Here is a 47,306-nt window from a genome sequence, read left to right on the forward strand (position 1 = left end):
AATGAAAGGAATGAAGGGAATGAAAGGAATGAGGCGGGGAAGGGTGAGCCGTTAAGTTGTTTCGGACGGGGGCTGAAGGATCTTGGGATCGGGCAGATCTTTGCCTTGACGCCGGAGGCGAAGGGGCGTGTCGAACGTCTTTGGAACATGATGCAGGACAGGCTGCCGGGGGAGCTGAGGCTGCTTGGCGTCTCGGATATCACGGCGGCCAACGAGGTTTTGCCCAAGCTCATCGCCAGGCACAATCGGAAGTTTGCCGTCACGCCGGCTGAGGGAGAGGACGTTTATGTGAAGCCGGAAGGAAAAGTCGATTTGGATTTTCTCTTTGCGCGTCGCGAATCTCGCAGGACGGATCACGGCGGCATGATCTCTTATGGAGGTCGTCGGTACGTTCCGGCGGCGGACGATTGTCTCGGGATGGCCAAAACGACGGTTGAGGTGCGTGAAACGTCGACCGGGCGGATCTGGGGTGTTTCCAAGGGCAGACGGATCGAGATGAAGGAGGTTGAAAGTCAAAAACGAGTCGACTCCGATGAGGCATCGGCAAAGAAACGGAAAAGCGGGCTTGTGAAAGCGCACACCGCCGGAATCCTCATTCCCAGCGTCAAAGAAAGCGTGGCTTACCCGCAGCATTGTCCAGGGAAAGCGTCCCAATGGCCCGTCCGGTGCCACTGCCGCGACGCCGGGGGTCGTTTGCGAAGGAACTAGGCACGCGAAGCAAGATACAGTTTGTACAGCGCCTGGGTACCGTCGTTTTCGCCGCCTTCGTCAGCCAGGCGGCGGTAAAGTTTGTCGGCCAGCTCCAGCCCGGGCAGGTCGAGCTTCATCTCCCGCGCGCAGTCGAGGGCGATGCCCATGTCCTTGATGAAGTGCTTGACGTAAAACCCGGGCTTGAAATCTCCCTTCAGCATGCGCGGCGCCAAGTTGCTCATCGAAAAGCTGCCCGCCGCGCCGCCGGAAATGCTGGTCAGAACCGACTGCGGATCGAGCCCGGCCGTGCGCGCGTAGGCCAGCGCTTCGCAGACGCCCATCATGTTGGACGCGATGGCGATCTGGTTAGCCATCTTGGTGTGCTGCCCCGCGCCCCATGTGCCCTGAAGCCTCCATTCTTTGCCCATGGCGGCGAACAGCGGCTCCGCCAGCTTGAACGCCGCTTCCGGGCCGCCGACCATGATCGTCAGCTTGGCCTCGCGCGCCCCTACGTCGCCGCCGGAAACGGGCGCGTCGAGCGCCTCGCCGCCCAGCTCCCGCGCTTTGGCGCCGATTTTCGCGGCCAGCAGCGGCGACGAGGTGGTCATATCGATGCCCAGCTTGCCCGGAGCAAAGCCCGCGAACAGACCTTTTTCGCCGAAGTAGACCTGCTCCACGTCGCGCGGATAGCCGACGACCGTGATCACCGCCTCGGCCGCGCGCATCACCGCGGCGGGGCTGTCGGCCCATGCCGCGCCGGATGCCAGCAGCGTTTCGGCGGAAGCTTTCGTGCGATTATAGACTGTCAGCTCGAAACCGGCTTTCATCAGGTTCGCCGCCATCGCTCTCCCCATCACGCCCAGCCCGACAAAACCGATCTTCTTCAAAGTCATCAGAATCTCTCCTTTTTCATCAGATCCCGCGCGGCGCGAGCCACGCTCGTCTTCCTTTTTGTTTTATTCTAGCACGGATCGTTCGCATGAAGAGCCATGAGTTTTCTCCGCTGGATATTTATCAAGCCGGTATGAAAATGTTATAATGGCGCAAATTTGAAAAACCCAGTCAGGAGGCCTGACCATGGAATACAGACTCAGTCACCGCGCCCAGAACCTGCGCCACTGCATGATGGACGCCTTTCATCTGCGCGACGCGAAGGACATGATCTTCTTCAACTCAGGACAGCCCGCGGCGGATCTTTATCCTCGCGCCCTGCTGCGCGCCGTCCTCGACGAGCTGCTCGCCGAGGAGCCGCAGATACTCGCCTACCCCGGTTCGCAGGGCGACGAAGAACTGCGCAAAGCCCTGGCCGAACGCCAGAACCGCCTCGACGGCGGCGCCGATATCCGGGCGGAACAGATCGTCGTCACCAACGGCGGCACCGGCGGCGCCGATCTGCTCGCCCAGTTGTTTATCGATCCCGGCGACACGGTGCTGAGCGAAACGCCCACGTTCCCGGAGACGCTGGACTGCTTCGCCAAATCCGGCGCGCGCCTCGCAGGCGTCTCCATGGACGCCGGCGGGCCGCTGCCCGACGAGCTCGAACGCCTGGCGCAAAAGTGCCGGCCGCGCTTCTTTTATGTCATCCCCAACTTTCAGAACCCCACGGGGCGCTGCACCTCGCCCGAACGCCGCCGCGCCGTCGCGGAGATCGCGCGCCGGTACGGCTTCTTCATCGTCGAGGACGATCCCTATCGCGAGCTGAACTTCGACGCCGCGCCGCCGCCTTCCTATCATTCGCTGGCGCCCGACTGCACGATCTCCATGGGCAGCCTCTCCAAGACCATCGCGCCGGGAATGCGCATCGGCTGGCTGGTGCTGCCGGACGAGCTGGTCGAGCGCGCCGTGATGACGCTCAAGGCCACGGCGCTGTGTTATCCCGCCCTGCTCCACCGCGCCGCCGCGCGCGTGCTCGAACATCCTCAGTTCGACGCTCACGTCGCCGAGTTACGCCGCGATCTGAAGCGACGTTGCCAGCTTTTAACTGGATTGATGAGCGCACAGATTCCGACGGGATGGCTGACGTGGGAAACGCCGCTGGGGGGAATGTTCCTGTGGTGCCGCCTGCATGGCGGCGTCTCGGCCATGGACTTCGCCGTGCGCGCCCGCGATCGTTGGCACGTGGCCTTTTTCCCCGGCGTGTGTTTCACGCCCAACTACGAAGGGGAAGACTTCTCGCTGCGCCTCACCTTCGCGCGCCAGACCGACGCCCAGATGGCCGAAGGCGTACGCCGCATCGTCGCGGCGCTGAAGAGCTTCGCCGCGAACTGACGCAGAGTTTCGGCGCCGTGGGGGGCAGGACTCGCATAAACATGCGTCGCGCGGTTTGCAGCACAGCCCTGTGAAAAGGACGGGGCCGTACGGTCTCTATTCAACGGGAAACAATGAAGCGCCGCTTCTTGACATATTCATAAAATATATGTTATATTCATTGCACCTTGTTTCACAAAACGAAAAGGAGGCAATGCAATGTCGAAGAAATTTTTAAGCGTTCTGTTCCTTCTGATCGGAATCACCTGTGAAGCGGCTCTGGGTTGCACCGTTTTTGGCGTCGGAAAGAATGCGTCCGCGACGGGGCACGCCATGGTTTCGCATTCCTGCGACTCCATGTCGGACACGTTTCAGCTGCACCTGATTCCCGCCGCGTCGCATGAAGCGGGCGCTGAGCGCTTTTTGCTCAAAGAAGGCAAAGGCTGCGACGCCGGCGACGATCCCGGCGTGATCGGCAAAATCCCCGAAGTTCCGCAGACCCATCAGTATCTGACCAGCCGCTACTCGTTCCTCAACGACAAGGGACTGGCCATGGGCGAATCGACCATGACGATGACCGCCGACGACAAACGCAGCGAAAAAGTGCTGGAAGTCATGGAAACCAACGCTTTCGGCATGACGAACTGCCATATCGTTCAGGATATCGCCCTCGAACGCGCCGGCACCGCCCGCGAGGCCGTAAAAGTCATCGGCGATCTGATCGACGAATACGGCTGGTACGAGGCCGGCGAGACCATGCCGATCACCGACGGCGACGAAGTATGGATCGTCGAAGCCTACGGCAACAAGATGTGGGCCGCCTGGCGCGTGCCCGACGACGAGATTTTCGTGGCCGCGAACCGCGCCCGTCTGCGCGAACTCGACCTGACCGATACGGAAAACGTCGCCTACGCTCCCGGCATGGTCGAGTACGCCGTCGAGCAGGGCTTCATCGACGCCAAAGACGTGAACATGAAGAGCTTCAGCCCCGCCGACGTGTTCTATCTCACGCTGCGCCTTTACTCCGCGCTGCGCGAATGGCGCGCGCTCACCCTCTTCGCCCCCTCCCTCAAACTCGATCCCTACGCCCACTACTTCCCCAAGTCGGTCAAGCCCGACAAACCCGTCACCGTCGCCGACCTGTTCCGTATTTACGGCGACTGGTACGAAGGCACCGAGTTCGACCTCAGCAAAGGCCCCGCCGCCGGCCCCTACGGCAATCCCAACCGCTACCGCAAAGAGATCAAACTGGGCTGGAACGACAACGAATTCCCCCGCGCCATCAACGACTACCGCCACACCTACGTGCAGATCTGCGAGGTCGATCCCACCCTGCCCGAAGCCGTGCGCGGCATCGTCTGGTTCGGTTACGGCGCCGCCGACACCACCTATCTGACGCCCTTCTGGGCCAGCATGAAAGCTCTGCCCGAGCCCTTCACCACCGGCACGCGCAAAGGCCCCTTCGACCCCAAGTCCGCCTGGTGGGAGTGCATCCGTGTGCAGCACATCGCCGAACTGCGCTACCAGGATATCCGCAAGGAGATCATCGACTACCGCACGCCCCTCATGGAAGCCGATTACGTCAAGGCACACGAGATTCAAAAGCAGGCGGCCGAGCTGATCAAAAACGGCCAGAGCGACAAAGCCTTCGATCTGATCACCGACTACGCCTGCGGCAACGCCGTCGCCCGCCACAAGGGCTGGAACGAACTGGGCAACCGTCTCTTCGCCAAATACTGCCTGAACGGCACCAACATGGAGTACAAAACCTATCCCGAGGAGTGGAGCCGCCTGATCTGGAAAGGTCCTTTCCTCCGTCCCGACGGCACCAAGTAACCTAAGAACGCAACGGAGAAACGAAGACACGGAGAAAAGCGAAAACGAAGACGACAACCGACACAAATCCCCTGACGGGCGACGACCGTCAGGGGATTCTTTGAGCAATGAAAAGAGCCGATGGTCACGTTGATCATCGACTCTTTTTCTGTAATTGATCATTCAATTTTCGCTTTTCTCCGCTTCGCCGCTTCTCCGCAGTCGGTTCCGTTTAAAACTGACTGCGCCCGGCTCAATAACATTCGGTGAGGATGTCGAAAATCTCGCCGACGGTGAGCTGGCGGCAGCAGCCTTCCTTGATGTTGACGCTGTTGGCGACGGCGTTGTAGAACGAGCGGTCAACGATGCCCATCTTGCGGAAGCTGTTGGGCAGACCGACGTCGATCACGAACTGTTCCAGCGCGGCGATGCCGGCCAGGGCGGTCTCGCGGTCGTCGCCGCGGTCGGCTACGCCCCAGACGTTTTTCGCCCAGCGGGCGAAACGCTGCGGCGCGGCCTTGTAGAGGTGACGGTAGAGGATCGGCTGGATCACGGCCAGCCCCATGCCGTGGTTGCAGTTGGTGTACGCGCCGACCTGATGCTCGATCTGGTGGGCCTGAAAGTCGGTGACTTTGCCGATCTTGAGCAGACCGTTTTCGCTCATGGCCGCCGCCCACATCAGCTCGCCGCGCACGCGCAGATCGCCCGGATCTTTCACGAGGGCGCGCGTGCTGCGGATGACGTGGCGCATCATGGCCTCGGCGATCTCGTCGGTGAGGTTGTCGTCGAGCGGCTTGCCGAAGTAGCTCTCCATGCAGTGCGAGAGCGTGTCGAACGCGCCCGAAAGGACCTGCGCCCTCGGCGCGGAGAGCGTATAGGCGGGATCGAGCGCCGCGAAGGACGGCGACGCGCCGGTCATGCTGCCCTTGATCTTCTTCTCTTCGTTGGTGATCACGGCGATGTCGTTTTGCTCGGAGCCGGTGCCGGCCACGGTAACGACGACGCCGAGGGGGATGAACTGCGCCGGGGCGGTCTGAAAGCGGAACTTCATCTCCCACAGGTCTTCGTCGGTCAGGGCCTGAGCGGCCACGATCTTGCAACAGTCGCTCACCGAACCGCCGCCGACGGCGAGGATCAGGTCGACGCGCTTCTCGCGGGCGAGGCGCGCGCCCTCCCGGACTTTGGCGTACGTCGGGTTGGGCATGATGCCGCTGAACTCGACCACGTCTTTATTGGCTTCGCCCAGAAGCTTCATGACCGTACCGTAGACGCCGTTTCTTTTGACGGAGCCGCCGCCGTAGGCGAGCATCACCGTGCGGCCGTACTTGGGAAGTTCGGCCCGCAGCGCGCGGACGGCGGCGTCCGCGCCGAAATAGGTGACGGTCGGATAGGAAAAGACAAAATCGCGCATGAGAAAGACCTCCTTTGCAGATCGGGATCGTTTGCACCTATCGTCAGTTTAAGGGGAAAGCCGCGCAAAGTCCACCGCCAGGATGTCGCGGCGCGAAGAAAAAATCGCCGCCGTCTGCGGCAAAAGAGGAAACGTTTTTAGCGTTCCACGTGGAACATTTTTCTTCGTTCATGTATTTACAACGAGTCAAAAAGCATGTCATACAAATGATATCTTTTTCGCGGCTCCGCGGCGACTTTTATTCCGCGAGGAGTCAAAGCGGATTGACGTGGACCATCACGTGCTTGACCTGCGGAAAGTTCGTTTCGACCGCGTCATGGACCCTTTCGGCAACGGCGTGGGCGGCGGCCAGCGAACAGCGGCCGTCCACGCCGATCTCGATGTCGACGTAGACGCGGCTGCCGAACTCGCGCGTGTTCATCAGGTCGATGCGGCGCACGCCCGCCTGAGCGGCCACGCACTCGCGCAGCGCCCGTTCGGTAGCCTCGTCGCAGGCGTGATCGACCATCTTGTCGGTGGCGTCCTTGAAGATGTCGACCGCCGCTTTGACGATGAACAGACAGATGACGAGGCTGGCCGCCGGTTCCAGCACCGGAGATCCCATGCGCGCGCCGCCGATGCCGATCAGAGCGCCTACCGACGACAGCGCGTCGGAGCGGTGATGCCACGCTTCGGCTTTCAGCGCCGTGGAGTCGATGCGCCGCGCCCGCAGCCACGTGTACCAGAACATCGACTCCTTGACGGCGATCGACAGAGCCGCCGCGAAGAGCGCGATGCCGCCCGGCTGCGGCATGTTCCGGTACGCGCCGCTCCAGATCTTTTCCACGGCGCCCCAGCCGATCAGCAGTCCGACCGCCGCCAGGATGCCGCCGAGGATCAGACCCGCCACGCATTCGAGCCGCTCGTGCCCGTAAGGATGCGAGCGGTCCGACGGCCGCGCCGAGACTTTGACGCCCGCGACGACGATGACGCTGCCGAGGATGTCGGACGTAGAGTGGACGGCGTCGCTGATCATGGCGCCGGAATGCCCGATCGCGCCGGATGCGAACTTGAACGCCGCCAGCAGCAGATTGCCCGCGCCGCAGATGACGGAGACGCGCGTGGCGATTTTTTCGAACTGAGTTTTTTCCGGCGCGTTGGCGCGCGTTTCCCGATTCATGACAATTTCCTCCTGAACGGATGGTTTCATGAGATCCGCCCGCCTCGCGGAGCACGAAAAAATCCGCGGGACGCGCTCGAATCGCTTCCGTCCCGCGGATCGTCGTCCGCTGCCGCGCCGCGGCGGCCCGGCCCGCTCCCCGAGGGGACGGCCTGTTCAGTTTATGCTGTGTCGAAGGCCGTGTCAAAGCCTCGGATAAATCTTAACAACCGGCCTCGGGATTAGTCAAGGCATATCGCCGCGCGCTTGCCGGAACGAGGGGGCGCCGCTATAATGAACGACAAGATCCCGCCGCGCCGCGGACATCGCCCAGAGGAGGGGACCCCTTATGAACAGATTGAGACTGATCCGTCCGGACGCGGCGCACGAAGCGCAGGTCATGGACTACCGCCGCGTTTTTCTGGAAAACGGCGAATATTTCGCCGGCTGCGCCGGGCTCGAAGACGTCGAAAACTACGCCGAGTGGCTCGATTTCGAAAACCGTCTTTCGAAAAAGTACGGCGACGGCTACGTTCCCTCCTCGGTGTTCCTTGCCGTGAGGACGGAGGACGAGACACTCGCCGGCATCCTCGAGATCCGCCACCGCCTCACTCCCTTCCTGCTCCGCTGCGGCGGGCACATCGGCTACAGCGTCCTGCCCTCGCAGCGGCGTCAGGGCTGCGCCACAGAGATGCTCCGCCTCGCCCTGCAGGAGTGCCGGAAGCTGAACCTCGCCCGCGTGCTCCTCACCTGCGACAAGGCCAACGTCGCCTCGGCGCGAACCATCGCCGCCAACGGCGGCGTGCTGGAAAACGAGATCGAAGACGACGTCGGCATGGGGCAGTCGGGCACGATCCAGCGCTACTGGATCGACGTCGAGTGACGCCCCGCGGGGAAGGAGGCCGCCCATGCTCGAGCAAATACGCATCGCCGGCGCGGAAGACTTCGGCGCGCTCTGGCGCTTTTACGAAGACGTCTGCCGCGCCCAGGAACATGACGAATACGGGCCCAACTGGCATCTCGGCGTGTATCCCGCCGCCGCGGAACTGAAAGGACACGCCGCAGCCGGCGAAATCCTCGCCGGCTGGAAAGACGGCCGCCTCGCCGTCGCCATGGCCGTCACCGCCGGCGAAGACGAGATGTACCTCGGCGCGCCGTGGCCGCTGGGGGCCGCTCCCGACCAGGTTGCGGCGCTGCACCTTTTCGCCGTCCATCCGGATTTCCGCGGCCGGGGCGCGGCGCGGGAAATGCTGACGGCCCTGTTCGGCCGCGCCCGCGCGCGAGGTTTCCGCGCCGTCCATCTCGACGTGATCGAAGGCAACCTAGCCGCCGAAAAGCTCTACCGCAAAGCCGGCTTCGCCTTTGCGGGGACCCGGCGCGTCCACTACGACGACCTCGGCGACATCACCGTGCGCCTCTTCGAATACGCGCTGTGAAACAAAGGCCGCCACGAAGACGCGGAGGCACGGAGAAAAACAAAAGAAAGGGCGGGACTGTCGCTTCGCGGCAAAGTCACCATAATTGAAGATCAGTACCGACAAAAAGGCACGACGCCCAATCGAGCGTCGTGCCTTTGACGCAATGTCAAGCCAGTTCCGTTTTTCGCGGCGAAGCCGCGGTAAGGTCTTTGACTTTCTCCGTGCCTCCGTGGCAGCTTTTGTTTCCGCCGTTCGGTTTTGACGAAGCTACTTTCTTTCCCCCCGACGATGGTTTAGTCACCGTCACTACCGGCAGCTTGGGGAATTTCGGCGTCTTCCGGTTCATCTCCCTCATCACCGCAGAAGTGAAGTCAAGCCGCGGATCGACCGTGAGGAACAACTACCGCCCCATCACCGCCTGACCTGGCGTTCTTCTTGCGCCAGATCTCCGCCTCCGCCGTGTTCTCGCGGCCGCGGTACAGTTCCCGCAGATCATCGTACCCCTTCTGCAGCACCTTCTGCACCGCCTTCAGATGCTCCTGCCCTTCCTGCCGGGGAGCGACTGATCGAGAATCCGCTCCGCGTTCACCACGGCGATCTCAGTACCCCGCGCCGTTCCGGCCATAGCCGCCACCAACAGAACGAGAAACGCCAAACGTTTCATGTCACGCAACCTCCTTTTGCCTCGGCAAAACGTGCTGCGGCGCCGCTCCCGTCGGAAAAAAGGCAAACATTCCTTCCGCTTCCCGAAAAAACGGAACTCGTTCCCCATACCACAAGAAAGGCGGCAGGCCATGACGCCGCCGCCCTTCGCATCCGACGATAAAGGTTACTTTCTTCTGGAGTCCTCCAGCATGCGCTCGAGTCTCTCCACGCGCTCCTGCATCGTCGTCTTCAGCTCGGCAATCTCGTGAGCCTGTGACGCCACCTGAGCCTGCAGTTCGGCGTTCTCCTTCTGCATCACGTAAATGCTGCTGATCGGGCCGGAACGGTAGCGCTCCGGGATCGCATTGCGCTCCGCCTTGCGCCCGATCTTCCAGGTAAAGCCGGCGTTGGCCATCGACTCGCCGTGATCGGCGATCGCCACGCCCGCGTGCACCATGAAATCTTCTTTGAGATAATGGGCAAAGCCAAGCGCCAGAGCCCATTCGCCCCGGTAGCTGCCGAAGCCCGCCATCAGCTGGCTGGGAGCGACCGGGTCAAACTGTATCGGCTTCAGCCCCGACAGCGCGGAGCTGAGCGCGCCCACGTTCTTGATGTCTTTTCTCAATTCGCCCATCTGATTATAGACATTGTCGAAGTTGTCGTATACTTTGCCGAACTCACGGTCCACGGCGCTGAGCGCGTCGCCGACATTGTCGTAAGCGCCGCCGCGGATGATGTAGCTCGGCGCGGAAACCGTGCCGTCGGCGTTGACCGCGGAGCCGCCGCCGAAGTGGTTGGAAACGCTCGACGAGAGGCCCCAGAGCTGGGAACCGTTGATCGCGTCGGTACTTGTCTCGCTAACGTCCCCGGCTTTGACGTTTTCGATCTTATTGCCCGCGGCGTTGAAGCCTTTGGCCGTTACCCTGCCGGCGAATACGGGCGCTTCCGCCATCCGAAGCTCGAGCCCGCCGTCTGTCGCCGCCGTCTTGAGATTGTTGCCGCTGTACTCCCCCGCCGTCGTGGCGCCGCCGTAGATCTTGAGCTTCTCGCCCAGTTTGCGGTCAAGCTCGTTCCCTTCGTTGTCAATAAAGGTCAGCGGCGTGTCGGCCAGAACCTTGAGCTGGTCTTCCGTCGCCGCCTGGCCGCGCACAATGGCGCTGGGATCCCAGGTCGTGTTGCTCAGCCCGGTGATCGTACCAGCAGTCCCCGTACCGTTAATCGTGATGCCGCCGATCTTTGCCGTACCGTCGCCGATGGTCGTGTTGCTGCCAATCTTCAGACCATCCTCATCCAACGTATTGATACCGGCCTTCAAACTACCCTCGGGAGTCAGGTCGACGTTTTTGGCCAGAGCGATGGTAACATTGCCCGTCTTCGCTCCGCCGCCGATAGATTGATTCAATCCAATCGTAAGATTGGAATCCGATGATGTGAAATTAACATTATCACCGTTTTTCACATCAAACGATTGATTGCCAACCCTCAGCTTCCAGCTCTGCATGGCGCTGCTGGCCTTGTCCTCGACTGCCTTGAGCTGGGCATAGTTAACCGCGTCGGTGTCTTCCGTACCGGCGAGCACATTGACAATCTTATTGTCGGTAGCGTCGAAGCCTTTGGCCGTCACTGTACCGTCAAAAGTGGGAGCGTCAACAACGTTGATCTTGTTGTCGCCGATGGTAATATTTTTCCCCGCATTGGCCGAGCTGATGCCGCCGCCCAGGCCGCTGACTGTGACATCACCATTCGGGGCCTGTGTTACCGTGGCACCCTCAAAGATCAGCTGCGCAGATGGATTGCCGCTCGTCAACAACTCCTTCGAGGTAGAACCACCAACAATATAAATACTATTATTCGCATATCCTGCGCCGACCGTGAGTAGAGCCGAGCTCAGGGCCAATGCGGCAACAATGCCGGCTTTTCGCTGCCTGTTTCTGTAAATCCTTGTATTTTCTGCCATGTGTTCTTCCTCCTGAAAGTTCTTCCAACTCAGCGTCGCGGTGTTGGCGCGGCGTTGTTTCCACGCGGACGGGCCGCGGTCTTCCCAAAGAGCGTCCTGCGGCGCGGCGCCGAAGGCCGAAGCGAAGGGGCCTTCCGGCGGCGCAGTGCGTAAGCTGGCTGTATGGTTGCGGCATCGCCTCCTTGCAGCGCATGATGACGAACTCGCCGCACGGGGCGGCGTTTTTTCGACCGTTTTCGCTACGAGAGGGTTTCGCGCCGGATCACGGCGACGGCGTCGCCCTGGCTGCGCAGCCAGAAGTCGATGCCGGAACCGAACGCTTCGGCGGCGATGGTATATACGCCGTCTTTCTGCTTCAGGACTTTTGCCGTGGGCAGACGGTCGAGGGCGGCTTCCGCGCCGGAGGTCCGGCAGGTGAAAATGACGCGCTGCAGGCGACCGCCGGACATAAACTGAATACGCTTGCGTAGTTTGTTCTCTTCAAAGCGGTCTCTGTAGGGAACGCCGAAGGTCCCTCCGAGGACCTTCAGATTGATGATGCGGTCGACGCGGTAAATGACGGGAAAATTTTCGCGAGGCCCGCCCAAGTCGCGGCGGATCTCTTCGTCGTCGATGAAGACGGCCACGTAGAAGTAGTATTCGGAGAACATGACGGCCACGGGGCGCAATTTGCGCGTAACGAAAGTTTTATCTTTAGGGAGTCGATACTCGATTTCGATGTAATGCCGGTCGCGGATAGCCTCGCCGATGGCCCAAAGTTTGTCGATAAAAGCGCGGCGATGACGCAGCTCGACATAATGAAGGGCCTCGTTACGGATCAAGTCCTCGATCCGTTTGCGCTCTTCCTTCGGAACGGAACTGTCGATCAACTTCTGCAGCACGGCAAGCATCTCGCGCCGGGCAAAGGCGCGGCTGTCCAGCAGAATTTTGCAGACGGCAAGGATTTCGCTGTTGCTCAGTTTGATGTTTTCGCTCCGTCGCAGGCGATAGCCTTTGCTGCGCCGGTCATATACAACGTCGTTGAGTATCTCGCCTTCGGCCGCCGCGTTGGACAGATAGGCTCTGAGATCGTCGATGTCGCGCTGAATGCTGCGTGCGTTGACGCAGAAGCGCTTGGCCTCGTCGTTCTTGTTGACGGTGGAGCCGCCCATCAGGCGTTGGTAAAGGCTTAATACGCGCTGTATCTTGTTTCGACTTCCTGACTGTTCCATGCCCCTCTCCTTTCACGGAACTCTTTTTTCGCCATTATAGTGTTTCGCTATGACAGCTTCTGTCACTTAAAATTGAAATAAAAATTTTCCGCTGAGTTTTTGCGAAACATGCGCCGGAACAAGAAAGGCACGTTCTCGATTCTTACGGCAAGCCAGCGCCGCGGCTCTGGGCAACATAAGGTTTTCTGGAGAAGGAAAGCGCGGAACAATGGTTTCTTCGTCACGGATACGGTCGTGAATCCGGCCCGGAAAGGGAGAAATAGAAATTGCGATTCTGCCGGAGAAGAAACCGCAAGGGATTGTGAGAACGCAAGAGGCGTTTTTAGAAGTTCCGCCATTCGGCCGAGAACGCGTTTTCGCATTGGAAGCGTCGGCGCTGGCCCCAGGCGCTATGCCAAGAATGCCCTTCTTTATTATTGCCGGGCACGACATAACGCCTGATACGACGCGGTTGGGCGGCACAGCGATAAAAAACGAAAAAACACAGCGCCCTGACAGTGTCTGTCAGGGCGCTGTGTGATGACGCGCGCTTTTTTCGCGGCGGCTGAAAAATCAGCCGAGTCTTTTTTCCATCAGCTCAGTCAGCTCGGCCATGGCGGCGTCGATGGCGCTCAGGGCGGCGTTCATAGCGGCGCGTTTTTCGGCGGCGTAAGCCTCGTCCTTGATGCCGAGCAGGTTGATGCGCACGTTGTAAGCGGCGCAGGTGCCGGCGGCGCGGGCGAACTGGCCGGCGGTGCCGGCGTCGCTTACGGCGTTGACGTTGCCCTCCCGCACAGCCACGAGCGCCAGCTTGGCCACCTCGGCGCAGAGGTTCAGCGTGCGCAGCGGCACTTCCACGGTGCCCTTGGCGGCCTCCTGCATGGCGGCCTTGCGGGCGGCTTTCTGTTCGTCGGTGTCCTTGGGCAGTTTCATGGCGGCCATGAAGTCGTTGAAGGCCGCGGTGTCCTCGTCGATCAGCTTCAGCAGCGTTTCGGCGTATTTCTTGCCCTTGGCGCAGAGCGCGTCCATGTCGGCCTGGACGGCGGCGTACTTTTCGCGGCCGCGGGTGAGCTCGCCGACCATGGAGACGAGGCCGGCCGCCAGCGCGCCGCCGAGCGCGGCGATGCTGCCGCCGCCGGGCGCGGGCGAGTTGGAAGCCAGTTCCGTGACGAAAGCGGGAAGAGTCATCTCATGAAGGATCATCGCGGGAGCCTCCCTTAGTCCTGCTGCATCAGGTCGAGCAGCTTCAATTCGAGCACCTGCTCGTTGTGGAAGTCGTCGACCTGCAGGTAGTAGGCGGCGCTGTCGAGCATGGCGCCGGCGGGGATCATGCCGTAGACTTCGGTGCCGTTGACGGTGACGCCCCAGCGGGCCGCTTCCATGCGGATGAACTCGAGCACGCGGTACATGGCCGTCTTTTCGTAATCGACGAGATTCATGGAGACCTGAACGAGGCCTTTCTCGGGCAGGTCGACGCCCATGCCCTTGACGCAGGAGAAACCGCCGTTGCTGGCGCGGACGCGCTTGCCGATGATCTTGGCGATTTCCACGTTGGTGGTGTTGAGGTTGACGTTGAAGGCGACCAGGAACTTGCGCGCGCCAATGGCGGTGCCGCCCGCGGTGGGATGCAGCTCGTTGGGGCCAACGTCGGCGGCGCGGCTCGGATCGGTCTTGACGAGCTCTTTCAGAGCTTCGTACTGGCCCTTGCGCACCTGCTCGAGGCGGGTGCGGTCGGGCCGCACGGACGACGCTTCGTAATAGAACACAGGCACTTTCAGCTCGTCGTAGAAGCGCTGCGCGAACGTGTGCGACAACTCGACGCATTCGTCCATGGTGATGCCTTTGATGGGCGTGAAGGGGATCACGTCGACGGCGCCCATGCGAGGATGCGCGCCCTTGTGGGTGTTCAGGTCGATGTTGGCGACGGCAACTCTGCCGGCCTCGATCAGGGCGTCGCAGATGGCGTTCGGTTCGCCGCAGAGCGAGACGACCAGACGGTTGTGGTCTTCGTCGGCACGGTAATCGAACAGATAGCAGCCTTTGCGGTTCTTGAACGGGGCGACGATCGCCTCGATGACGTCCTTGCGCCGTCCTTCACTGAAATTGGGGACGCATTCGATCAGTACAGACATGTGTGACAAAACCTCCTCGATTTTTACGAAAATACCTCCCGCCGTCGCGGGACGGCTGATTCAACCGATATTACGCCTCCGGCTCGGCCGCGGCCGCCGTCATCGCGGCGACTTCCTCGCGCAGCGGGCGCTCCACGTCGCGCTCCACGTCCAGCCCGAGCAGACGGCCGTCTTCCATGGTTTTGCGCCCGCCCACGTACACGTCGCGTACCATGCCGCTCCTGACGACCTGCAGGTCGGCCCAGCCGCCCACGCCGAGGGCGCCGATATATCCGGCGCCGAAGTCGAAGCGCTGGCGGCCGAAGCCTTCGATCACCCGCGGATCGATCTCGCCGCGGTAGCGCGCCTTGAGGAACTCGCGCTCGCCCTGCACGTTCAGATCGTCGTTGCTGGCCTCGCCGTCGGTGCCGCACCACAGCGGGATCCCCGAGGCCAGCAGCGCCGGCACGTCGGGGAAGCCCGTCTTGACGCGCGCGTTCATGCGCGCGTCGAGCACGACCTTCATGCCGTTGCGGGCAATGAGGCGGCGCTCTTCGTCGTCGAGCCAGCAGCAATCCGACAGGATCACGTGCGACAGCGACGGCACGCGCCCCTCGTCGAGCAGGCGCTGCAAAAACACCATCGGCCGGCAGCCGTGCCGCTTCAGCGACAGATCCACGTCGCCCCGATCCTCAGAAAGATGGAACTGCACGGGACGGCGCAGTTCCCAGCCCAGCGCGATGCCGCGCGCGATCGCGGCTTCCGTGGAGGCGTGCATGCTGTGCAGCGCCGGACAGATCATCAGCGCCTCGTCTTCGAGCGCCGTCAGCTCGCGCAGATACCGCTCCGCCGTTTCCGGCGTCTCGTAATAGGAGCGCTGCGAGGCTTTTTTGCCCGCGGAGGCGTCTTCGTTGACGACGTCGTAATTCATGCGGCCGAAGACCAAACGGATGCCTACCGACCGCGCCGCCGCCAGCACCTCGCGGTCCAGCTCGTTGCCGCGCCCGCCGTGCAGATAATAACTCGCCATCACGCTCGTCGTACCGAAAGCCATCATGCGCGCGAAGGCCCGCTCGCAGGCCAGACGCACCCGCCGCGGCGTCATCGCCGTGGAATAGCGGTAGATCGTGTGCCGGCACCACGTCCCGAGATCCCAGCTTTTGTCGGCGATATCGGTGTAGATCGACTGCTCGGGATGAGAATGGGCGTTGAAAAGCCCCGCCCGGATCACGGCGGCGTCCGACGGGCATTTGCCCGCGCCGCCGAGCGGCGTCAGTTCGGTCACGAGGCCGCGCTCGTCCCACCCGATCCGTCCGTAAAAGACCGACGCGCCGTCGTCGATCCAGCCCGTGAGCTGAACCATGGTCATCACTCCTTCGAGAAAATCTTTTTACGAAGTTCCGTTTTCCCGCGGCCGCCCTGAAATTTTTCGGTCAGGCGCGCCGCCGACACGTCCCTGTTGTCATTTAAACATTTTATTATCAACTATGCAAGTCTCCGGCCCTGCGCGGCTTTCCGCAACGAATGGCATTTTCCTCGCCGGCGGCGCGGCGCGTTACCGCCTTTCAAGTGATTTTATGCCGTGAATTTTCCATTGTATTGAATCTAACAATATGATAAAATTTTTTCGATTTCAAGATTTCGATCCATTCGGACCGTGCGGCCCGAAAAATATCTTTTGATCCAGGAGTGATGTCAATGTCGTGGAGTTTTGCCGAAAACGTTTTATCGCTCAAGTTCGACGCGCTGTGGACCACCGCCGTCGCCCTGTTGCTGCTCATCGTCGGCTATGGGCTGCGCCGCCGCCTGCGCTTTTTCGAAACGTTCTGCATCCCCGCGCCGGTCGTCGGCGGCCTGCTCATGGCCATCCTCGCCCTGGTCCTGCATCATAACGGCGGCGCCAGCGTCAAGTTCACCACCTCGCTGCAGTCGCCGATGATGCTGGCCTTCTTCACCACCGTCGGCATCGGCGGCAGCTTGGCGCTGCTGCGGCGCGGCGGCAAGGCGCTGATCGTCTATCTGGTCTTCTGCTGGATCCTCGCCGTCGTCCAGAACGGCGCGGGCGCGGCGCTGGCAAAGCTCTTCGGCATCCATCCCGCCCTCGGCGTCATGGCCGGAGCCGTCTCGCTCGAAGGCGGGCACGGCGCGGCCGCTTCCTTCGGACCGCTGACCGAGAATCTCGGCGTCACCGGCGCAGCCGCCGTCGCCATCGCTTCCGCCACCTACGGTCTGATCGCCGGCGGCCTGCTCGGCGGCCCGATCTGCAAATGGCTGATCGACAAAAACCGCGTCGACATCCAGGCCAGCGACGACGCCATCTATCAGAAGAGCGCCGCCGAAGTCATGCACGAAGGCGGCAGCAGCGAGGTCACTGCCGACGGCTTCATGAAATCGCTGTGCCTCGTGCTCGTCATCATGGCGCTCGGCTCGCTGCTCTCCGGTTATATCGCCCGCTTCACCAAGGGAACGAACTTCAGCCTGCCCGGCTACGTCACCGCCATGTTCGTGGCCGTGATCTTCCGCAATCTCAACGATCATCTCCATCTGGTCAAGATCAACACCAAATGCGTCGACCTGATCAGCGACGTCGCCCTCGGCGTGTTCCTGACCATGGCGATGATGAGTCTGCGCATCTGGGATCTGTACGATCTAGCGCTGCCTCTGATGGGCATCCTGCTGTTCCAGACGCTGCTGATCGCCGCGCTCGGCGTCTTTGTGCTGTTCCCGCTGCTGGGCAGGGATTACGACGCCGCCGTCATGTGCGCCGGATTCCTCGGCCACGGTCTGGGCGCCACGCCCAACGCCGTCGCCAACATGGGGGCCGTCTGCGAACGCTACGGCGTGATGTCGCACAAGGCGTTCCTGATCGTGCCGCTCTGCGGCGCGGTACTGATCGATCTGGTCGGTCTGCCCAATATCGTCTGGTTCATCAACTGGTGCACGGCCGCGCCCAAGTAACGCGGAAAATTTTGAATCCTGCAAGCACGCTCCGGCAGCAGAAACACCTGTGTCGGGGCTGGGTGCCCCAAAAAGGAGATTGTCCAATTGAGAAAAGCGGTATTTGCGATCCTGTCACTTGTCATGTTCTGTACGCCGGCATGCGGAGCGGCGGAAGCCCCGAGGTACGCGGAGGCGCGCGCCGAGCTGAAGTCCAACGGCATCTGGCTGGCTCCTTTCTACTATAAGAACAGCATCGACGGCTTCCGTTCAAGCGCTGGGACTTGGGACTCCGACACCAAACTCTATGGCGTCACGCTGGGCTACAGCAGACTCACTCCCGTAGGTCTGCTGGGGGCCGTTCTCAACATCGGCAGGTACGACGCTAAAGGGAAGGGCAAGCTGACGGGCAGCAGCGCGGAGGGCGACGTCGCCGGTTTCGGTACGTTTTTCGGTACGCGGCTGGGCGCGTGGAACGTCACGGCCAGCCTGTCGCATCACTGGTTGGACGGCAATCTGCGCGGTTCGGTGCACGGCGTCCCTTTTCGGTCCGACGCGGTGAAGGCGCGCATTTTCACGGCGGGGCTGAAGGGATCGTTTCTGGGGCTGCGCCGTACAGGCAATCTCAAGGTTACGCCATTTCTCGGTGTCAACTACGCCCATTACGGCGAGGACGCTTTTACTGTCTCGATAGCGGCTCGCCCCCTGGTCGACACGAGCAGCGGCTCATTCAGCCAATGGACATTTCCTCTGGGGCTGCATTTGGACTGGGACGCCGCGCATACGCCGACGGGTTGGTCGTTCAGACCGTCGCTCGAGCTGGCTTACGTGCGCGCGGCCGGCGACGTGAACTTCCGCACCAAGCTGCGCCGCATATCGGGCGGCGCCGGCGCAGTGGATTTCAATACGGCGATGGCCGACGAGAACAGTTTCCGCGCCTCTTTAAGCCTCGAAGCTCAGAAAAAATGCTTTTCGCTGGGCGTCAAACTGAGCGGCACGCTGAGCTCCCACCAGCGTAGCTTCGGCGCTGCTCTGACGGGGAAGTGGCAGTTTTAGCTTTTGCTTCCCGGCTGAAAAAACGAACGACGGGCACCGTTTTCCAAGGTCTGGGAAGCATTGGAAGACTCTGATCGGATCAAGAATCGCGAGTCCTTCGCCGTTCCCGCTGTGCCTCGAGCCCGTCCCGTCACATGACAAAAAATGCCCGGCGCTAACGGTTGACATGTTAGCGCCGGGCATTCATTTATTTCACCTCGCGCGGAAAGAAAAACTTTCCGACGCCTCTTTTTTCATGGCGGCGTCCCGTGGGAGGCCGCTCTTATTTTCAATTTACCCGCTGTTCAGCAGCACAGTGGTAACGCGCTCGCCCACCTCCGCCTTGAGCGGACGGTTCGGCGTGTCGTCAAAAATCGCGCCGGCGCCGTTTTTCGGGGAGCCGGTCTTGGCCTGAAAAATGTTTTTATGTCTTGGCAGATATGACGAATCAGCTTTCTCCTTTTGCAGAAATTTTCCGCGGCGCCTCCAGCGACAGATGTACGTAATTCCGCCGCGGATCCGGCAGCACGGAACGAAAACCAAGTCGCCGCGCCAGCGCGCAGAAACGCGCTTGTTCGCGGGTGACGATCGCCACGTCGGCCGCTTGGCCGGTCAGATGTCGGCTGCGCGGTACGCCGCCGACGCGGGCGTTATGGCGGGGGCAGCGCCGCCCGCTGGTAAAGGTCAGGCGCTTTTTCCAGCACGCCTGAAGCTCCGCCAGCTTCTTCAAAAAAACGGCGTCCATGCCTGCTGCGCCGCAGCAGCGGCAGCGCAGCGCTTCCAGCTGTCGGGAGTCCAGTTCCGCCAGTGCCGGCAGGATGCGCCTCGCTTCCGCTGTCGCCTTCGCGTCGCGTCCCGGCATGCCGCCCGATTTCCCCGCCAAAAGCGGGATCGCAAGCGTCGCCAAAGCGGTCAGCAGTTTCCACATCTCCATCACGATCAGCTCCTTTCGCGTGAAGTCTTCGCAAGAAGACAATATGAAGAGTGCATTCTAAACGATATAAATACAAACAGACCGGTCAAAGCGACGCGAGCCGACGATACCTCACAAGGCAAAACGCGGCGAAAGCCAGGGGAAGAAGTACGGGAAAACGACTTCCTTGCGTTGATTTTTTTGCCTTCATCAGGTATCATCACTTTAAAATACCGCAGAGCCGCCATGCGAGCCGTTTTTGCGGTGGCCGCGGCGCTCGCCGAGAGATTAAATACGATCAAGGGGGAATCAGGATGAAAGGACTCAAAAGGCAGCTACTGATAGGGGCAGCACTCGTCGTTGTGCTCGCCGGCGTCGCCGGAGGCGTTTACGGCACGCGGCTGAAGACGGTCGCGTCGATCCGGCGCATCACTTCTTACGACTCCGGCTACAATCTCTATCGTATGAACGTCGCGTACGACTACCGTCTCGACGATGTCATCGCGTCCGGCATCGCCGACGACCAATCGCTCATCGACGCCACGATGGCGGAAGCTCTTCCTTTCCTGCCGCTGCGCCTTAAGGCGCCGAATTTCGGTTGCAGCGCTTTCAGCGTCAAGAGCGCCGACGGCGACGCGCTGATGGGGCGCAACTACGATTTCAAAAACAACACTTCGGCGATGCTGGTCTACGCAACGCCGAAAGACGGCTACAAATCGGTCGCTTTCGCCGCGCTCGACAACGTGATGGCCAATGCTCCCGACCAAAGCCTCAAAGCCAAACTCTCATGCCTGGCAGCTCCCTTCGTCTGTCTCGACGGCGTCAACGAAAAAGGCGTTTCCATCGCGGTGCTGACGCTCGACAGCCCGCCGACGCGCCAGCACACCGGCAAGCCCGTCATCGCCACCACGCTGGCCATTCGCCTCGTGCTCGACAAGGCGGCCACTACCGCCGAGGCAGTCAAGCTGCTGGAGGCTTACGACATGTTCGCCACCAGCGGACGCGATTATCATTTCTACATCACCGACGCCACCGGCGACGGCCGCGTCGTCGAGTTCGACTGTCTCGACGAGAAGCGTCCGCTTGTCGCCACGCCTATGCGCGCCATCACGAATTTTTACGCGCTCTACAAGGACAAAGTGCTGCCCTATCAGAAGAACGGCGTATTCGGACACGGGCGCGAGCGCTACGACACCATCGAGAAGATCCTTACCGAGCACGAGAACAACGTCACGCCGCAGATCGCCTGGAAAGCCCTCATCGGCGCCTCGCAGGCTCCCAAAGAGGAGGACGTGACCAGCAACACGCAGTGGTCCGTCCTTTACAACAACACGCAGCTGACCGCCGAGATCGCGATCCGCCGCGACTGGCAGACCGTACACTCCTACAGTCTGAAGACAAACGAACTCCAATAACTTGCCGGCGAAACGTGATACTATTTCTTAATTAAAAAGCCGAACGCAAGAGCGCTGCGGGAAGAGATTCACAAAGCGAGCTGCGCAGCAGTCGAACTCCTTCTGAGCGACAGAACTCCCCCCGCAGCGCCCTGCAAACTATATTAGTGCTTTTTATCAAGAAATAGCATGAGGGATGTACGAGGGGCTTTTTTATCCGTGCCTGAAAACGAACGCAGGGCGGAGCGAACGATACCCGTTCGCTCCGTCCTGCGTTTTCGGAAGGTTGGCAGATTCTTCGCAGCGGCGGCGTTCCACGCGGAACACCGCCGCTCGACGTTTCTGTTTTTCCCGGCGCCGCGGCGGACTGATACTATTTCTCAATTAAAGGCCGAACATAAGGGCGCTGCGAGGGAGATTCACAAAGCGAGCTGCGCAGACTGCGCAGCGGTCGAAATAGTCCTGAGCGACTGAACTCCCTCGCAGCGCCCTGCAAACTATGTTAGTGCTTTTATCAAGAAATAGTATGATTTCCTCTACCGGCCGAAGAACGCCGCGATCTGCTTGACGGTGTCGTCGAAAACGACGCTGAAAGGCTCGCCGGCGAAGAGGCGCTGGAAGGGGACGCGGCTGGCGGGGAAGAACCAGCCCACCGCGGCCGCGGCAACGACGACGACGGCCAGCCAGAACCAGAAGCGGCTCTTCCGCGACGCTTTGTCCTTTTTCGGCGCCACGACCGCGGCGGCTTCGCCAACGCGCACGCGCTTGGGGTCGGTCTGCAGAGGCGTCTTCACGACGGGCTTGGGCTGTTCGACGGGACGGGTCGCGCCGCAGTAAGGGCAGAAGTGCTGCTCGTCGTTTTCGAACTTCTTTCCGCAGGATGTGCAGTAAATTGCCATTCTCATCTCTCCTTTGAAGTGATGCCGGCCAAACTGGCTTTCAGTTTTTATGATCCGCCCACGACGCGTCCAGCAAGGACTGGATCAGCGCGTGCATTTCGCAACAGCGGTCGCACTCGTCCAGCTCCTGCCGAGTGCGGCAATCGAGCTCGACGGGCGCGTTGAGGCCGAGGTCGGCAAGAAGCCCGGCGGGAGGCAGCTCGATGTGCGCTTTTACCTCGTGATACGCGTCGAGATGGGGCTGACGGCGCGCAATGCCTTCGGCGTGCAGCGGCAGCGAAGGACCGTTGAGACGGAAGCGGATCCGCTTCGCCCATGGGTGGCTGGTCGTGATGACCTCCCAGAAGTCAAAATAATGAAGAAAGCGCGGCGGCTCGTAACTCTGCTTCTTGCCGTCGATCATGCGCTTCTCCTCGTGGCTGATGTGCTCAACCTCCAGCTCGACGCGCTCGACCTGCGCCAGAGAGACGAGGTCGGGATTGACGGCCAGCAGGTCGTCATCGGCGTCTTCGAGCACGACGAAACGTCCCCCCGCTTCGTCGATCATCAGCCGCCCGCCCTCACCGACTCCGCGCGAGCTCGAGAAGCCGCGCAGTTCCTCGAGGTTGCGTTCGCGGTCCCGAAGCTGTTCGTCGATCTGCGCCACCGTGCTCTCGCGGCGCTCATCAAACCACGGCGAAAGCTTCTGGGCGCACTTCTTGCACAGATTGCCGTCCGCCAGCTTGCGGTTGCCGAGCAAGCCGATCTCACCACCGCAGATGGAACAGATCTTTTTCTCGAAAAGTTTGCCGAAGAGTCCCATCCCCATCTCCATCTCCCCTTGTCTTCCAGTTTTGAAAGCTCCGCACATTCGCGCCGCGGACGATCTTTCATAGTCGCATTATACCCTATCCGCCGCCATTCCACATCGCCCGATCGGGTGAAATGCGAAAGATCCGCAAAAGACGCTCGAGATCGAACGCAACAGCAGGAATCAACCACAACTGGTAAATCAGTTTACGCAAGGCCATCGAGCAAAGGAGAACGGCCAATGTCTCCACTCAGCTTCGGTAATGTGGAATCCGCAAATCGCAAGGGAATTTTTTGACTTTGATTCTCTTGCTTCAGCGAAGCTTGGTTCGTCTTTTTTCGATGGCTGTTTCATTCAGGGGGGCTTGAGCTTACCGCTTGATATCGCCGCCGGAGAGCGCGTCGTCGTAGACGGCCCGCGCGCCGCCGATGAACTTGGGGCGCGTGCGCGCGCAGACCAGGTTGGCCGCTCCGATCTTCTTCACGGAGACGCGCACGGGCACGGCCACGTCGCGCAGGTGCATGCCGATCAGCGTATCGCCGATGTCCATGCCTGCGGCGGCGCGAAGGTGTTCGACGGCGACGGGGCATTCGCAGTTTTCGTAGACGGTCGTCGCGAACGCACCGCCGGCGTGCAGCTGCGGCACGACGTTGCAGATTTCCGCGCCGGGCAGCAGCGCCGCCCTTTCCACGATCAGGGCGCGGTTGAGGTGCTCGCAGCACTGCGCCGCCAAAAAGAGCCCGCGTTCGCGCAACGCCGGCATCACGCCCTCGTAAACGGCCTTGGCGATCTCCGCGTTCGACCCTTTGCCGATGCGAAAACCGCCGATCTCGCTGGTGGAACAGCCGACCACGAAAATTTCGCCGGGTTCCGTGCGCGCGACGGCCAGCAGTTCGCCGACAGCCTGTGCCGTGAGAACCCTGATCTCTTCATAAGACATCGTTCAGGACCTCCCTTTTTTGGTTGGAGCGTTCACTGTTTCTCATTCTAGCACTTCGCGTTCCGCCGCTGCGCCGCTGTGATACAATCAGTTCGGAGCGTTTTTTGGGAAGGACGAGTCAGAAGACCATGCTGAAAAAACTGTTGCTGCTCTGTGCCGCCGCGCTGACGTTGGCCGTCAACGAAGGTCCCTTCACGGCAGACCGCGGTCTGGCGGCGCTGAAAGACGGCGGGCGGAATCCGCACGATCGTCCGCTCGAATCGTTGCGGGCCATGCCGACTGTATCCGAAAAAGAAGGCTCTGCCGAACCGCATGAGCGCCTGCGGGCCACCGATGTGCGCGGCGATTACGACAGCGACGCCGTTTTCGCCAACTTTCGCGAAGTTCGCGGCGGCCGCCTGAGGCGCGGTTCTCTGTACCGCTCCAGCATTCCCTCGAGCACGGAGCGCCCTCGCGCGCCCTACGCCGACCAGCTGGCGCGAGAAGCCGGCATCCGCACCGTGCTGAATCTGGCCAACTCGCCCGAGCGTCTGAAGAAGAACATGGAAAGCCCCGCCTGCCGGTCGCCGTATTATCGCATGCTCTGGCGCGGCGGCAACGTGATCGCCCGCGCCTTGCCCGCCGCGCCGGAGCACGCGGCCTTTCGCGCCGGTCTGGCCGAAGAACTGCGCTTCATGACGAAGCGCCCCGCCCCGTATCTGGTCCACTGCGCCGAGGGCAAGGACCGCGCCGGCTTTGTCAGCTTTCTGCTGGCGGCGTTGCTGGACGCTTCCCTGGACGAATTGAAGGACGACTACGGCCAAAGCTTCGTCAACTATTATCATTTGAAACGCGGCGAGCCCCGTTACGTCACGCACGTGGACGACGGCATCGAATCCTTTTGCCGTGCCATTGCCTGGACTCCGAAAGAGCCGCTTCGCCGGGGCGTCGAGCGTTATCTGCGCGGCATCGGCCTCACCGTCGCCGAGATCGAAACGCTGAAACGCCGCCTGGCGCACGACGGCTGAGAGCGAATTTCGTTTGCGGAACAGGGGGCGCTGTTTTACCCGTCGCGTACCATCGGCGCATCACACCGCAGGAGGTGTTGGCATGAATTCGAAGCACGCGCGCCTGCTTGCCGCGGCAATTCGTTATGACCGCGGCGACGCCTGGCGCATCCAGCATTTCGTCAAGGTCCACGATCTGGCCGCGGCGATCGGCGCGCTGGAAGGGCTGGACGAGGAGACGCAGTTCATTCTCGAGACGGCGGCCATTCTCCACGACATCGGCATCCATCAGGCCGAAGCCAAGCACGGCAACGGCCACGGCACGTATCAGGAACGGGAGGGCCCCGCCGTCGCCGAGGCGATCTTGCGCGAACTGGGCGGCTACAGCGAAGCGCAGATCGAGCGCGTCAAATATCTGATCGCCCGTCATCACACCTACAGCGACATCGATGGCGTCGATTACCAGATCCTCGTCGAGGCCGACTTTCTCGTCAACCTTTTCGAAAGCCCCGATCGCTACGGTCCCGCCGCAAAGGTCGGCGAACGCATCTTCAGGACGGCCGCCGGAAAGCGCCTTCTCGACGACATGTTCGTCGCCGGCGCTTACCATCCCCTCACGTCCTGAAAGATTTTCATAAACGAATCGCGGCAGTCCGCCGGAAAAGATCCGACGGACTGCCGCGATTCGTTTTTCAACGGTTATTTCTGCAGAACCGAGGCACTTCGTACCGTGTCCTGCGAGTCTTCCAGCCGATCGCTCCGCGCCACTTCGCTGGTCCAGCGGTCGATCAGGCGCAGGCGATTCTGGCTTTTCCACGGCACGCTGCACTGGAGCAGCCTGATCGAATTCAGATCGAGCAGCTTGTTGAGCTCCCGCAGCTCAGGGCGAGCGGGAAGGTAACACGGCTTCAGCTCCATACGGCTGCGCGCGAAATCCGGCGACGCCAGCCACTGCAGCAGATACTTCGCCTCCTCGGGGTACGCCGCGCCGTCGAGCAGCGCGCAGCCGTCCACCGCATACGTCACGCCCTCCTTGGGAAAAACGATTTCCACGGGATAACCTTCCAGCTTCAGGCTCATCGCGTCCACGTAATAGAACACGCCCGCCGCCGCCTGTCCCAAGGCGACGGGCGTGGCGCCGCCGACGCCGTTTCCGGCGTATGCGCGCACGTTTTCCGCCAGCTTCTTCTGGTACTCGAAAGCCTCTCTCTCGCCGTAGATGCGCACGAGCGAATAGATTTGTTCCGAGGCCGTCGCCGACGCGCGGGGGTCACCCATCTGCAGCGCCCCGCGATACGCAGGGTCAAGCAGATCCTGCCAGGAATCGGGCATCCTCAGCCCGTTTTTCTCGATAAAATTCCTGTTGACGAGAAAACACAACGGCGTCACGCCGATGCCGAACCAACGATTGTCAGGATCGCGATATCCGACCGGCATCGCTTTGGCCGCTTCGGGAACGTACCGGGCCAGCGCGCCTTCGCGTTTGGCGGCATCGTAAATGTCGGCCGGGCCGCCAATGATCAGGTCGGCCTGCGGACACACCTTTTCGGCGATGACGCGCCGCAGCATCTCGCCCGACGAGAGCCGTGAAAAGTTGACCTGCAAACCGGTATAATCGGTAAAGCGTTGAAACAGGACCGCTGCATCCCTTTCCGGGATCGTCGTGTACACGCGAATCACCGGCGGCGCGGCAAACTTCCGATACAGCCATAATCCCGCCGCCACGGTCAGCACGGCTGCAAGAGCAAACACACTTCTTCTGCGCACGGAAAATCCCCCCTGCACTGGAACGTTCCTGAGATACTGTCAGCGCTTGTTCGTTCTTTTCGGAGCTTTCTCCAGGACTTTCAAATATTATACCCGCTCATTGCCTCTTTTTGCAGGAGACAACGTAGAAAAAAAGACGAATTTGCTCTCTGCTTCAGAATACTTTCCAAACCGGCCGACAAAGCGCGCTGAACGGCGGCGCGTCGTCTTGAAAGTGGAACCGGAAAATAGCTTGATCGTTCGTTTCACCAGAGACGAAAAAAGACGGAGCGAAACCGTTCGATCTGTTTCGAACCGGTTTCGCTCCGTCTTCGCCGTATTTTTATCCGCCGCCCGTTTCCGCCGCGCCAGGCTCAAAGCACCAGTTCATCGCCCGCCGCCAGATAGCGCAGCTGCTCGCCCATCCTCTGCCGCAGGTAATCATACTGGAGCACCCCTGTGCAGTGACAGGTGTAGTACGTCACGGGCCAGCGTTTCAGTTCGGCCGCGGCCGCATCCATACGGCGGAACCGATCTTCCGGCACGTCCTTGAAGTGAAAGCCGCCGACGACCGCCTGAGCCCCTTCTTTCGAAGCCCATTCCATGATGTTGAGAATACCGCGGTGACTGCAGCCGCTGATCAGGACCTTTTTCGCCCCTTCGCTGACCAACAGATACTGTTCGTGGCCGAACTGTTCCGGCACCAACACGCCGCCGGCCTCCATCATCATGCCGCAGGTATCGACGGGCCACTCGCAGGGCTTGCCCGCGTAGCTGGCGATGGTCAGCTCGTTGTCGAGGCGCAGACGATCCTCGCCGACGACCACGATCCGGGGATGACCGATCAGCCGCGGTTCCACGCCGATGTATTTGCCGTCGCGGTTGTAGCGCGGCCGGTCGTAAGTCGCGCGCGCGTAAAGTTTGGCGTGATCGTTCAGGCGGAAAAACGTCGTCATGCCGCCCGAATGGTCGCTGTGGCCGTGAGACAGCACGGCCGTATCCACGGCCGCGAGGTCGACGCCCAGCGCCAGCGCGTTTTTCGCGAACAGGCCGCTGGCGCCCGCGTCGAACAGCACTTTGTGGCGATCCGTCTCGATGTACAGACTCAAACCGTGCTCCGCGCGGCAGCATTCTCTCCCTGAGGTGTTCTCCATCAAGGTCACAATCCGCATGAACAATCCTCCTTAATGTGTTGTTTTCCCCCTGATGAGCTTTTTCATTATACCGTGATATGATTAAAATACAATTATCATGAATTCCGCCTCTCCATAGAAACCTATTTCTCCTTTGGTGCAAAGATCGCGAACGCAAAATTTTTAATATGACGGATGGGGATTTGCCGCGACACACGCCCCGCTTTCCCCGTTTGCCGGATTGCCGGCGCGGCGGCCGAATGAAGCTTCGAGAAACATAGTACTGTCACGACGTTTGCGTCATCTTGCGCGCCGGAAGAAAATGCTTTAAGCTATATACGTCGGCCAACGGCCGCGAGACGATCCATGAACGCGAAGGGAGCCGGAAAAGATGACTCGCTCTATTTCAAAACGGAAGCTGGACTTTCTGCGGGAAGAACTGCAGGTCTGGCAGCAGGAAGGTCTGATCGGCGCGGACTCGGCGGCGCGGATCGCGTCGCTCTACTCGGCGCGCTCGCGCAGTTTCGCGCAAACGCTGCTCTGCGCGGGCGCGGCGCTGGTCGGACTGGGAACCATCAGCGCGGTGGCGGCCAACTGGTGGACGATCCCGCGCCTGCTGCGGACGGCGCTGGTCCTCGCGGCGTACGCGCTGTCGATGGGCGCGGCCTGCTTCTGCGAAAAAGATTCGCCGTCCGGCGCCCGGGCGCTGCGTCTGCTGGCCGGGCTGATCTTCGGCGGCGGCATCTTCCTGGTCGCGCAGATGTACCACCAGGACGGACACTGGTCCACGGCGTTCGGCTGGTGGGCGCTGGGGCTGATCCCGGCGGTGCGGCTTTTCCGCGACGCCTGGCAGATGTACCTGCTGCAGGCCGTTTCGCTGTTTTACGTCGGCGGTCGGGGAATGTTTTTCTGGGGAAGAATGCCCGATCTCGCGCCGTTCCGCGGCGACGCCTTGCCTGGAGCGCTGCTGTTGGCGCTTTGGTGGCTGTGGCGGCAGACGCGCGGAAACCTGCGCGCGTTCAATTTCAACGTGCAGCTGACGATCCTTTTCCTGTTCACGCGGCTGCTATGGTATTTCAGCCTGACGGAAGCGCTGCTGGCGTTCCTCGCCGCGGGGGTCGCATTGATGGCGTGGCCGCGCGCGGACGCCGCGGCCGGCTGGCGAACTTCGCTGTCGCGCTGGGGGATTCTGATAACGGGCGTCGCCGGAGTCGCGCTATCGGTCCCGGAGGTCTGGTACGACTTTCCTTACCTGCGCGTTTTGGACGGAACGGCGGCTCAGGAACTGAACGCGCTGCGCCTGGCGGCGAACGGCGCGGCCGCGCTGACGGCCGTCGTCATGGGCTGGCGTCTTTACCGGGGCTCACGGCTGGGCGGCGTGTTCCTCGGCCTGCTGGTCCTGCGTTACTTTGTAGACCATTTCTTCGGCTTCATGTCCAAGGCGGCGGCGTTCTCGGGACTCGGTCTGCTGTGCCTGATCGCCGGATTCTGGTGGGAACGCTCGGCGCGCCGCAAAAAGGCGAAACGCGACCAGGAGGGCGACAGCCATGAAAACGTTTAAATATCTGGCGGCATCGCTGCTGCCCGTGCTGATCCTGCTGGCGCTGCCGCTGCGCCCCGCCTGCGTGTCGCGCTTCGGCGCGGAGGTCGTGCTGGCGGGGCGCCCCGTGGACCCGCGCGACCTGTTCCGCGGCGATTACGTGGCGCTCAGCTTCGAAGCCGAATCGGTGCCGCTGGAGTTGTTTCCGGCTCCCGACGAAAAAAAATCGGAATACGCCGCACTGGACCTCAGCACATGGTTCGTGGCGCTGGCTCCGGACGAAAAGGGGCTGTGGGCTCCCAGCGGCGTTTTCGCGGAAGTTCCCGAAGGGCCGTACCTGAAGGGAACGGTAAAGTATCTGGCCGAGCGCGCCGACGGCTCGATGACGGCGGAGATGGACTACGGCGAGGGACTGAAACGTTTTTACGTCAAAGAGGACACCGGGCGCGAGCTCGAAGAATCGGCGCGGCAGTCCCGCCTGCGGGCGACCGTGAAAGTCTGGCGCGGCATGGCCGTGATCCAGTCGCTGGAAGTCGTTCCGGATGCGGCTGGCGAACCATGACCCCCTTGAGCTACGGCTGATACGCTGTAACAAAAACTTTATCGGGCGTCGTTCGGGGCGGCATGAAAAAGAAAAGACGGGAACAAAGCTCGCAATGAGCTTTGTTCCCGTCTTTTTTTCCGTTATCGTCTGGCGTCAATCGGCGGCGCAGCTTTCGGCGGCCCCTCGGGGGCTGAGGGAGATGAAGCGCCGGCATTCTTCGAGACGTCCGTAGCCGAGCATGATGCCGAGGATGAAATCTTCTTCTTTCGTGAAGTCGCAGAGGTTGTTTTTGCCGATGATCTCGAGCACGCGAATGCAGTCCGGGCTGCCGAAAAAAACGTTGACGTGGCCGTTTTTCAGGTAGGCCAGACGATAGGCGATGCCTTGCGCCTGAAGGGTGCGCTCGATCTCCGGCACGTCGCCGAGAGGCGCCGTATGGAGGATCAGATTTCTCAGTCCTTTTTTGAACTCGTAGATATGGTGGCGAAAAACTTCCATACGCCGTCGCTCCTTTCTCCCACAAACTGCCGCGGCACGCTTTTGATTAGTTAAAGCTAATTCAATCACGAAAATTCTAAAGCAACTTGGATGCGATGTCAACGGGATTTGGCGGAGTTAATTTCAGCGGGAGGAAAATGATGAATCGCTTTTTTCGAGCGGCCAAAACCTCGAAAATACTCTCTAAAATGTTGTTGTAACTGGTCTTGAAGAATTTTTAAAATAGCCTCTTGACAGAATGAAATTTCCGGCTAAAATGGTTAGCGTAATCTAACATAGCACGAAAGTTTCTCATGCAGGAGGTTATAGAAATGTCCACAGCAGTTGTTTACGGCAGCACGACGGGTATGACGGAAGAAGCCGCGTCGAAGATCGCGTCGATCCTTCAGGCTGATTGTCTGAACGTTGCGGAAGTTTCTCCCGAGCAGCTGGCGGGGTACGACGCGCTGATCCTCGGTTCCTCCACATGGGGCGCCGGCGACCTTCAGGACGACTGGGACGCGTTCCTCCCCAAGCTGGAGGGCATGGATCTGAAGGGCAAGAAGGTCGCCGTGTTCGGCACGGGCGATCACGAAGGTTTCGCCGACACGTTCGGTCTCGCTCTCGTCAAGCTGCGCGAAGCGGCCGCGGGAGCCGGCGCGACCCTGATCGGCGAAGCTCCGGTCGAAGGCTACGACAGCATCGACTCCGAGATCGTCACGGACGGAAAGTTCGTCGGCCTGGCGCTGGATTCGCAGAATCAGCCCGAACTGACCGACGCGCGCATCGAAGCGTGGTGCGGCGTTCTCAAGAGCGCGCTCGTCTAGCGGTAAGATTCCTTTCCGGCGGCGCTGGAAGTTTTCCCTGAAGGCAGAAAGAGCGGTTTCTTTTTCCAAAATCTGTTTTTACCTCTAACTGCAAATTTTTCAGGTGCCGCAAGGTTTTTGTATGTTCTTTCGCGGTGATGGTACTTGCAAAACTCGCCCTTTAATGGCATCATATAAGTTAGCTTATAAGAATGAAAGCGAGGGGTAGACATGCAAATACATCAGTCTGCGGAGGATTATCTGGAAAAGATCTTGATGCTCCACGAACGGCTGGGTTATGCCCGCTCGGTGGACATCGCTACGGAGCTGAACGTGACGAAACCGAGCGTAAGCGTCGCGATGAAACGCCTACGTGAGAACAATTACATTCTCATGGACAAGGACGGTCTGATCACTCTGACCCCCGCGGGCAGGGAGATCGCCGATCGGATCTATGACCGTCACAAAGTGCTTTCGGCCTTTTTCAGGGAACTTGGAGTGGACAGCAAAGTCGCGGCGGAAGACGCTTGTAAAGTGGAACACGTCATTTCCGACGAAAGCTTTGCGGCGGTGTGCCGTTTCGTTCATAAGTCGCTCTGAGCCTATTCTTTTCATTGGATGTTCGCCGCCTCCCCCCGGCGGCTTATGTCACGGATTTCCCTTTTCTCTTGCCTGCTCGGCAGCGGGCGCGACGGGCCGCCACCCCCCTTAAAAAATTGGCTGTCCATGCAAAGCTTTCGTGCGTTTTCGCATCTCCCCCCAGATGCGCCGGAACGCCGTGGCATGCCGGCAGAAATGCAGTACAGCACTTCCAACACACAAACACCCCATAAGAATGCCGCCGGCCTGCCCCCCAGGCCGGCGGCATTCTTATGTCTGCCGAGGATCGTCGCGGATGCGAAAGAGGCGGGGCTTCCAATTTCAACGTCCATGTTTTAAAATAACCTTAATTCAGTATAGAATGAAAGGAAGATTCTCTATGAAAAAACTGTTGTTCGCGTTTCTTTTCTGCGCGTTCTGCGCCAGCGGCGTTTCGGCGAAAGTGCTCGACGAACCGGTCTTGCTTGTCACGGCGAAAAGCGGCACCGAGTTTTTTCTTGATGAATACGACTACAACGAGTCCAACTCCCGCATGACCGTCGTCATCAACGGGCATTACAGCGACGCCGAAAAGCTGAAGACGATCGAATGGCTGACGAAAAAGAAGGGCGTGCCGTTCGTCAAAGCCCGCAAGCTGAGCAACAACGTGTTCTGCTTCCGCTTCGACGAAAACGGCGACAAGTTCCAGCGCGTGTACGACCGCTATTTCGACGAAGACGGCGAACTGGTCGCCGACGTGCCCGTCAACAAAAAGAAATGGGAACCTGTCAAGCCTCAGCTCACTTCCGGGAAAGCCTACTCCGTCGCGCTGGAATTTCTGGAAGCCGGCACCGAACCCGACCCAGACGCGCCGCCGGAGAATCCCGCCGTCGGTGACTCCAACAAGGGAACCGCCGGCGACGATCAACCTTTGGACTGGGCGAAGAGTTCCTACGTCGCCGTCGCGGCCGCCATCAAAAAGGGCGCCGACGTCAACGCCTTTATCCCCTACACTGACTCCGAAGGCAACGAGCTGGAAGGATACGCCGTCGCCGTCGTGGCTCTGCGCACCGACAAGGACGCGGCGCGCATCCTCGGGCTGATGCTCGATTCCGGCGCCGATCTCGAGAACGAGCCTCGAGCGCTGGCCAACTACATCCGCGCGCAGGGCAGCAAGCTCGACATGGCCGTAGTGGACCGCATGGCCAGGTCGAAAACGCAGCTCAATCCGGCCCTGCTGGCCTGTTCCGTCAAACCCTATCCCGGCGACGCTCTGGCGCGGAAGCTGATCGAAGCGGGCGCAAGCGTGAACGACATCGCCGATCAGAACAGCTCCATGCTGCTCGAAGCGCTGAACGCCAAGGCCGACCCGCGCCTGATCAAACTGCTGGTCGCCAACGGCGCCGACATCGAGCTCGAAGGCGAGATCTGGGAAGGCGACATGGAAAACGGCGAGACCGTCCGCGGCACGCCGCTGGATATCGCCAAGCGCCGCGGCTACGGCCAGGATATCCTCGACCTGCTCGCGGGCAGATGAAAGACATTTGGAGCTCCGGTTTCGACCGGAGCTCTTTTTGTCCCTTAGTTCGCGTCATGCTATAATTGACCACGTCACAAATCCATTTGAAAGGACCGTGAGCTATGAAGAAACTGATCTTTACGCTTCTGTCTATCATGAGCTGCACCGCGGCTTTCGCCGCCGTGCCCGCCGAGCCGGTTTTGCTCGATACGACCCGCACGGGAAATAATTTCTACCTCAACGAATACTCCAAAGACGCCGAAAGCGGCATGATCTCCGTCGTGATCCGCTGCGTCCTCTCGGAGAGCGAGATCCAGCGGCTCTCCGCGCTGATGGTGAAGCAGGATATTCCCGCCGACCAGGCAGCCGGCGTGAAGTACAACGACTTCTGCCTGCGCTATTCCAACGATGGCGCCCGATACCAGCGCCGCTACGACCGCTACGCCGACGTCAACGGCGCTATCATCCGCCGCCTGCGCGTCAATCCCGACGATTGGTTCGATACGACCAACCCCGCGGCGCTGCTGCCTGCAAAAGCGCTGGCCGAAGCCAGCCGCTTGCTGGATCAACCGGATCCGTTGCCCAAGTCCGCGCTCGAACTGACGCCCGTCGAACCGGCGGACGCCAATTCGCCGCAGTCTTCCTCGCCCAAGAAAGCCGAGAAAGTCGACGCGATGATCGAAGCCTACCGTGCCAACGTGGCCCGCTTCGAGGCCCAGTACGAAAACGCGCTTACGCAAGTGCAGGGACGCATGGGCGACATGGGCGTGTCCGGCGACCTGTACACCGTGCTCCTGCAGTCCGAGAAAGAGGGCGGCGAGTCGATCCTCTGCTACTTCGACGCGGACGATCGCGGCGACCTGGCCAAATGCAGCAAAGGCGACCTGCTGATCATCGAGGGCGCCTACCGCCGCACCAAAGTCCGCAACGCCGTCTTCGCGCTGGACCGCTGCAGCGTGATCAAAAACATCACGGCCGGCGGGAAGTGAGTTTTTCTCTTGCTAAAAATAAAGCCCAGGGAGAGATACAGTCCTCTTCCCTGGGCTTCATTGTTCGCCGGCGTCGCTGCCGAGCTCCTTGTCTTTTCTATGCGGTTGTCTCTTCTAAAAATAAGATTTATAATTTAAAGCGTATTTGAATTCCTGCCTATTGAGGAGCCGATCTCTATGAGCCAGAATGAACTGAGTAAAGTTTGGGGCAAGTTTGACGTAGAAAGCGGTAAAAAGCAGCCTCTGATCGCCCACTTGACTGACGTTGCCGCGGTATTCGAGCAGATCATGAACGGCCCCCTTTTCCAGCGTCACTTCCAGCGTGTCCTCGGGCAGCCGCTGTCGGAGACGCTGCGTGAACGTCTCTGCGTTCTGGCGCTTTGGCACGATTACGGGAAAATTTCGCCGAAATTCCAGTTGAAATATCGCGAAAAACTCGAAAAGTTGAAAAAGAAGACTTCGATCAACCACATCGATACGGCGTTCAATCTCTCTTCGATCGGCTACAAAGAGATCTGGGACGAACTGCTGAACGTGATGCATTTCTGGGAGAATGAAGAACAGAAAGATATCCTGGATAATTACCTCACATGGGTAATTCTTGCTCATCATGGAGTCGTCTTCACACAAAAGCGCTATCAGAAAGTCCAGGACAACTCATCAGAGAACTACTGGGAAAAGAACGTTAAGGACGTCGAGAACCTTGCCCCTAAGGAAGCACTCCGAGAGCTGGCAGCCCTTTCAAAGCTCTGGTATCCGTTGGCTTTTAACGCTGATGGAGGTCTGCCGGAGGAACCCTTCTTTCAGCATTTTTTTGCCGGAACGCTGATGCTGGCAGACTGGATCGCTTCCGACCGTCGTCTGTTTCCCTACTGCGGGGAATGCGACGCACAGGGCGAACGGCGTCCGTCGCCGGAAGAGGAAGACTCGCTCGCATATTCGCGCCGTCAGGCGAAAAAAGTCCTTGCTTCTCTTGTCTGGACGCTCGGCGACAAACGCCCCGACCGGGCGCCCGATTTTGAGAAACAATTCGGCTTTTCTCCCAACGGAATTCAGCAGGCCATTGACAAGCTTGCCCTAAATCCTGACGGCGGTCTGTATATCCTTGAGGCGGAAACCGGCAGCGGCAAGACCGAGGCGGCGCTGCGACTCTACACCCGACTTCTGGCAGCCGGGTATGTGGACGGCCTGTATTTTGCCAATCCACTGCGCTTTGCCGCCACACAGCTTTTTGAGCGCATGGTGAAGTTTTCCGCCTCGTCCTTCGGAAAGGGACAGATCCCCGTGACGCTGGCCGTACCCGGGTATTTGCGCGTTAACGACTCAGAAGGGCTTCGCGTCGGACGTTTCGAGGTGGACTGGCGGGAACTGAACGACCGCGCCGTCGGCTGGTACGCCGAACAGCCCAAGCGCTTCCTCGCGTCTCCGATCGCTTCCGGCACGATCGATCAGGCTTTTATGGCGGGGCTGCGCGTCCCTCACGCCCACATGCGGGCGGCGGCCCTTCAGCGATCGCTGCTGGTCGTCGACGAGGTCCACTCCAGCGACGCCTACATGAGCGCCCTGATCTGCGGGCTGCTCGAACTGTTTCGCCGCGTCGGCGGTCATGTGCTGCTGATGTCGGCCACGCTGGGTTCAGAAAGCGCCGAACGCTATCTCAAGGTGTGGAACGAGACCGGAGCGCAGCGCCCGCAACAGACGAAAACGAAGCGTCTGTCGCTGACGGAGGCTGTGGAAGTTCCCTATCCGCTGCTGACGTCTTCTGCGGAATCGCCGTTGGCGGCGGCTTTTCCGTCGCGGGGCAAAAGCGTGCGCATGCAACGCGCGCCCGTCCAGCAGGATCCGCAGGCCGTCGCGCAGCTGGCGGCGCAGTGCGCCGCGCCCTTCGGGGAAAAAGGCCCCTGCATCCTCATTCTGCGCAACAGCGTCCGCCAGGCGCGGAGGACCTTCCGCGAACTGCGGAAGATCCTGCCGGTGGAAAAGATTTTCAGCGTCAACGATATTCCGACGCTCCATCACAGCCGCTATTCTCCCGAAGACCGACGGCTCCTTGATCACGAAGTTGAGCGCCGTTTCGGTAAAGAATTTGTACCTTTGCATCAGCTGCGCGACTGCTGCGTTCTGGTGGCAACGCAGACGCTGGAGCAGTCGCTGGACGTGGATTTTGACCTGATCATCACCGATCTGTGCCCCGCCGACGTAATGCTGCAGCGGATCGGGCGCCTTTTCCGGCACCAGCGCTGCCGTCCTGCGGGCTTTGAACGGCCGCGCTGCGTCGTTTTGCTGCCGAATGCGGACTGCGACTGGCTGCTCGGCGCAGAAGCGCGCTCGTACGGTTACGGGGCCGAGCGGGCTTATGTCGATCTGCCTTCGCTGGCGGCAACCTGGCGTCTGCTCGAAGAAAACGAAGTGTGGAACCTTCCGGAGCAAAACCGCTTTTTCGTGGAGCAGAGCACTCATGCCGAAGCGCTGCGGCGTCTGGCGAACGAGTTGGGCGCCGAAAAATGGCAGAACGCGCTGAACGAAGTCGAGGGCCTCAAACTGGCTCAGAACTGGCTTGCTAAAACGGCCCGTCTAAGATGGGAAGATGAGTTCACGGACGTCAAAATCGCCAAAGGCGAAAATATGGAACGCATTACAACTCGTCTGGGCGTGATGAATCTCTCTGCAGAGAGTGAGCGTCCGCTTGCCAGCCCCCTGAAAGGGGAGAAACTGCGTAGCTTCTCAATCCCTGCCTGGCTTTTAAAACCCGACGATGCGCTGGAAATGCAGAAGAAAAAAGAGGACGGCACATATCTGATAGAAACAGAGGCAGAAAACGATCTCCTGTCTTTTACGCTTGGCAGTCAGAAGTTCTATTATGATTCCGAAGGACTGCTTTCACAGTTCGATTTTGATGAGAGAAATAAAAAATAACGACACCGCAGAGGACTGAAAACTTCCACGTGTTTTCAGTCCTCTGCGGTGTCGTTGCCTTATACGTATCTTCTCTGCGGAAGGCGCACATTCAGAGGGAGCTTCGCGCGGGGATTTGATTTTAGACAACTAATACACTGGGTACATCCCCGCATGGCGAAGCTAAATCCATTATAAATGATTCAATACGTTTTTTGTAAGAACCAAAAGCTATTGACAAATTTTTATTTGTTATGTAAACTTAATTAGCATCGATATTGTAACAGTGTATTAGTAGTAATTGCTAAAGAAAGAGGTGAAAACGTGGAGAACAATCTTTTAACAGAACAATGGCTGAGCGTCGAAAACCCGCAGGGCGCCGTGCAGCGGTTTTCCCTGCCGGAACTTTTCTCCGCGCTCGAACGGAACGAGGTCGCCGCGTTCCCGGCGCTGCGGCCGCATCAAGCGGCTCCGTTCCACGTGTGGCTTGTGCAGCTTGTTTGCCATGCCCTGGAGACGGCGGGGCAGGTTGAAAAACTGCCGCCGCCCGATCCCCAAAAGCCGTGGGCAATGCTAGGGCGCCATTCCCCCGACGAATGGCGGGATATGATCCGCGGCATTGTGCCGGACTATTCTCGAAAATTTCCGCACGACGAACCGTGGCGCCTTGTCACGGACGATCTGAACAAGCCCGCGTTCATGCAGGTCCCCGCGCCGGAGGGAAAAATCGCTGATTACAGGGGCGAAGCGCAGTTCCCCGACGATCTTGACCTGCTGATATCTTCCAAGAACTTTGACGTCAAATCCGGCGTTATGAAGCTCCCCTCTGCGGAGGAATGGGTCTTCGCGCTGATCTCGCTGCAGACAAACAGCGGTTACGGAGGCCCTAAATTGTACGGGATTGCTCGACAGAACAAAGGTACTTCCATTAGACCCATTCTGACGCTGCAAAGCAGTTCCTCGCCTGGTGCACGATGGGGCCGAGATGCCCGAGTCATTCTGAACTGCCCTTCCGACTGGGAGCTTTACGCCTTTTGTCAGAACGAAAAAGAGATACGGCTCTTGTGGCTGGAGCCATGGGACGGGAAAACATCCTTTGCGCTACGCGACCTTCACCCGCTGTTCCTAGAAATTTGTCGCCGCATTAGAGTAGTACATTCAGGAAATTCAATAATCATAAAAAAAGCAACGTCAGAATGTACCCGAGTGGACATCGAGAAAACAGGAGGCAATCTCCGCGATCCATGGGAACCGATCGTTCTCGACAAAGAAGGCAGCCATGTTTTTGGTAAGGAGCTGAACTATGCCAACCTCGCCAAAATTCTTGCCGACGGTGATGAGAAAGAAGAAATACAGAAACCACTGCTGCTACGCTACCACAAAGGGATCGACGATCCCGCAGCAGCGCAGGCATGGTGCAGCGCTCTCATGAAAGAAAAGGGAAAGACGAAGGGACACAAAGAGCTGCTGATTCCGGTGAATGTCACCAGAATGAACAAAAATACTTTGCGCACTGCTGCCAGCAACATGATCAACCTCGTGGAGACGGCGAAAAATACCGTTCTGGGAGCAGCTCTGGCGCGATTTATGCAGTGCGGGAAAAGCGCTGACGGCAGCAAAGCAATCGATTGTAAGTCAGTTGACGTTCAAAGCTGGCTCCCTGTTGTTAAATGTAAAATGGAAGATGAGGTAGAAACGCTGTTTTTCCGGTACCTTTGGGATACTTGTTCTCGTATATCACCAAATGGCAAGATTACCGACAAAAAGTGGCTCGTTCCATGGAAGACGTGTCTGCGGCGGCTGGTTCGAAAGTACTATGAAATCGGCGTCTCGTCGCTGCCCGGCAGCGTCAGCCAGTCCGTAAAAGCCCGGGCGCTCAGCGAGCTGACGTTAGGCCGCCTGCTCGCGATTCACCTGAAAACCGCTGAAGAGGAGGAAGGATAAATGCCCGCGGAGAAAAACGCGCTTCATGTGACGTCGCGGTACGAGAAATTCTTTGAAAGAACCGGCGAGCTCCTGATGCGCATGGCGCCAAAAGACGATGAAGAAAACAAGAAGGGTTACATCCTGACGCGGGGCGAACGGGCCGAACTTCGCCGCATGAACCCGACGAAAGACGGCGTTCGGCCCCCCGTGTTCTGGAGGTTGCTCTGCGAATACGGGATCCTCGGCGATGCGGAAAACTCCCTGAACGAGGGCGCGGAGAAAGCCTGGGCCGCCGTCCTTCAGGGCATGGCCATGACGGCGCAAAATTGCCGCGGCGCGCGGGACGACTTCGGCACGGCCCTGGGCAGCATGGAAGACGCCGGCGACGCGCTGGCACGCCGATTCGACCTGCTGATGCGGACGGAAGGCGACCGTTTTTTCGACCTGCTCCGTCACCTGCTGAAACTGGCGTGTTCAAAGGACTGCGCCTTTTCGTGGACGGCCCTGGCCAGCCTCTGCGTAGTGTCGGAAGAAAACGAGCGCGCGAACGTGCGTTCGGCATTGACCAAATCCTTTTATCTTGCGCTGTGGAAGTCTCAAGACACCGCCGGAGAAAACGGCGAATCGATCGTGAAGGAGAATGAATCAGAATGACAATGCTGCCCCGCTTTATCCAGATCTCGACGCTGACGACCTATCCCGCTTCGCTGCTGAACCGCGACGATTCCGGGCTTTCCAAGAGGATCCCCTTTGGCGGCGTCAGCCGGACCCGCGTGAGCTCCCAGTGCCTGAAACGTCACTGGCGCATGGCCGACGGGCCGTGGAGCCTGCAGAATGTGGACAAAGACATCGCCACATCGATCCGTTCCCGCAGTATTTTCCCCAAGGAAATCGAGAAAACGCTGATCGAAAAGGAAGGCCTTGACGCGGAAAAAGTCGTCGCCGCGTCTCAGGCGCTGCAGAGCGAGCTTTACGGCGCGAAGGGAACCGCAGCGGCCGCCAAAAACAAGAAAACTGCCAAAGACGCCGCCCTGAATCCAGACATCGGCGCCCAGCTGAGCGCGGCACGGAACGAGCTGGTTGTGCTGGGACACCCGGAGATCCAGTTTTTGTCCAAGATCGTTCGCGAAATGGCCTCCGCCGGCGGCAGCGCCGCGGATGTCAGCAAAAAAACGGGCGAATGGTTCAAAAAGCACAAGAAAGATTTTCAGGCGTTGAAATGCGGCGCCGGCCTTGACGCCGCCATGTTCGGACGTTTTATTTCCGGCGATACCGACGCCCGCGTTTCCGCGGCCGTCCACGTGGCGCACGCCTTTACCGTCCACGCCGAGGAGTCCGAGACGGATTATTTCACGGCCGTCGACGACCTGGACAATACCGGTTCCGCCCACATCAACGCAACCGAACTGACCAGCGGAATCTTTTATAACTACGTAGTTATCGACGTTCCTCAGCTGGTTTCGAATATCGAAGGCTGTCCGTCCGGGCAATGGCAGACAGCGCAGCGGGATGTGGCGGGACGTCTGGTCAAACATCTGCTGCATCTGATCGCCACCGTGACGCCCGGCGCCAAGCTGGGGTCGACCGCCCCCTATGCCCGTCCCTGGTTTGTCATGGCCGAAGCCGGCGAAAGCCAGCCCCGCACGCTGGCCGATGCCTTCTATCTGCCCGTTCCGCTCCGCGGCGACATGCGCGCTCAGGCGCTGCGTCAGCTGGAGAATTACGTCGGCAAGAGCGACGAAATGTACGGGAGCGAAGAACGACGCTGGATTGCTTCCATGTACGACGTCAACATCCCGCGGGGCGAGAACTCTTCTCTCGATCGAATGGGCGAGAACCTGGAGCGCGCGGTCGTCTCTCTGGAGCTTTAAAATGGACGCTCTGATCCTGCGCCTGCGAGGCCCGCTGATGGCTTTCGGCGACGTCGCCGTCGACGAGATCAGGCCGACGGATCTCCTGCCCGGCCTGTCGGAGATGACGGGCTTGATCGCCAATGCCCTGGGGTGGACTTTTCAGGATGTCGAGAAACTCCAGCGTCTCCAGGAGCGTCTGCGTCTTGCCTCGCGCGAAGACCAGGCAGGCGTTCCCCTGCGGGACTACCAGACGGCGCGTCTGAGCAGTGAAGATGTTCTCTGGCGCACAGACGGCATCGCGGCCGGACGCGGCGTCGGTTCCAAAGGAGAATTTACAGTCCAGCGCTACCGCCATTACCGGGCCGATGCCGCCGTCACCGTTCTGATCTCCCTCGAGCCCGCGGACGAAGCCCCTGCGCTGGAGGAGATTCGCGACGCCCTGCGCCATCCGGCCCGCCCCCTGTTTATCGGCCGCATCGGCTGTCCGCCGTCACAGCCGATCTGTTTCGAACCGGAAGGACGCGAAATCATCCATGCCGACAGTTTAAAAGACGCTGTCATGCATATTACGCCGCGGCAGCCTCTTGGCGCGCGGACAAAAAGAGCGCGCGCCCCCCGGAGCGAGGTTCTCGTCGAATGGCCGCTCACGCCTGCCGAAGCCCTCAGCGTACACGGAGACGACGGCGTTCACGTGATCGAGCGCTGCGATTGCCGAAATTGGGTTGCCAACACTCACGGCGGGCGGCGTTATGTGTGGCGCGATACAATCGCACCACACCCAGCGCTACCTGTCGACGGCGGAAAGGAGGGGGACTTCCGTTGAGCCTTAATATGATCTGCCTCGATCTGAACCTGCGGGCGCTTTCAATTTGGGGGCATCAGCGCCGTCTGGGCGATGATCCAGGTTACCTGGTGCATGCGGCTACCCGCAAGATTTTTGGAGAACTGGGGCCGCAACCCTTCTTCGTTCAGAGCGAACGATCGCGGGTGCTCGGTTATACGTCGGCCGACGAAACTTTTCTGCTCCGGAGTCTTGAAAATTGCCGCTCCAATGAAGGTCCCGATTCGTTGCTGCCCACGGTCTTCAATCTGCCGGAAATTTGTTCCCGCGTCATGCCTGAACAGTGGAGCAAAGGCAGCCGCTATCATTTCAGCGTCTATTGCCGTCCTACTATAAGGCGCGGCAAAGTGGAGAGCGACGTGTGGCTGATGAAAAATTACTTTGCCTGTGAAGAAGCCAGGAAAAATGGCACATTTGACGGAACGATCCATGAGTTTCGCCAACTCCACAAAGGCGAGATCGAGGAAACGTACCGTCAGTGGCTCCAACGCCGCTTCGCTCCCGCGGCGGAACTACGGAATGTCGTCATCGCCGGCAGCCACAGTTCCTATCTGACCACGCGGAGCGCGAAGGACCACCGCGGCGCGCCGACTCATTCCGAACGGCGCAGCTATCCCGAGACAACATTTGTCGGCGAACTCTGCGTGACCGAGCCGCAGGCCTTTGAACGCCTTGTCCGTCACGGCGTAGGGCGCCACTGTGCTTTTGGCTTCGGTATGCTGCTTTTGAAGGCAGTTCAATAACATGGCATTCGTAAGATTGGGACTGGAAAGCGCCAACGTTCCTCACGCGGATCGTTACGGACTGCTCTGGCTTGAGCGGGGCAACCTGTTCGTCGAGAAAGGAACGCTTCGCTTTCTTTCAGCCGGCAGCGCCAATCTCGAAGCCGGGGCCTATGACATCCCCTATCAAACCCTGTCAATGCTTCTGCTCGGACCGGGGACGACCGTCAGCCATGACGTATTTCGTCTCGCCGGCAGCCACGGCGTGGGACTTGTCGCCGTAGGAGAGGGCGGCGTGCGCATGTACACCGCCCCTCCGCTCAGTCCCGACCGCAGCACACTCGCCCGCCGGCAAGTCACACTCTGGTCGTCGCCGAAAGAACGGCTGAGAACCGTTCTTAAAATGTACGAACTGCGCTTTGGCGAACAGTTGCCCACCACAAACGTGGAAGAGTTGCGGGGCATTGAAGGGGTACGAGTGCGTTCCAGCTACAAAATGCTGGCGCAAAGATACGGCATTCCCTGGCAGCAGCGGAAATTCGACCGCGCTCATCCCGAAAAGAACGACGACATAAACAACGCCGTCAACCATGCGGCGACCGCAGTTTATGCGGCTGCAAGCATTGCCGTCGCCGCGACGGCAACGATCCCGCAGCTTGGTTTTATTCATGAAGCGGCTTATGACGCGTTTGGTCTTGACATCGCCGATATTTTTCGTATGAAGATCACCATCCCCATCGCTTTTCAAGGGCTGAGACGCAATCTGGAAGAACCGCAAACGGGTATCGAACGGCACGTAAGAAAAATGGCAGGTTCCGTTTTTGCCAGGGAACACTTCATCCATCAGATGATCGAAACGATCAAGACGCTCTTGGCTGACGAAGACGAGGAATCTTAAGACATGCCGATGACCGTTGTGATAACTAACAATGTCCCCATGAAGTATCGGGGATTCCTCGCCTCTTGCATGCTAGAGCTGGCTCCGGGCGTCTACAGTCATCCTAAGATGTCCGCCGGAATTCGCCAGCGGATGTGGAGTGTTATGGAAAAGTGGTACAATGAACAAGAGATCGGAAACAGTTCTATTATGCTGATTTGGAGTGATTCCTCCCGATCTGGCGGACAAGGAGTAGAATGTCTTGGAATACCAGTTCGGACTGTTCTCGACTGCGACGGGATCCTGCTGAGTCGCCTCGGCGATCAAGAAACGGAGCAGCAGAAACAGCAGCTTCGAAAGATCGTGGATAAAAAATATGAATATTCTGATAAATAGGCGGTGCGTCTTTTATGAATAACTCATAGAAATCAATCATATCTATTCTCCTTAACACTTTATATATCAATTAAATGCTGATAAATTACGTTTTAAGAAGATATTAAGACTTGTCCTAATAATGTACAACAGGAAGACAAAACCCCGCACATGCGGGGATGAACCCGCTTAACAATACGTACAAAGCCACCCCGTCCGCAAAACCCCGCACATGCGGGGATGAACCGTGAATCTCGAGGACGCCGCGGCCGGCGAGAACCAAAACCCCGCACATGCGGGGATGAACCCTGCATTTCAAGTTGGCCGAAGACATCCCGTACCAAAACCCCGCACATGCGGGGATGAACCTGCTCTGCATCGTCAAGTACAAGCACGACTTCTCAAAACCCCGCACATGCGGGGATGAACCCCACGTCGGCAACCGCCCCATCCAGACGTGGAACAAAACCCCGCACATGCGGGGATGAACCCCTGCCATGACCTTCGTGCAGTGCTCGGGCGCCCAAAACCCCGCACATGCGGGGATGAACCTTTGCGCGCTCTGCCTTTTCTGGACGTGGATAGCAAAACCCCGCACATGCGGGGATGAACCCTTATTGCAACAAGAAAAAATGGCATACCGTGCCAAAACCCCGCACATGCGGGGATGAACCTCTGTTTGCCGCCGGAGACGCTCGGCGCCCTAACAAAACCCCGCACATGCGGGGATGAACCTGTTTACGAAACTCGCGCGCACGTTCTTCAATACAAAACCCCGCACATGCGGGGATGAACCCGATTCGACGCTTCAGACGCTCGGCCGCCTGCGCAAAACCCCGCACATGCGGGGATGAACCCCGGAGCGGGATTGTACCCGTACAAGGGATTATCAAAACCCCGCACATGCGGGGATGAACCTAAACCTGACAAAAGCGAGGTGAGCAAATGGGCCAAAACCCCGCACATGCGGGGATGAACCTCTGTTTGCCGCCGGAGACGCTCGGCGCCCTAACAAAACCCCGCACATGCGGGGATGAACCCGAGATCCGTGCCCTGATCCGCCAGAACGCCAACAAAACCCCGCACATGCGGGGATGAACCCACTTACGCCTTCGACGTGTCCGGCAACAAGGGCAAAACCCCGCACATGCGGGGATGAACCCACGAGTACGAGCGGCTGATCGACCGTCACGAGCAAAACCCCGCACATGCGGGGATGAACCTGGTACCAGTGCCGCATGTGCCCGGCGCACGAGCAAAACCCCGCACATGCGGGGATGAACCCTCCCACTCCCTTGGCGGCGTAAAATCGCTTGTCAAAACCCCGCACATGCGGGGATGAACCCATGGAAAAACTGAGGTGCTACAGGCAGTTTAGCAAAACCCCGCACATGCGGGGATGAACCTCAAAAAGGAGCCCGCCGATGCAAGACACGAAACAAAACCCCGCACATGCGGGGATGAACCCACAACGATCAACTGCGCCCTCGGCAATTACGTCAAAACCCCGCACATGCGGGGATGAACCCACAACGGAGGTAGTAGATGAGAGTGCGCAAGTCAAAACCCCGCACATGCGGGGATGAACCCGGCGGTTTGTCCAATCCCGCTTCCGTGGATCTCAAAACCCCGCACATGCGGGGATGAACCTCTATCCACATCCTTTTCGCTTGAACCGTCCCACAAAACCCCGCACATGCGGGGATGAACCCTGCGCGACCGGTGCAAAGTGCTGGCCGCCTACCAAAACCCCGCACATGCGGGGATGAACCCTTATTTTCGACATGTTCATACTTCCTTCTCCACAAAACCCCGCACATGCGGGGATGAACCTGGATCCGTCGCTTTGTGGTTCGCCATCGTAATCAAAACCCCGCACATGCGGGGATGAACCCTACCTCGATCATCTCGGCGCGCTGCTGGGAGTCAAAACCCCGCACATGCGGGGATGAACCGTCTGAGGGAGTACGCGGAGGGCACGGCATGAGCAAAACCCCGCACATGCGGGGATGAACCTGAACTTTATCGCCGAAAACGCGGTTTGGGAAGCAAAACCCCGCACATGCGGGGATGAACCCTTTATCATGGCGCCTACCGATCCGCCGAAGCCCAAAACCCCGCACATGCGGGGATGAACCTGCTGTTTTGGTACTCGCGCGCGCAGAGTATGCCAAAACCCCGCACATGCGGGGATGAACCCGAGGGCACGGGGCTGCTGGTCGCGGCGGCTTCCAAAACCCCGCACATGCGGGGATGAACCGCGCGCCATCCCGGCGAGCGCGGACGGTCGATGCAAAACCCCGCACATGCGGGGATGAACCTTCAATTCCCTCGCGTCGAGCCATTTTTGCGGCCAAAACCCCGCACATGCGGGGATGAACCCCCACGTGACCACGATGGCCAGCGTGCGGACGACAAAACCCCGCACATGCGGGGATGAACCCACGGAGTACATCCGCGCCGTCACGAGGAAAACCAAAACCCCGCACATGCGGGGATGAACCTACTGAAACGCTGGAACGAGTCCGGCTTCGTGCCAAAACCCCGCACATGCGGGGATGAACCCTTTAGTGGCAAGACTGCGCCCGTATGTGGACGCAAAACCCCGCACATGCGGGGATGAACCCATGACCACAAGTGGGTCCGGGCTTGTTATGCCCAAAACCCCGCACATGCGGGGATGAACCCGGGGTCTCGGGCGGAGAAGCTGCGGCTCAAGGCAAAACCCCGCACATGCGGGGATGAACCTACAAGCGACTCCGGCATCGGCCGGGGCCGCTTCAAAACCCCGCACATGCGGGGATGAACCCAATGAAAGAGTTCAGGATCGACATCCCCGAAGCAAAACCCCGCACATGCGGGGATGAACCCCACAGCATCGACGCCCTGCGCTACGCCCTGTGCAAAACCCCGCACATGCGGGGATGAACCCGACGCCGCGAAGGTGCGCATCGCCTCGCTGCCCAAAACCCCGCACATGCGGGGATGAACCTTCAAGACGCCATCGACGAGCGCGGGCGTGAAACAAAACCCCGCACATGCGGGGATGAACCCCATGGCTCGACGCCCTTCATCACTGTTCTCACCAAAACCCCGCACATGCGGGGATGAACCCGAAGGCTATGATCGAGTTGAAAAGGTAGAGCACAAAACCCCGCACATGCGGGGATGAACCCTCGCCAAAAAAGCGAGGGGGTATCCACGTCCACAAAACCCCGCACATGCGGGGATGAACCCGAGCGTCCATGCTCCGTCGCTGTATACGGCGGCAAAACCCCGCACATGCGGGGATGAACCCGCGTAAAGCGGGGTTGTCGCACACATAGGGCGCAAAACCCCGCACATGCGGGGATGAACCCGGCGTACCGCATCCGGGCATTATCGAGGCGACCAAAACCCCGCACATGCGGGGATGAACCTATCGCTGCAAGCGACCCAAAGGAGGAGGTGTGCAAAACCCCGCACATGCGGGGATGAACCTGGATGTGACGTCCGAGTCTGAAGAGCCTGTATCAAAACCCCGCACATGCGGGGATGAACCCATTGCCGGCTCTGACAAACTTCTTTTAACCTACAAAACCCCGCACATGCGGGGATGAACCCTTGACACGGTACAGAGTCGTCGACGCCATGGCCAAAACCCCGCACATGCGGGGATGAACCCGGGTTCCTCTTCATCGCCTCGTGCAAGGGGCACAAAACCCCGCACATGCGGGGATGAACCCAAGAAATGACAATCGTCTCCGAAGCCGGCCTCCAAAACCCCGCACATGCGGGGATGAACCTTCTGATAGCACGATATGGAGCATCATCCTTACCAAAACCCCGCACATGCGGGGATGAACCCGAGCGAGACATGCATCAACATCGGCGACCTCGCAAAACCCCGCACATGCGGGGATGAACCCGCGTAAAGCGGGGTTGTCGCACACATAGGGCGCAAAACCCCGCACATGCGGGGATGAACC

Annotated in this window: 40 protein-coding genes, 1 pseudogene, 1 CRISPR repeat array and 1 riboswitch; of the genes and pseudogenes, 24 read left to right on the forward strand and 17 right to left on the reverse strand. The window is 59.7% G+C overall.

What is annotated here, in order from left to right:
* Positions 1-708, forward strand: a pseudogene (locus D7D26_RS12285) (hypothetical protein); the annotation flags it as partial.
* Here the strand turns inward: D7D26_RS12285 and D7D26_RS04400 are convergent.
* Positions 705-1,583 carry an NAD(P)-dependent oxidoreductase gene (locus tag D7D26_RS04400; protein WP_120372184.1) on the reverse strand — a complete coding sequence of 293 codons (879 nt, stop codon included), beginning with the start codon at positions 1,581-1,583 and terminating at the stop codon, positions 705-707. The pseudogene D7D26_RS12285 and the gene D7D26_RS04400 overlap by 4 nt on opposite strands.
* Positions 1,584-1,767: 184 nt before the next feature.
* On the opposite strand from D7D26_RS04400, the gene D7D26_RS04405 reads away from it, so the two are divergent.
* Both D7D26_RS04405 and D7D26_RS04410 read left to right on the forward strand, forming a co-directional pair.
* Positions 1,768-2,958, forward strand: a complete 1,191-nt coding sequence (locus tag D7D26_RS04405) for an aminotransferase-like domain-containing protein (RefSeq protein ID WP_120372185.1) — start codon at positions 1,768-1,770, stop codon at positions 2,956-2,958.
* Between the two features lie 198 nt (positions 2,959-3,156).
* On the forward strand, positions 3,157-4,773 hold the full coding sequence (locus D7D26_RS04410; protein WP_120372186.1) for a dipeptidase: 1,617 nt from the start codon (positions 3,157-3,159) through the stop codon (positions 4,771-4,773).
* Between the two features lie 232 nt (positions 4,774-5,005).
* Here the strand turns inward: D7D26_RS04410 and D7D26_RS04415 are convergent, their stop codons facing one another.
* Positions 5,006-6,163, reverse strand: coding sequence for an iron-containing alcohol dehydrogenase (locus D7D26_RS04415; protein WP_120372187.1), 1,158 nt, complete (start codon positions 6,161-6,163; stop codon positions 5,006-5,008).
* A 253-nt stretch (positions 6,164-6,416) separates the two neighbouring features.
* Positions 6,417-7,322, reverse strand: coding sequence for a cation diffusion facilitator family transporter (locus D7D26_RS04420; protein ID WP_120372188.1), 906 nt, complete (start codon positions 7,320-7,322; stop codon positions 6,417-6,419).
* 85 nt (positions 7,323-7,407) lie between these two features.
* Positions 7,408-7,492, reverse strand: a riboswitch (NiCo riboswitch).
* Positions 7,493-7,650: 158 nt separating this feature from the next.
* Between D7D26_RS04420 and D7D26_RS04425 the strand changes: the two genes are divergently transcribed.
* Both D7D26_RS04425 and D7D26_RS04430 read left to right on the forward strand, forming a co-directional pair.
* Positions 7,651-8,184, forward strand: a complete 534-nt coding sequence (locus D7D26_RS04425; RefSeq protein ID WP_120372189.1) for a GNAT family N-acetyltransferase — start codon at positions 7,651-7,653, stop codon at positions 8,182-8,184.
* 25 nt (positions 8,185-8,209) lie between these two features.
* Entirely contained in the window at positions 8,210-8,737 is a 528-nt protein-coding gene (locus tag D7D26_RS04430; RefSeq protein WP_120372190.1) for a GNAT family N-acetyltransferase, read from the forward strand.
* A gap of 353 nt (positions 8,738-9,090) precedes the next feature.
* Here the strand turns inward: D7D26_RS04430 and D7D26_RS12290 are convergent, their stop codons facing one another.
* The 7 genes from D7D26_RS12290 to D7D26_RS04455 all read right to left on the reverse strand — a co-directional run bounded on the left by D7D26_RS12290 (position 9,091) and on the right by D7D26_RS04455 (position 15,985).
* Complete coding sequence (locus D7D26_RS12290; protein WP_158606268.1) at positions 9,091-9,243, reverse strand: hypothetical protein; 153 nt, start codon at positions 9,241-9,243, stop codon at positions 9,091-9,093.
* A gap of 5 nt (positions 9,244-9,248) precedes the next feature.
* A complete protein-coding gene (locus D7D26_RS12755; protein ID WP_255415977.1) occupies positions 9,249-9,383 on the reverse strand; it encodes a hypothetical protein in 135 nt (44 codons plus the stop codon).
* 165 nt (positions 9,384-9,548) lie between these two features.
* On the reverse strand, positions 9,549-11,321 hold the full coding sequence (locus tag D7D26_RS12820) for a YadA-like family protein (protein WP_120372191.1): 1,773 nt from the start codon (positions 11,319-11,321) through the stop codon (positions 9,549-9,551).
* Between the two features lie 239 nt (positions 11,322-11,560).
* Positions 11,561-12,532, reverse strand: coding sequence for a helix-turn-helix transcriptional regulator (locus tag D7D26_RS04440; RefSeq protein ID WP_120372192.1), 972 nt, complete (start codon positions 12,530-12,532; stop codon positions 11,561-11,563).
* A gap of 552 nt (positions 12,533-13,084) precedes the next feature.
* Entirely contained in the window at positions 13,085-13,714 is a 630-nt protein-coding gene (locus tag D7D26_RS04445; protein WP_120372193.1) for a cyclodeaminase/cyclohydrolase family protein, read from the reverse strand.
* A gap of 14 nt (positions 13,715-13,728) precedes the next feature.
* Entirely contained in the window at positions 13,729-14,643 is a 915-nt protein-coding gene (gene ftcD, locus D7D26_RS04450; RefSeq protein ID WP_120372194.1) for a glutamate formimidoyltransferase, read from the reverse strand.
* Between the two features lie 70 nt (positions 14,644-14,713).
* Positions 14,714-15,985: an amidohydrolase family protein gene (locus D7D26_RS04455; RefSeq protein WP_233543458.1), complete on the reverse strand. Its 1,272-nt coding sequence runs from the start codon at positions 15,983-15,985 to the stop codon at positions 14,714-14,716.
* A 335-nt stretch (positions 15,986-16,320) separates the two neighbouring features.
* Between D7D26_RS04455 and gltS the strand changes: the two genes are divergently transcribed.
* Together gltS and D7D26_RS04465 are read left to right on the forward strand one after the other, a co-directional pair.
* Positions 16,321-17,580, forward strand: coding sequence for a sodium/glutamate symporter (gene gltS / locus D7D26_RS04460; RefSeq protein WP_120372196.1), 1,260 nt, complete (start codon positions 16,321-16,323; stop codon positions 17,578-17,580).
* A gap of 87 nt (positions 17,581-17,667) precedes the next feature.
* Positions 17,668-18,615: an autotransporter outer membrane beta-barrel domain-containing protein gene (locus D7D26_RS04465; RefSeq protein ID WP_120372197.1), complete on the forward strand. Its 948-nt coding sequence runs from the start codon at positions 17,668-17,670 to the stop codon at positions 18,613-18,615.
* Between the two features lie 427 nt (positions 18,616-19,042).
* On the opposite strand, the gene D7D26_RS04470 is transcribed toward D7D26_RS04465, so the two are convergent.
* Positions 19,043-19,528: a YcbK family protein gene (locus D7D26_RS04470; RefSeq protein WP_120372198.1), complete on the reverse strand. Its 486-nt coding sequence runs from the start codon at positions 19,526-19,528 to the stop codon at positions 19,043-19,045.
* A gap of 293 nt (positions 19,529-19,821) precedes the next feature.
* Here D7D26_RS04470 and D7D26_RS04475 point away from each other — a divergent pair, with 293 nt between their 5' ends.
* Positions 19,822-20,922 (forward strand): carcinine hydrolase/isopenicillin-N N-acyltransferase family protein, encoded by a 1,101-nt coding sequence (locus D7D26_RS04475; RefSeq protein ID WP_120372199.1) that lies wholly within the window; start codon positions 19,822-19,824, stop codon positions 20,920-20,922.
* A 515-nt stretch (positions 20,923-21,437) separates the two neighbouring features.
* Here D7D26_RS04475 and D7D26_RS04485 read toward each other — a convergent pair.
* The 3 genes from D7D26_RS04485 to D7D26_RS04495 form a co-directional block, all read right to left on the reverse strand.
* Positions 21,438-21,800, reverse strand: a complete 363-nt coding sequence (locus D7D26_RS04485; protein WP_158606269.1) for a zinc ribbon domain-containing protein — start codon at positions 21,798-21,800, stop codon at positions 21,438-21,440.
* A 40-nt stretch (positions 21,801-21,840) separates the two neighbouring features.
* Positions 21,841-22,608, reverse strand: coding sequence for a DUF4428 domain-containing protein (locus D7D26_RS04490; protein ID WP_158606270.1), 768 nt, complete (start codon positions 22,606-22,608; stop codon positions 21,841-21,843).
* 352 nt (positions 22,609-22,960) lie between these two features.
* A complete protein-coding gene (locus D7D26_RS04495; protein WP_120372203.1) occupies positions 22,961-23,530 on the reverse strand; it encodes a TIGR01440 family protein in 570 nt (189 codons plus the stop codon).
* Between the two features lie 128 nt (positions 23,531-23,658).
* On the opposite strand from D7D26_RS04495, the gene D7D26_RS04500 reads away from it, so the two are divergent.
* Positions 23,659-24,537, forward strand: coding sequence for a tyrosine-protein phosphatase (locus D7D26_RS04500; RefSeq protein ID WP_120372204.1), 879 nt, complete (start codon positions 23,659-23,661; stop codon positions 24,535-24,537).
* Positions 24,538-24,619: 82 nt separating this feature from the next.
* The gene (locus D7D26_RS04505; protein ID WP_120372205.1) at positions 24,620-25,141 is read left to right on the forward strand and encodes an HD domain-containing protein; all 522 of its coding nucleotides are present in this window, start codon (positions 24,620-24,622) and stop codon (positions 25,139-25,141) included.
* 74 nt (positions 25,142-25,215) lie between these two features.
* Here the strand turns inward: D7D26_RS04505 and D7D26_RS04510 are convergent, their stop codons facing one another.
* Complete coding sequence (locus tag D7D26_RS04510; protein WP_158606271.1) at positions 25,216-26,283, reverse strand: ABC transporter substrate-binding protein; 1,068 nt, start codon at positions 26,281-26,283, stop codon at positions 25,216-25,218.
* Between the two features lie 353 nt (positions 26,284-26,636).
* A complete protein-coding gene (locus D7D26_RS04515) occupies positions 26,637-27,434 on the reverse strand; it encodes an MBL fold metallo-hydrolase (RefSeq protein ID WP_120372206.1) in 798 nt (265 codons plus the stop codon).
* Between the two features lie 352 nt (positions 27,435-27,786).
* Here D7D26_RS04515 and D7D26_RS04520 point away from each other — a divergent pair, with 352 nt between their 5' ends.
* Complete coding sequence (locus D7D26_RS04520) at positions 27,787-28,956, forward strand: DUF2157 domain-containing protein (RefSeq protein WP_120372207.1); 1,170 nt, start codon at positions 27,787-27,789, stop codon at positions 28,954-28,956.
* A complete protein-coding gene (locus D7D26_RS04525) occupies positions 28,943-29,497 on the forward strand; it encodes a GDYXXLXY domain-containing protein (protein WP_120372208.1) in 555 nt (184 codons plus the stop codon). Before D7D26_RS04520 ends, D7D26_RS04525 begins: the two co-directional genes overlap by 14 nt.
* A gap of 135 nt (positions 29,498-29,632) precedes the next feature.
* Here D7D26_RS04525 and D7D26_RS04530 read toward each other — a convergent pair whose 3' ends face one another.
* The gene (locus D7D26_RS04530) at positions 29,633-29,977 is read right to left on the reverse strand and encodes a DUF2023 family protein (protein ID WP_120372209.1); all 345 of its coding nucleotides are present in this window, start codon (positions 29,975-29,977) and stop codon (positions 29,633-29,635) included.
* A gap of 311 nt (positions 29,978-30,288) precedes the next feature.
* On the opposite strand from D7D26_RS04530, the gene D7D26_RS04535 reads away from it, so the two are divergent.
* The 12 genes from D7D26_RS04535 (at position 30,289) to cas2e (ending at position 43,359) form a co-directional block, all read left to right on the forward strand.
* Complete coding sequence (locus D7D26_RS04535) at positions 30,289-30,783, forward strand: flavodoxin (RefSeq protein WP_078016937.1); 495 nt, start codon at positions 30,289-30,291, stop codon at positions 30,781-30,783.
* A 210-nt stretch (positions 30,784-30,993) separates the two neighbouring features.
* A complete protein-coding gene (locus D7D26_RS04540) occupies positions 30,994-31,362 on the forward strand; it encodes a metal-dependent transcriptional regulator (protein ID WP_078016938.1) in 369 nt (122 codons plus the stop codon).
* A 379-nt stretch (positions 31,363-31,741) separates the two neighbouring features.
* Positions 31,742-32,878, forward strand: coding sequence for a hypothetical protein (locus D7D26_RS04545; protein ID WP_120372210.1), 1,137 nt, complete (start codon positions 31,742-31,744; stop codon positions 32,876-32,878).
* Between the two features lie 104 nt (positions 32,879-32,982).
* Positions 32,983-33,849 (forward strand): OB-fold protein, encoded by an 867-nt coding sequence (locus D7D26_RS04550; RefSeq protein WP_120372211.1) that lies wholly within the window; start codon positions 32,983-32,985, stop codon positions 33,847-33,849.
* 177 nt (positions 33,850-34,026) lie between these two features.
* The gene (gene cas3, locus D7D26_RS04555) at positions 34,027-36,765 is read left to right on the forward strand and encodes a CRISPR-associated helicase Cas3' (RefSeq protein ID WP_120372212.1); all 2,739 of its coding nucleotides are present in this window, start codon (positions 34,027-34,029) and stop codon (positions 36,763-36,765) included.
* A 303-nt stretch (positions 36,766-37,068) separates the two neighbouring features.
* The gene (locus D7D26_RS04560; protein ID WP_158606272.1) at positions 37,069-38,688 is read left to right on the forward strand and encodes a type I-E CRISPR-associated protein Cse1/CasA; all 1,620 of its coding nucleotides are present in this window, start codon (positions 37,069-37,071) and stop codon (positions 38,686-38,688) included.
* On the forward strand, positions 38,689-39,324 hold the full coding sequence (gene casB, locus D7D26_RS04565; protein WP_120372214.1) for a type I-E CRISPR-associated protein Cse2/CasB: 636 nt from the start codon (positions 38,689-38,691) through the stop codon (positions 39,322-39,324).
* Positions 39,321-40,541 (forward strand): type I-E CRISPR-associated protein Cas7/Cse4/CasC, encoded by a 1,221-nt coding sequence (gene cas7e, locus D7D26_RS04570; protein ID WP_120372215.1) that lies wholly within the window; start codon positions 39,321-39,323, stop codon positions 40,539-40,541. The genes casB and cas7e overlap by 4 nt, the downstream gene beginning before the upstream one ends.
* 1 nt (position 40,542) lies before the next feature.
* Positions 40,543-41,346 carry a type I-E CRISPR-associated protein Cas5/CasD gene (cas5e, locus tag D7D26_RS04575; protein ID WP_120372216.1) on the forward strand — a complete coding sequence of 268 codons (804 nt, stop codon included), beginning with the start codon at positions 40,543-40,545 and terminating at the stop codon, positions 41,344-41,346.
* The gene (locus D7D26_RS04580) at positions 41,343-42,107 is read left to right on the forward strand and encodes a type I-E CRISPR-associated protein Cas6/Cse3/CasE (RefSeq protein ID WP_158606273.1); all 765 of its coding nucleotides are present in this window, start codon (positions 41,343-41,345) and stop codon (positions 42,105-42,107) included. Before cas5e ends, D7D26_RS04580 begins: the two co-directional genes overlap by 4 nt.
* A 1-nt stretch (position 42,108) precedes the next feature.
* Entirely contained in the window at positions 42,109-42,984 is an 876-nt protein-coding gene (gene cas1e, locus D7D26_RS04585; protein ID WP_120372217.1) for a type I-E CRISPR-associated endonuclease Cas1e, read from the forward strand.
* Positions 42,985-42,993: 9 nt separating this feature from the next.
* Positions 42,994-43,359: a type I-E CRISPR-associated endoribonuclease Cas2e gene (gene cas2e, locus D7D26_RS04590; protein WP_255415979.1), complete on the forward strand. Its 366-nt coding sequence runs from the start codon at positions 42,994-42,996 to the stop codon at positions 43,357-43,359.
* A gap of 137 nt (positions 43,360-43,496) precedes the next feature.
* Positions 43,497-47,306: direct repeats of the CRISPR family, unit length 28 nt; unit sequence CAAAACCCCGCACATGCGGGGATGAACC.

This window comes from Pyramidobacter sp. CG50-2 (assembly GCF_003612005.1).
In the GTDB taxonomy this organism is placed as follows: Bacteria; Synergistota; Synergistia; order Synergistales; family Dethiosulfovibrionaceae; genus Pyramidobacter.

What these genes read in the sequence shown, in the direction of transcription:
- D7D26_RS04475 (WP_120372199.1), top strand. Translation starts at nt 19,822, where the DNA reads ATGAAAGGACTCAAAAGGCAGCTACTGATAGGGGCAGCACTCGTCGTT.
- D7D26_RS12820 (WP_120372191.1), bottom strand. Translation starts at nt 11,321, where the DNA reads ATGGCAGAAAATACAAGGATTTACAGAAACAGGCAGCGAAAAGCCGGC.
- D7D26_RS04485 (WP_158606269.1), bottom strand. Translation starts at nt 21,800, where the DNA reads ATGGCAATTTACTGCACATCCTGCGGAAAGAAGTTCGAAAACGACGAG.
- D7D26_RS04515 (WP_120372206.1), bottom strand. Translation starts at nt 27,434, where the DNA reads ATGCGGATTGTGACCTTGATGGAGAACACCTCAGGGAGAGAATGCTGC.
- casB (WP_120372214.1), top strand. Translation starts at nt 38,689, where the DNA reads ATGCCCGCGGAGAAAAACGCGCTTCATGTGACGTCGCGGTACGAGAAA.
- cas5e (WP_120372216.1), top strand. Translation starts at nt 40,543, where the DNA reads ATGGACGCTCTGATCCTGCGCCTGCGAGGCCCGCTGATGGCTTTCGGC.
- cas3 (WP_120372212.1), top strand. Translation starts at nt 34,027, where the DNA reads ATGAGCCAGAATGAACTGAGTAAAGTTTGGGGCAAGTTTGACGTAGAA.
- D7D26_RS04445 (WP_120372193.1), bottom strand. Translation starts at nt 13,714, where the DNA reads ATGATCCTTCATGAGATGACTCTTCCCGCTTTCGTCACGGAACTGGCT.
- D7D26_RS04495 (WP_120372203.1), bottom strand. Translation starts at nt 23,530, where the DNA reads ATGTCTTATGAAGAGATCAGGGTTCTCACGGCACAGGCTGTCGGCGAA.
- D7D26_RS04430 (WP_120372190.1), top strand. Translation starts at nt 8,210, where the DNA reads ATGCTCGAGCAAATACGCATCGCCGGCGCGGAAGACTTCGGCGCGCTC.
- D7D26_RS04425 (WP_120372189.1), top strand. Translation starts at nt 7,651, where the DNA reads ATGAACAGATTGAGACTGATCCGTCCGGACGCGGCGCACGAAGCGCAG.
- D7D26_RS04535 (WP_078016937.1), top strand. Translation starts at nt 30,289, where the DNA reads ATGTCCACAGCAGTTGTTTACGGCAGCACGACGGGTATGACGGAAGAA.
- D7D26_RS04440 (WP_120372192.1), bottom strand. Translation starts at nt 12,532, where the DNA reads ATGGAACAGTCAGGAAGTCGAAACAAGATACAGCGCGTATTAAGCCTT.
- D7D26_RS04545 (WP_120372210.1), top strand. Translation starts at nt 31,742, where the DNA reads ATGAAAAAACTGTTGTTCGCGTTTCTTTTCTGCGCGTTCTGCGCCAGC.
- D7D26_RS04525 (WP_120372208.1), top strand. Translation starts at nt 28,943, where the DNA reads ATGAAAACGTTTAAATATCTGGCGGCATCGCTGCTGCCCGTGCTGATC.
- D7D26_RS12755 (WP_255415977.1), bottom strand. Translation starts at nt 9,383, where the DNA reads ATGAAACGTTTGGCGTTTCTCGTTCTGTTGGTGGCGGCTATGGCCGGA.
- D7D26_RS04490 (WP_158606270.1), bottom strand. Translation starts at nt 22,608, where the DNA reads ATGGGGATGGGACTCTTCGGCAAACTTTTCGAGAAAAAGATCTGTTCC.
- D7D26_RS04400 (WP_120372184.1), bottom strand. Translation starts at nt 1,583, where the DNA reads ATGACTTTGAAGAAGATCGGTTTTGTCGGGCTGGGCGTGATGGGGAGA.
- cas1e (WP_120372217.1), top strand. Translation starts at nt 42,109, where the DNA reads ATGGCATTCGTAAGATTGGGACTGGAAAGCGCCAACGTTCCTCACGCG.
- D7D26_RS04550 (WP_120372211.1), top strand. Translation starts at nt 32,983, where the DNA reads ATGAAGAAACTGATCTTTACGCTTCTGTCTATCATGAGCTGCACCGCG.
- D7D26_RS04520 (WP_120372207.1), top strand. Translation starts at nt 27,787, where the DNA reads ATGACTCGCTCTATTTCAAAACGGAAGCTGGACTTTCTGCGGGAAGAA.
- D7D26_RS04415 (WP_120372187.1), bottom strand. Translation starts at nt 6,163, where the DNA reads ATGCGCGATTTTGTCTTTTCCTATCCGACCGTCACCTATTTCGGCGCG.
- D7D26_RS04505 (WP_120372205.1), top strand. Translation starts at nt 24,620, where the DNA reads ATGAATTCGAAGCACGCGCGCCTGCTTGCCGCGGCAATTCGTTATGAC.
- D7D26_RS04530 (WP_120372209.1), bottom strand. Translation starts at nt 29,977, where the DNA reads ATGGAAGTTTTTCGCCACCATATCTACGAGTTCAAAAAAGGACTGAGA.
- cas7e (WP_120372215.1), top strand. Translation starts at nt 39,321, where the DNA reads ATGACAATGCTGCCCCGCTTTATCCAGATCTCGACGCTGACGACCTAT.
- D7D26_RS04455 (WP_233543458.1), bottom strand. Translation starts at nt 15,985, where the DNA reads ATGGTTCAGCTCACGGGCTGGATCGACGACGGCGCGTCGGTCTTTTAC.
- D7D26_RS04405 (WP_120372185.1), top strand. Translation starts at nt 1,768, where the DNA reads ATGGAATACAGACTCAGTCACCGCGCCCAGAACCTGCGCCACTGCATG.
- D7D26_RS04470 (WP_120372198.1), bottom strand. Translation starts at nt 19,528, where the DNA reads ATGGAGATGTGGAAACTGCTGACCGCTTTGGCGACGCTTGCGATCCCG.
- D7D26_RS04540 (WP_078016938.1), top strand. Translation starts at nt 30,994, where the DNA reads ATGCAAATACATCAGTCTGCGGAGGATTATCTGGAAAAGATCTTGATG.
- ftcD (WP_120372194.1), bottom strand. Translation starts at nt 14,643, where the DNA reads ATGTCTGTACTGATCGAATGCGTCCCCAATTTCAGTGAAGGACGGCGC.
- D7D26_RS04420 (WP_120372188.1), bottom strand. Translation starts at nt 7,322, where the DNA reads ATGAATCGGGAAACGCGCGCCAACGCGCCGGAAAAAACTCAGTTCGAA.
- D7D26_RS04410 (WP_120372186.1), top strand. Translation starts at nt 3,157, where the DNA reads ATGTCGAAGAAATTTTTAAGCGTTCTGTTCCTTCTGATCGGAATCACC.
- D7D26_RS04500 (WP_120372204.1), top strand. Translation starts at nt 23,659, where the DNA reads ATGCTGAAAAAACTGTTGCTGCTCTGTGCCGCCGCGCTGACGTTGGCC.
- cas2e (WP_255415979.1), top strand. Translation starts at nt 42,994, where the DNA reads ATGACCGTTGTGATAACTAACAATGTCCCCATGAAGTATCGGGGATTC.
- gltS (WP_120372196.1), top strand. Translation starts at nt 16,321, where the DNA reads ATGTCGTGGAGTTTTGCCGAAAACGTTTTATCGCTCAAGTTCGACGCG.